The following is a 57,671-nucleotide window of genomic DNA, read 5'->3' as shown; positions in this document are numbered from 1 at the left end:
AATTTACAATCGCTACCAGATAAAGGGTTTTATTTTTATGCGGTGCCGGTAAAAATCAAAGGTTTTGGTACCTTTCCGGTGCGCGCATTTGCGCAATTAACAGAACAAAAAACCTAAACCGAAAGATCTCACTATAAGCAATGTCTTGTAAGGCAAATAGGGACGAGTATGAAAACTGCAATAAAATGGATATTTAGTACATTCTTAGTAATTTTAATCATTGCTGTCATCGGCGGCTGGTGGATTGGACCGACTTGGCGTTCCTTGCTCTTAGATCCACCTAAAGATACTGATGTCCTGTTCTGGAGTCAAAGCCAGCGAGATGCAGGTTTTCTAGTGGTAGATCAACTGTCATTTCTGGTGAAATCCCGGGAAATTACACCAGCAGATAATATTAGGGTGTTGCCTAAAGGCGAGGCACTCGTTGTTAATGAAGATATTGATAGGTTTTTTGACGAGCAGCGTTTGGCTGGTGGCTTAATCCTGCATAAAGGCAAAATTAGGTTTGAAAAATACGCGCTTGGACATTCACAACAAGGACGTTGGACGAGCTTTTCAGTGGCGAAATCATTTACCTCAAGCTTAGTGGGGATTGCGCTAAAGGATGGTCATATTCGTAGTCTCAAGGATCCTGTGTCTGATTATATTGCGGGCCTAAAAGGTTCTGTCTATGACGATGTGAACATTGAGCAATTGCTAACCATGACATCAGGTGTGGCGTGGAATGAAGATTATTCTGATGCAAACTCTGATGTGGCCTTATTTAATAATCACCAAGCAGAAGATGGTTTACCCACCATAGTGAGTTATATGCGCGGTTTATCTAGGGCTCATCCACCGGGTGAAAAATGGCATTATTCCACTGGCGAAACCAACCTAATTGGTATTTTAGTCGAACGGGCAACTGGGCGCACTATTACCGATTATTTGACTAAAAAAATATGGCAACCCTTTGGTATGGCGAACAAAGCAACTTGGTTATTAGGTGCCGACGGTAATGAAATATCAGGTTGTTGTATACAAGCAAGCTTACAAGACTTTGCTCGCTATGGTTTGTTTATGTTGGAAGAGGGCAGAATAAACGGCGAGTCAGTATTTCCACAAGATTGGGTTAACAAGGCAACCAGCAAACAAGTAGAGACATTTTCATCTAGAAGATACTATGGTTACCAATGGTGGATATTCGATGACGGTAGTTATACAGCGCGTGGGATTTTTGGGCAAACAATATTTATTGATCCCAGTCGAGAACTTGTCGTCGCTTTTAATGGTAATTGGCCCACGGCTACCGATTCGAATTTAGATAGTAAACGTTTAGAGTTTATCGATAAGATAAGAGAAGCAATAGATTCGGAATAACACTATTGTTAAAAGGCTCGCTTTTCCATGTTTGTGGTAACTGGAGTATCACTTTCTTGATTGATATATAGAATCGAGAAAGTGAACCAGCGCTTACACAAACGCGTAAGCGTGTTTTTAAACTAGGATAAAGTATCTTACTAATTAAGCTTTCTTTTTATCCATCTTAACCACTTCCGCTTTTTCTTGTTCTAATATGGAATCCGCATCTGTGCCTTTAAATAATTTGGCAATGACGTCTTTATTTTTAGACAATAAAATAGTGAGGTCTTCGGCAACATCATTTGGCAATTTGATGCCTTTTGCTTGGATATAAGTGCCTAGATTATCCGCAACATCAAGCATTTTGTCATATTGATCAGCCGCCTTTTTGTCAGAAGTCACAAGTTTTTCTTCTCCATTTCGCTCAACAACATATCTCACAATAATAGCCATTATGTTTCCTCATATTTCTGTTGGTTTTGTGCCATCAAGGATAAATATAGCTCAATACTGTTTGTATGTACAGTATTTTGCTGAAGCACTAAACAAATGGTAGCGAAGTGCGTTGACGATTATTTTAGGAATGCTGAATTGGCTTCAATAGGATGATATATATCCACGCAATCGCTTAAGGTTTTGGCGGTGAGTTGAGGAACGCTATAGACCTGTGTTGAAACTTGATACTTGCTTTTGATATAACCCATTAATACCGCAAAGTCGCCATCTCCACTGAGTAAAATTACCTCGTCTAGAAGCGGTGATTGATCGATCATATCAACGGTAATACCAACATCCCAGTCACCTTTAGCTGTGCCATCGCTGCGTTGAATAAAGGGTTTTAGTTTAACTTCAAAACCAATATGCCTAAGGGCATCTTGAAATTTAATTTGTTGGTCATGTTGACGGGCAATGGCATAGGCATTGGCAACCACTATGTTGCCGCGAGTTGAGAGGTGCTGCCAAAACTGTCGATAATTAAACTGTTTTTGATAAGCCTGTCGGCAGGTGTAGTACACATTTTGCACATCCACAAAAACGCCGATGTTTTTGGTTTTATTTTGCATACTCTTACCGCCTACAGGTTAGTTAAGTTAGCTTATTTAAACGAGTTTTTTACTGCTTAAGTAATCTTCGTAGTTACCTCTAAAGTCGACAATGCCGTCTTCTGTAATTTCCAGAATGCGAGTTGCCAATGAAGACACAAATTCGCGGTCGTGGCTGACAAATAATAAGGTGCCAGGGTAGTTTTCAAGAGCTAGGTTTAATGACTCAATAGACTCCATATCCAAGTGATTGGTGGGTTCATCCATTAACAATACATTGTTTTTCTGAAGAATGAGTTTGCCGAAGATCATGCGGCCTTGTTCACCACCAGATATCACCTTGACGGACTTATCAATTTCTTTTTGGGAAAATAACAATCTGCCCAGTGTACCTCTAATAACCTGTTCGTCATCACCTTCTTTACCCCACTGATACATCCAGTCTAGTAAAGTTTTGTCTTCTTCAAAGTCGTGTGCATGGTCTTGAGCGTAATAACCGATAGATGCGTTCTCAGACCATTTTACATTACCACTGTCAGCAGCAATATCTCCATACAAGCAGCGCATCAGCGTTGTTTTACCCGCACCATTAGGACCAATGATGGCAACTCTTTCGCCGACCTCGATCATTAAATCCAGGTTTGAGAATAGGGGAGTGTCAAAGGATTTACTGAGTCCTTCCACTTCAAGGGCTAATCGATGCAGTTTTTTGTCCTGATCAAAACGAATAAATGGGTTTTGACGACTAGAGGGTTTAACTTCATCTAGTTGGATTTTATCTATTTGTTTCGCTCTGGATGTGGCTTGTTTAGATTTTGATGCATTTGCAGAGAAACGGCTGACAAAAGATTTTAGTTCTGCAATTTGCGCTTTTTTCTTAGCGTTGTCAGACAATAAACGTTCTCTGGATTGGGTCGCTGCGGTCATATACTCATCGTAGTTGCCAGGGAAAAGTCTTAATTCACCGTAATCTAAATCCGCCATATGAGTACAAACACTGTTTAGGAAGTGACGATCGTGGGAAATAATGATCATGGTACAGTTACGTGAGTTTAGCGTATCTTCCAACCAGCGAATGGTATCAATATCCAAGTTGTTGGTCGGTTCGTCAAGCAACATGATATCTGGGTCGGAAAACAGAACTTGGGTTAATAATACCCGTAATTTCCAACCTGGAGCCACTTCACTCATAGGGCCATAATGCAGGGCCTCTTCAATGCCCACACCAGTTAGCAGTTCTGCTGCCCGAGATTCTGCGGTGTAGCCATCCATTTCGGCAAACTCAGACTCTAACTCTGCTGCTCTTATGCCATCCTCTTCGGTCATTTCAGGGTTGGCATAAATCGCATCACGCTCTTCTTTTACTTTCCATAACTCTTCATGACCCATGATCACGGTATCAATTACAGAGTAATGTTCAAAGGCGAATTGGTCTTGTTTTAGTTTACCAATTCGTTCATTAGGATCTTTGGTGACGTTACCTGATGATGGTTCTAAATCATTACCCAGAATTTTCATAAACGTGGATTTACCGCAACCGTTAGCCCCGATAAGACCGTAACGATTTCCCTCTCCAAATTTAACGGAAACATTTTCAAAAAGAGGCTTGGCACCAAATTGGATGGTGATATTGGCAGTAGCTAACACGTTGGCAATTCCTATTGATAAAAGACATATAAATTTTGCGCGGGATTATGCCATAAATAACTAAGTTTTGATGGGGTTTGTTGATATTAATCGTGGACTGGGTGTAAAGAGTAGAATAAAAGCTAAGCAGGAGGGTAACCAGTAAGATTAAAGTGAGAAGAAGAAATTAACGTCTGGTGAGGGAGTTGTTTAGCAGACACAGTGGAAAACAGTCGAGCGAATACCAAGTCCCAGCGCAGAAACACGGATTAACCAGAAAACAACCGGAATGAAGAGGGGGGAAGCTTAGTAGGACTAAAACAGGGGTGATAAAAAATAGTTGTCAGCTCAGAATTAAGCTAATGTAACGACTAATACTAAGGTGACTACTAACGTAACTACAATCGTAACGAGTAAGGTAAATACAAGCGCAACGAGCTTGATGGTACTTAAGATTAATATATTAAAACTTACTCACTTAGTAATTCACTAACAAGCCTATATGCCCCTACTATGAAGATTTATGGTGGCATATAGGTGGTAATTTAGCAGTTAGTTACTGATCTAATGGCGTATTAAAATCTTCGGAAAGCTCAAAGTCACCAGTTACGCTAGCCACTTTTTCGTCTTCAAAATGAATGATTAATTCTTTACGAAAGTCTTCCCCACGTTTACTCATACCCCGTTTCATTTCGTAGACGTAATACCAAGTATCATGGTCAAAAGAATCTTGAACAACAGGTCTGCCAAGAACATATATGACTTGTTCCTTGGTCATTTTAATTCGTAGTTGCTTAACGCTTTTTTCCTGAAGGAAATTGCCTTGGGGAACATCAATACGGTATATCCAATCTGTGCAACCAGACAAAAACAATGTTGTTACTACAGCAACTATTATACTTTTATACTTCATTCATTCTTTCATTTAAGTTAAATAATTAATTTAGCTAAGCCGTTAAGGCTGCCTATTTCTGGACACGCATGCTAACTCACCATGAGGCCTGCAATCAATATTTAATCGAGACTAATGATAACTGCTCAGCAATTCTTTGGCATTTTCGATAGCTGAATTAGTCAAAGTATCGCCAGCTAATAATCGAGCTAACTCCTCAATTCTCTCACTTTCTTGCAAACAAAGCATATGTGTTTCAGTGGTCTTTTTATCTGAAAACTTAGTCACAAACATTTGTTGATGACCACTAGCAGCTACCTGAGGTAAGTGAGTGACACATATAACTTGGCTCGTTTGCCCTAATTTCCGTAACAATTTTCCAACTACAGAAGCCGTAGGCCCACTAATTCCAGTGTCTACCTCGTCAAAAATCATAGTTGGAATTAAGTTACCTTTAGCACTAATCACCTGTAAGGCAAGGCCAACTCGAGAAAGTTCACCACCGGACACTACTTTTTCCAAAGTATCTGCTTGAATGCCTAAATTTGTCGAGATTAAAAACTTCACCTTATCTAAACCAGTGGGCGAGGGAGCCAGCTGTGGATCAAATTCTATGCAAACAGAAAATTTTGCTTGCGACATATTCATATCTTGAATGTGTTGTTCCACTAGCTTGGCCAGTTTATTACCAGCTTTGTTTCTACTTTTACTTAATTTTTCTGCTGCACTGATATAGCTTTGTTGCAATATTGCGAGCTTACCCTGTAATTCTTCCAGAGATTCATCTTGATTGTCTAACTCTTTTAACTCAGCAGACAAATGTTGATGATGGTCAAATAGTTCCTCAGGTCGCACACCATGTTTTCTTGCTAAATCTAGTGCTTGTGAATAACGCTGTTCAATTTGCTGCATTCTCATGGGATCAATTTCTAAACGGTCCGTATAGGCACGTAATTGATTAGATGCCTCGTCGATATTAATTAATGCTTCATTCAATACGGTGACAATAGGGGATAATTCAGGATCATGTTCCTCAAGCTCTGTAAGCATATCTATACTGCTTTGTACCGCGTTTAATGCACTGCCTTCATCGGCATCATAGAGTTGATAAAAGCTTTTTTGTGATTGTTCCAAAAGTGCTTGGCTGTTACTTAATTTTTTATGTTCTATTTCTAATTCAACAAATTCATTATCAGCTAAATTAAATTCATCTAATTCTTGAACTTGGTATTGCAGTAAATTACGACGGTCTGAACGTTTTTGCGTGCCCGCCAAAAGAACGGTCATTTGTTTTTGGGCATTGTTAAGCAGATCATATTGTTGTTTAACTGTGCTGAGTAAATTTTCATGTTCCGCAAAATTATCGACTAATTGCTTTTGTACATCAGATTTAAGCAATAATTGGTGAGCATGTTGACCGTGGATACTAATTAATTGTAAACCTAAATTTCTAAGCTGTTGTGCTGGAACAGGGTATCCATTTACGTAGGCTTTAGAGCGGCCTTCAGAGGAAACTACTCGACGGATCATCAGTTCCTGCGCTTCATCTTCTGTTAATTCATGCTCACTCAAATCATTGTCATTCAGCCATGCTTTAACTTTAGGAAGCTTAGTAATATCGAAGGTGGCGCAAACATCAGCTTTGTCACAGTTAGGGCGGACCATACCAGCATCCGCACGATTGCCTAAACACAACCCAAGTGCGTCAATGGCAATAGACTTACCGGCACCAGTTTCACCGGTGATCACGCTAAGGCCTTGCTTAAAATCAACGTCTAATGACTTAACAACTGCTAAATTTTGGACAGATAAGTGAATTAACATAACAATAAATACATGTTTATATATACAGTAACTGTAAATATATACAATAATTGCTGTATGTAAAGTAGAATTGCGATTTAGCTGTTAAAAATTAATATAATTTTGAACCCCAACCTAATTTGGTGCGAAGTACATTGAAGTAGTTATAGTCTTTGGGGTGGATCAGCGACAATCTCTCTTGGTTTTTCTTGATATAGATCTCGTCACCAGGAAAAACCGTTAAAGCAATGTGACTGTCACAACTTACTTGCAAGTTATCCGTATTATCATTGGATACTTTCATTCTTACCACACTGTTTGCATCTACCACTATAGGCCGACTACTCAAGGTATGGGGGAACATGGGGACTAGTGTTAAGGCATCTAAGTTGGGTGTGAGTATTGGACCACCACCTGATAGAGAATATGCAGTTGATCCGGTGGGTGTGGCAACAATGAGTCCATCGGAACGCTGACTGAACACAAAGTTATCATCAATATATACTTCAAACTCCATCATGTGAGCCACTTTACCATGATGCAGTACTACTTCATTGATGGCCGAATTAGAGCTTTGTTGCTGGCCCTCTCGGAATACATCAACTTGTAAAATAAAACGCTGCTCTCTAACAAATTCACCATTGAAAAGGCATTCTAGTTGGCGTTCAATATCATCTGGGTGGATGTCGGTCAAGAATCCAAGGTTACCACGGTTAACGCCTACTACAGCTACGTCATGTTGCGCTAACACTCTAGCGGCACCAAGCATATTTCCATCGCCACCTACAACAATAGCTAAATCTGCTTGTAAACCTATATCTTCTAATTCAGCCGTTTCAAAACCATTCCCTTGTAGCATGCTTGAAACCTTAGTTTCTACCAGAATGCGACAACCTCTTCGTTTCAGAAATTGCAAAATAGCGTTAAGGCTCTTGTTTGCACCTTCATGTGCAGGCTTTCCAATTAGACCTATAGTTTTAAATGGCATAACATTCTATTTAAATTCAAAAACTCAGTATAACCATGCTTAGTATTGAAAACCAAGCATGATAGTTAAGACTGTCTCAAATAATGTTTATCGTGCTGTCCAACCTCCGTCTATCACCAGTGCTTGCGCTGTCATATTTTTAGCTGCATCACTGATTAAAAATGCCGCAGTGCTTGCCAATTCCTCAATTTCAATAAAAGCTTTTTTAGGCATAGGCTCAAGCATGATTTTATTGATTACGTCTTCTTCACTAATACCATTTTCTACCGCTTGCGCTGCAATTTGTTGTTCTACTAGTGGGGTTTTAACGTAACCTGGACACAAGGTATTAATAGTGACATCGCAGTCACCCGTTTCAAGAGCTAAGGTTTTTGCAAAACCTAATAAACCGTGTTTGGCCGCCACGTAAGCAGACTTGTAAGGGGAGGCAACCACCGAGTGCAAAGAACCTACATTGATAATACGACCGTAGTTTTGTTCGCGCATATGGGGTAAAAATGCTTTTGTTAATATGGCGGGGCCAACAAGCATGATATTGATAAGTTGTTGCCATTTTTGCGCTGGAAAGTCTTCCAACCGAGAGACATGCTGAATTCCAGCGTTGTTAATCAGTACATCAACTTTATCGGGTAACAATTTTGCAGGTAATGCCTCTATTTGTTCAGGATCACTCACATCTAGTTGCACCGAGCGTGCATCAATATTATCTGCGCTTAATTTATCCACTGCACTTTGCGCCGTTTGCTGATTAATATCAGCGACAATGATCTTATGTCCCACCTTTCCTAAGTATTGGCCTATACCAAAACCAATACCACTGGCGGCGCCAGTTATTAATATGGTCTTATTTTGCATTTTTTATCCTTTAGATTTTGATTGAGCGGCAAGTGATTCCACAATGTTTTTAACTGCCTGAATTTGTTTTCCGTGCGTCGTTGCGTATTTTTCATCGGTGTATCCCCACCAGTCCCAACAACCTTGAGGGTTCATTGGAAGCATCATAGAGGTTGAAGTTTGAGGATATAAAACGATTAACTGATTATTATCCGCCCAGCGATTTAATCCGTTTCCAATGATGTAGTCTTGACCTATGGTCTCAGCATTTTGATTACATCCATGGAAGTTAACATGGACTTGGCATTGCTGACCTTCTGCGCAGCTTTTAGGGATATAAACATAACCCGTTTTAGCCATAGTCTCAGCGGGTTTACCCCCCAATTTGTGTTGATTAATTGCGGTAATCGTGCCGCTAGATTTCTGGTTAGGGGAATTTAACTTGGGAAATAAAAAATTTAGAAACTCACCTGCTGCATCATAACTACAGTTACCTAAAAAGGGGGATTCGGATGTATCACAGGAAGAACCTGTTGATAGTGTAGGGAAGTGATGAGCAAAGGGTTTGTCTTTAATGTAAGTTAAATTTTTGTCTGATACTAACCCTTGGTATTGCTGATAAAGGGCATTGGCCACTGGGGAAGAGATCTTTGCATCTAATTTGCCATGCAGCAACCAAACTCGACTGTCTTGTAAGTTGGATAGAGGAGCAATTAATCCTTCGCTAGCGTATTGTTTCAACTGCGTATGCAAAGGCTCTAGTGAGAATTCAGACGATTGCTTATTTACACATTCAGACAATGCAGTGGTAATGCTTCCTTGAGCACAATAATAAGATCCAGCAGCAATAATAGCAGCACCTTTTACCCAATCAGAATGAGCGATGTGAAATTGGTTAGCCATATAGCCACCGCTCGATAAACCCGAAATGGTGATTTCATTTATATCTAAATTTAAATCGGTCGTTTCGGCGCTGATCGACACATTTATTGGCATAATTGCGGTTAACCCCATACAGATAACCAGATTACGTAATTTTCTCATATGATTTGATAACCTATTTATTTAAGAACGATTGGATTAGAGTTCCGTGCTTGCTAATACCGCTAACACCCTCTAAATGGCCCAAGGTGCCAGGTAGAATAGATAGTTGACTGTCTTTGCCGTTGTCCAAAAGCATTTGATGAGTAGACTGCAAATTGTAAGGCATTAACAACAGGTCGGTGGCTGCTGGTAAAAATAGGGTTTTCGCCTTTACTTTAGCCAACGCGTTATTTAGATCACCTTGGTGTCCAGCAACATATAATTGGCAAGCGCGAACTAAATACAATAGATGATTAGCATCCATAGATTCAGCTCGCCCTTGAGCTCTTTCTCTTAACCAATTGACGATGCTGGGAGATTGGCGGATATCTTCAAGTGCAGCAGTTTCCATTGCTTTGAAGTTAATATCATTGCCCACTTGATTGAAAAAATCAGGATAAAGGGCATCTTGGGTAATTAACATTAACGAGGCAACTAGCCCATCTAACGGCCCTTGACTCGAATAGTAGTCACCTTGTTGCCAATTTTTATCAAGTTTTATGGGAGTCGCCCAATGTTCAAGTTTAGCGGACGTCCAAGCATCTGCCTCACCTGAACCTATGACGGACACCATGCGTTCTACCCAATCAGGATAAGCAATGGCCCAATCAAGTGCTTGCATTGAACCCATTGAAGGACCCACTACAGCATATAATTTTGAAATCCCTAAAGACTCTAAAACTTGTTTTTGGATGTTGACAAAATCACGGATGGTGACCACTGGAAAGTCCAGACCATAGGGTTTACCGGTTTTGGGGTTAGTTGAAGCTGGCCCTGTAGTGATCACGTTAGGATTATGTGCTCCTAAGTTAGCAAGACTATCCACACTTATAACAAAAAAGCGATCTGTATCTATGGCTTTACCTGGGCCGATAATAGCGTCCCAATATCCTGCGGCATCGTCACTTTGTTGATATTTTCCCGCGGCGTGAGAATTACCGGTAAAATAATGGGTAATTAAAATTACGTTGTCTTTTTCGGCATTTAAGCTGCCATAGCTTTCCCAACCAACACTGACATTTTCAATGGTTTTGCCGCCAAACGTTTGGAAGTTTTGTGTCGAAAACGATTTTTTTTCTACCAAAAGACTGGACTTAGTGCTGTCTAAGTCAACCGCTGTTTTATGGCTATTTACCGAGTTTGCGCAGGCAGTTTGCATACTCAAAATTATCAGTAAAAAACAACTTTTTAGGCAAATGCGATAATTAAATTTCAAACCTATTTCCTTCATTTCCAATTTCACTCTTAAAAGAAAGTGAAAAGTGCGATAGCTAAACTTAACCCAATTAATGGGATTACGACGGTTAACGCACCTACCGCCCAATAAGCACGTTGATGGGTTTCGTGGCAGATCCCGCGTATGGTGGTCACAACATAACCGTTATGGGGCAGTGAATCCAATGCGCCAGAAGAGATTGATACAATTCTATGTAATTGTTCAGGATCGACACCTTGGTCCATATAATGTGGGCCAACTAAAGGTAGCGCAATTGCTTGGCCGCCCGAGGCTGAACCGGTTAATCCGGCGATTACACTAACCGCTATGGCCGCACCAATTAATTCATTACCTGGAATTTGAGTCATAACTTCCACTGCCGTTTGAAATGCTTCGGTAGACTTAGCAATGGTGCCAAAACCTACCACTGCCGCAGTGTTACCTATGGCAATAAGCGCCCCCGTTGTGCCAACCCCCACGGCTGCGGTCAGGTTATGGAAGTACTTAAAATTGATGATCATCAGAGTCAATACTCCGCCACCTAAAGCGACAATCAGCGCCATCTGTTGTAACGATTCATGAAAGGTATAGGATAAAATTAACACCACTAACAAGGGAATTAACCCTGTCACCCAGTGTGGATAGTGTCGCTCTGTAATTTTGGGGTCGTGATCTTTGGTCTCAAAACATTCACCAGCTGCAATAGCTTTATTCATCATTTTTCTAATCCACCAGAAACCAAGGGTTGCCATGAAAATAGCCACTACTAAACTCACTTCCCAAGCTGCAAAAGGTGATGTTCCTAAGTATTTAATGGGGATCCAATTTTGTATCTCTGGTGAGCCTGCTGAGGTCATTGTAAATGTTACCGAGCCAAAGGCTAAAGCCGCAGGGATAAAGCGTCTGGGTAAATTCGCGTCTTTGAAAAGACTCAATGCCATGGGGTAAACAGAAAATGCCACAACAAATACACTTACGCCGCCGTAAGTAAGAATGGCGCAGGCAATAACTACGGCAGCTACTGCATGTTGTTTACCAAGGCGACCGATAATCGCTTTGGCAACAGCATCAGCTGCGCCCGTGTCTTCCATAAATTTACCGAACAAGCTTCCTAACAAGAACATGAAGAACCAGTTTGCAACAAATCCTGCAAAACCCGACATGTAGGTTTCGACAAAATTGGTATCACCGATGAAAACCGGTAATCCACTCGTTAAAGCAACGATAAGTGCACATAGAGGGGCTGCAATAAAAAGATTCATGCCTCTGATTGTCAAGACTATGAGTAAAAATAAGCCACCGATTAAGCCAATGAGACTCAGCATTTTTATTCCCTTTTTTAAATGATACAAAAATCTGTGACCGCAGAGATACATATCATTTCACTCAGGGAACTGGGTTAAATCCAGTTATGAGTGCGGGCTATAGTGTTAATCTTTTTTCCGATTTAAGACATAGTACTATGGTACTAAGGTAAAACATTTTGAACTAGATTAGAGTAATTACACTGTCACTGTGACCGCAGCGAAACTAACAACTTTATAAAAAGAAACTGTGTAAGAAGGACACTCTATGAAACACACACACACACAATCTAGCGCTCAAAAAAGAAAGCTTTTAAAACTTTCGACTCTAGCATCAGCCGTTGCATTATCTTGTCTATCAGGGCAAGTAGTTGCACAAGAAGAATCTAAAGGTGGCTTAGAAAGAATTGAAGTTACTGCGCGTAAAACCGTAGAAAGTCTGCAAGAAGTTCCAGTTTCTCTTACCTCTCTTGGAGCTGTAGAGTTAATGGAAAAAGGGATGTCAGTAATGACTGAGATCCAACAACAATCACCCAATACTACTTTACAAGTAAGCCGTGGTACCAACTCAACATTAACCGCGTTTATTCGTGGTGTTGGTCAACAAGATCCAGTTTGGGGTTTTGAACCTGGTGTTGGTGTCTACATTGATGATGTTTATATTTCCAGACCCCAAGGAGCGGTTTTAGATTTGTTCGACTTGGAACGAGTTGAGGTACTTCGTGGCCCTCAAGGGACCTTGTATGGAAAGAACACCATTGGTGGTGCAATCAAGTATGTAACTAAAAAAATGTCTGGTGATACTGAGTTGTCAGTCAATGCAACAGTGGGTAGTTATTCGCAAAGAGACTTAAAAGTGTCTGGGCAAATCCCTATCACCGATGACCTATTCTTTGGGTTTGCTGTAGCCAGTTTAAATCGAGATGGTTTTGGTGAGTTCTTAGTGGCCCCAGAAGGGCAGGATACTGAAAACTATAATAAAGATGTTCAAGCTGCTCGGTTTACCTTGGAGTATCAAGCCACTGAAGATGTATTCGTTCGTTTTAATTATGACAAAACCAAAGATGAATCAAATGCTAAAGGCGGATATCGACTTTCCGACAGTATCTTAACGGATGCGCCACAACCTGATAGCGTTTACGACTCTTATTCAAGTTTACCTACTTGGAATAAAGTTGAAACCGAAGGTATGAGTTTAACGGTAGAGTGGGATATTAACGATAGCTGGGCATTTAAATCAGTGACCGCGAGCCGTGAAGGGGATTCACCCACTAATATCGACTTTGATAGCACGCCTTTAGGTATTTTTGATACACCAGCTACTTATACTGATGAACAAATTTCTCAGGAATTCCAACTAAATTATGTGGGTGATGGCATCACTTTTGTGTCAGGTGCTTATTATTACGATGCTGAAGCTTGTGGTATCTACGACGCTTATTTGATGGCATTTGGAATTTCAATCGAGCAAAGCGGTTGTACAGATACCAAAAGTTTAGCCCTTTATGGTCAAGTGTCTTATGACATTACGGATAAACTTTCGACGACTGTAGGACTGCGTTATACAAAAGATGAAAAACACGGCGTGGTCGAAGCGGGTACACGACTTGGTCAAGCTTACCCAAGCTCAGACTGGGTAGATGGTTATGTTAGACCGGATTACGCGCCAAATGTAGTGATTGATGACACTGAAACCTGGTCTCGTTTAACCCCAAGACTCGGCTTGGAGTATGCTTTAACGGACTCAACCATGTTCTTTGGTAGTTACTCTCAGGGTTTCAAATCAGGCATGTATAATCCTCGCGCCACTTTCTTCCAGCCAGCGGCTGCTCCTGAGATTGTTGATTCATACGAAATCGGAATGAAAAGTGATGTGACTGATTCATTTAGACTTAACGCGACTTTGTTTAAATTAGATTATACCGATAGACAATATGTGGTGAATGTACCTTCTGATAACTTGGCTGAGCCTACTCAGCGGATTGCGAACGTTGGTGAGTCTGATGCAAATGGTCTTGAAATTGAGCTTACTTATCTTGCTGCGGAAGGTCTTACTTTCACTAGTGCGTTAGGTACCATTGATGCTGAGTTTACCGAAGTTTTCTCTGTAGATGCAGCGGGTAACCCTATTGATTTATCAGATAACTTTGTTATTTCAAATACCCCTGATTTTACCTTCAATGCGGGCGTGAAATACGAATTTAGCACTGATATGGGCGACTTCGTTTTCAACGGTAATTATTACTATCGTGATGATTATGAGTTATTCGAGTCTCCTGATGAACTATTACGTCAAGAAGGGTATGGACTGGTTAACCTGAGCTTAAATTGGTATAGCGATAATGGCCAATGGACAGCCGGTTTACATGCGAAAAACCTAGCAGACGAAGAGTATCGGGTTGGTGGTTATAACTTTACTGGTGGTCGAAATGCCGATGGTGATTTACTACCAGGCTTAGGTGGTGACACTACGTTAATTGGTTATTACGGCGATCCACGTACTATTCACCTAACGGTAGGCTATACCTTTTAACAGCACTATGTGCTGTTCCCAGGGGGCGACCTAGTCGCCCTTTTTTTATGATTTAATTTTTAATATAACTTGAGCTTCGCAGCAACCTTTCATATGCTGCCAACCCTAGTAGTCGCAAATAATCATACAATATGTCAGTTAAAGCGCTTATCGCAGACGATCATCCGTTATTTCGTATTGCCCTTAAACAGGCTGTAAGTGCGTTATTAGATGATCACATCACTGAAACCTCGACGTTACAAGAAACCTTGTCAGCGCTAAATCACGATCCAGAAATCGAATTGGTGTTTTTAGATTTAAATATGCCAGGCAATGATGGGCTATTTGGTCTGAGTCAAATCCGCTTATTACATCCAGATGTTTTAGTGGTCATTGTCTCTGGTGAAGAGAAACCCTTAATTATTCAAAAAGCGATTAACTTAGGTGCGAGTGGATTTATTCCAAAATCCAGCTCATTGTCTGAAATCGCCAATGCCATCGAACAAGTATTGGATGGACTGCAATGGTTACCCGAACATTTGATTGCTCAGGTTGAAGCAAAGCTTCCAGCAGAAGAGTCTGAATTTGCGAAAAATTTGGAACAATTAACACCACAACAATTTGTGGTGCTTAAAATGATGGCTGATGGTTTGTTAAACAAACAAATCGCTTACGAACTGGGTATTAAAGAAACCACCATCAAACAGCATGGTTCGGCCATACTCAAAAAGTTGAAGTTAAATAACCGAACCCAAGCTGGGGTGTTATTTAAACAACTGATGAATCAAGTGTGATTTTTTCTGACATTGCCCAAGATTATCTGGCTGTTTAGCATTATTTGAAACGGTTAACCTAAATAATTAATATGAACTACGACGAGTTTAATCATTTTTGTGGCGCACTCAAGGCAACGACCTATGTTATGCAGTGGGGCAATTCTCATGTGTGGAAAATTGGCGGAAAAGTTTTTGCAATTGGAGGCTGGAGTAAAGATAAAAAACCTGCATTTACCTTTAAAGCCTCTGAACAAAATTTCTATTTTCTGTGCGAACGACAAGGTTATATTCCCGCCCCATATTTTGCTAATCGGGGTATGAAGTGGATTCAACAAATTGACGCTCAATCTCATACTAATGAAGAGTTGGAGTATTACCTAATTGAATCTTATCGTTTAGTCTCGCAAGGCTTAAGTAAAACAAAACAACAAGAACTTGGTTTAAATCAGCTGTGATCCATTTGCTAATACTCACTAACCGCGGTTAACCATATGGGGGGGAAGAGGCAGAATATCTGCCTAAACCAAGTTATATGTAGTAGCTAAGACTCGATCTGGTTTTTATGGTCAAATGCTTAAGACCTAATCTGACAGGCTGCAATGTGTCTTGAGTTCAACTGGTGAATGCAACGCTATCCTTATTTAAGGAGGAACGTTGCCATGAAACAAAGAAAACGCATCTATTATTCACCTGAACAAAAAGCACTTATTTGGGACAGATATAAAAAGGGCGATTCGCTGCATGATATCGCCAGAATGTTTGACCGCTATCATTCTTCGATTATGCCCACCATCTATCAAACTGGTGGATATCGGCCACCAGAACGAAAAAGGCATTCACAATCTCTTTAGCTTGATGAAAGGGAAGAGATATCACGGTGCTTAGTCAGTAAACAATCCATTCGAGAAATTGCCAGACGTTTGTCTAGAGCGCCATCTACAATCAGTCGAGAGATAAAAAGAAATGGTGGATTGAAGTGCTACCGTGCCGTCAACGCAGAACAACGTGCATGGGACGAGGCATTAAGACCTAAACCATGTAAGTTAATTGGCTCCCCAGAGTTATGTAGACTGATAGCTGTTAAGCTTAAAAGAGCATGGTCACCACAACAAATTGCGGGTTGGCTAAAGCGACAATATCCCGATAATCAGGAAATGTACGTGTCCCACGAAACCATTTATAAAACACTGTTCATTCAGACGCGAGGTGCATTGAAGAAAGAGCTGCAACGGTGTTTGAGAACGAAAAGAGCCGTCCGAAAGTCTCGCACATCAACGCTCAAAGGACGAGGCTGAGGTCAAATTCCAGATGCGTTATCAATCAGTGAACGCCCAGCTTCCGTTGAGGATAGAGCTGTGCCGGGGCATTGGGAAGGCGACCTAATATGCGGTTCAAAGAATAGCTATATCGCAACGCTTGTTGAACGTCATTCCCGTTATGTAATGCTCGTCAAAGTGGAAGATAGTAAGTCATCTACTGTTATTGCTGCGCTGATTAAACAAGCTCAAAAGCTTCCAAGCGAATTATATAAATCACTCACGTGGGATAGAGGTAGGGAAATCAAAGACCATAGGAAGTTCACATTGGCAACTGACATCAAAGTATATCTGTGTGATCCTCATTCTCCTTGGCAACGCGGTTCAAATGAAAATACCAATAGACTGTTGAGACAGTATTTCCCCAAAAGCACTGATTTATCAGTACACAGTCAACAAAAGCTCAGTAACGTCGCAAGACAACTTAACGAAAGACCTAGAAAGACGCTAGACTATGAAACACCAGCTCAGAGATTTAACCAGTGTGTTGCATCCATCGATTGAACTCACAGCCAATAGCGGACTTTAAGTACAAAATAAAAGCACCTCATGCTTGTATCAAAAGGTGCCTTCTTATTTTGTTAAAAGTCGTTTTTATTTTTAACCGCTAAAACTTGACCGTTTTTTGCAACTTGGAAATAAAGCTTATTTTCATTGTTAGGGTTAGACGCACTAACAACGTAGAAATTGTCTTCAACGCTAGCAATCGAAAGTTGCGACTTATCAATGTTTTTCCATGATTCATCTAACTTACCGACTTCAAAACCAGCGTCTTTAAAAGTCATCTTTTGAATATGTATTGCAGCGATGCTAACAGCTTTCTGACCGCTGATGACACCATGATCGCCATGCGCCTGTACATTACCAGTTAGCAAGGCACCACAAAGCGCAACGATTGATATTAGTTTGTTCATTTTAGTCTCCATTTCGTAAGAAATTCGTTATTGTTTGAGGCCGATAACTTCATATTGTCCTTTAACCAGTAGCTGTACTGACACTGGTTTATCTGATTTATTTTTCCAGTACCAACCATGAGAGCCAGCAAATGGCGTGGTATAGCTGCCTTTCATTTCATTAGTAGTAGCAATGGCGTAGCTTTCAAAATATCCCGTAGTGTCACCTTCAGGTTCGCCATGTAAGTCGAAATATAATGGCTCACCATCGGTTAACCATTCATAGGTCATTTTGTCATGTTGTTTCATATAAAATTTATATTCTACGCCTCGCCCCGGTGCGATAGTCACTTCTATAGTTTGAAACTCATCGCTTCCCTTGGTTTTTTCTACCGGAGCAGCTTCCATTTCAGCCGCTTGTGCCAGTGCTGTTAAACCTAACTTGCCACCGAGACCTGTCGGATCTATGTTGTACTCTGCTGGTAAGATAAAGGTACCCAGTGCAATAGCCGCGACAACGACTGCTGAGATACTCGCTTTAACGAGTGTTTTGGTACTAACTGTATGTTGCATAAAATTCTCTTTTATTTCTGTTTTGTGTATTTCTATACGTTCAAAATCGATTAAATGGTGAAGTAACCAGTAAGTTGTAAGCCCATCAACATCACACCAGCACTCATTAGCACAGTGTTTGTGACTGTCGAAAAGCGTTGAAATGACGGCAGTTTTCTCCATGCATTTATCATGATCAAAATAAGAGCAAGCGCTGCAAATTGACCAAGTTCAACACCTAAGTTAAAGGCAATCAGGTTGGTAATAAGACCTTCATCAGCTAGGCTAAATTCTTGTAGTTTGGTCGCTAAACCAAAGCCATGAAACAGACCGAAAATCAGTACCGCCCATTGGGTATTAGGCTGCCAATTAAAGCAACGCTTAAAGCCACCTAGGTTATCGAAGCCCTTATAAATTACGGAAAAACCGATAATGGCATCGATTAAATAAGCATTGACTTGAATATCGCTTAACACGCCAAATAATAACGTTGTGCTGTGTCCGATAGTAAACATGGTGACGTACAAAAGTACGTCACGGCTGCGATATAAGAAGAAGATCACACCGACTAGAAATAATAAGTGGTCATAGCCCGTTATCATATGCTTAGCGCCTATGTATAAAAACGGGATAAACTGTACACCACTATTTTGCTCTAAAAATGCTCTAGTTTTATCATCGACGCCGTGAGCAAAGGCTTCAATACTGACAAGCGCTAACAGCGCAATCGTCAGATAGGTCAGTAATTTAACCATGTTACTTGGCATCTTGAGACTCCAATACTTCAACACCAGTCAAAATAGACTCCTTTTCTTTATGTAAAATTCTGTATAAGGCAGGTATGACAAACAAGGTCAAAATCGTTGACGAAATAACGCCACCAATGACCACAGTCGCCAAAGGACGTTGAACCTCTGAACCAATGCCTGTATTTAACGCCATTGGAATAAAGCCTAATGATGCAACAAGTGCCGTTGTTAACACAGGTCGAAGACGCGTCAACGCACCATCGAATATAGCTTTATCAAGTGCTAGCCCACCTTTACGCAAGTCTCTAATAAACGACACCATAACCAGCCCATTGAGGATGGCGATACCTGATAAAGCAATAAAGCCAACCGCTGCCGAAATTGAGAACGGAATGTCACGTAAAAACAGCGCCGCAATGCCACCTGTTAATGCGAGCGGAACACCCGTAAAGATGATCATGGCATCTTTAAATGAGTTAAGCGCGAGGATTAATAAACCAACAATCATGATTAATGTGACAGGTACAACAATACTTAGGCGCTCTGAAGCGGATTGCAGTTTTTGGTAAGTACCGCCATATTCCACCCAATAACCAGCCGGAATTTCAACACTTTCATCAATTGCAGTTTGAATATCCGCAACAAAACTTCCTAAGTCTCTACCACGGACGTTGGCAGTTACCACCATTCTACGTTTACCGTTTTCACGATTAATTTGGTTGGCGCCAGATATCAGCTCAATATCAACCAATTCTTTAAGTGGTACTGAATGACCATCTGCTAGTCTAATAGGTAAATAGGGCAGTTCATCAATATTATTTCGCTTAGATTCTGCAAGCCTTACTACAATATCTGAGCGCACATCGCCTTGATAAAACTTACCTGCGATTGTACCACCCATCGCAGTTGCAACTTGAGACTGTACTTGGCTAATGCTAATACCAAACTGCATCAGTTTTTCACGATTAGGCACTAGACTAAGCATAGGCAACCCTGTGGTTTGCTCAACTTGTATATCTACTGCACCTTCAACTTGAGTGATTGCACCTTCTATCTCATCGCCTAATGTGGTCAACGTATCAAAGTCATCACCAAACACTTTTATAGCAAGTTCAGCTCTCACCCCTGCCAACAGTTCGTTGAAACGCATTTGTATTGGCTGTAAGAACTCATAGCGGTTACCCGGAATTGGCTCTACTAGCGCGGCTAGCTCTTCAACTATTTGGATTTTAGTTTTGTTTGGATCAGACCATAACTCGCGAGGTTTTAGGATAATAAAGTTATCTGCGACACTTGGCGGCACGGCATCAGTTGCAACATCGGCAGTGCCTATTTTCGCAAAGACGCGCTCAACTTCGGGCATTTGCTTGATTTTATCTTCTAAGGATTCCTGAAGTGCGATTGCTTGAGACAATGATGTACCCGGAATTCGCAGCGCGTGCATGGCAATGTCACCCTCATCCAGATTAGGTGCAAATTCACTTCCTAGCTTCGTTGCCTGATAACCTGAAATACCAATTAACACAGTTGCGGCTACAACAACTAACCAGCGTGCTTTTAATACCCAATTCAAAGCAGGTTTATAAAGAACCACAGCACCACGAATTATTGGGCTATGTTTTTCCTTCACAGGCTTTTTAAATAACAAGGCAACCATTGCCGGTACGAAGGTTACCGAAAGCAACATAGCACTCAGTAATGCAATAACTACAGTGATCGCCATTGGATGGAACATCTTTCCTTCAACACCTTCAAGTGCGAAAATAGGCAGATAAACAACGGTGATAATAAAGACACCAAATAATGCTGGACGTATGACTTCTCTTGTTGCTTCGAACACTAACTCCAAGCGTTCTTTTAGCGATAACGGGGTATTTCCAGCCTGACTTAGTTTTCGGAGACAATTTTCAACAATAATAATGGCCCCATCAACTAACAAACCAAAATCTAATGCCCCCAAACTCATCAAGTTTGCACTCACCCTTGTATGCACCATACCTGTTACTGTCATCAACATGGCAAATGGGATCACTAATGCGGTTAAAAATGCAGCCCTGAAATTACCTAGTAGTATAAAGAGTACAACAATAACCAAAATGGCCCCTTCGAGTAGGTTTAGCTGAACCGTTTGTAGGGTTTTATCAACTAATTTGGTTCGGTCATAAACAGCGATTGCGACAATGCCATCTGGTAATGTGGCATTAATTTCTTTAAGTTTTTCACCCACGGCATGCGCTACAGTACGACTATTCTCACCAATAAGCATAAATACCGTACTCATGACCACTTCACGACCATTTTGCGTAGCTGCTCCCGTTCTTAGCCCTTTGCCATTTTCAATATCAGCAATATCTTTAATGTAAAGTGACGAACCATCAACGGACTTAAGTGGAATATTACCAACAGCTTCCATATCAGCGACTTGGCCGGGCAGTCTCAGCAACCATTGCGCACCATTTTGCTCAATAAACCCTGCCCCTTGGTTCTGATTGTTTTGTGCGATTGCATTAACCACATCGGCTTGTGATAGCCCCAAAGCAAGCAGCTTTTCAGGTTTAAAGGCGACTAAAACCTCCCGTTCAAAACCGCCTATAGGGTTCACCTCTACAACACCGGGTACACGCATCAACTGTGGTCTTATTGTCCAGTCATGTACTGTGCGTAAATCTGTTGGTGTGATTGATGTACCATCAGCATGTGTTGCATTAGGCTCAGCATCAACCGTGAACATAAAGATTTCACCAAGACCTGTAGCTATTGGCCCAAGTTGAGGCTCTAAGCCTTGAGGCAACTCAGCTCGTGCAGCGGACAAACGCTCATTGACCAGCTGACGGGCAAAATAGACATCCGTATCATCGCTAAATATTGCTACCACTTGCGATAAACCGTAGCGAGAAACCGAGCGCGTGTAGGTTAAACCCGGTAAACCTGATAACGCAGTTTCTAACGGAAAGGTTACTCTTTGCTCAACTTCCAAAGGTGTAAAACCAGCCGCCTCAGTATTGATCATTACTTGAACATTGGTGATATCAGGCACTGCATCAATCGGTAGTTTGGTAAAGTTCCAAATACCCAGACCTGACACAGCTAGCACCATCACCATCACAAGGAATTTGCGCTTTATCGAAAAGCGTAAAATTGACTCCAACATTGTTACGCTCCTAGTGGTCGTGTGATGCGCCAGACTTTTCGATGTCGGCTTTTAAAATATAGCTATTGTTGGTCACGTATTCTGTCCCCGCTTTTAAGCCACTTAATATTTCAATCCATTCGCCTCCAGCGCGGCCCAACTCAAGCATGCGAACTTCATATTGCTCACCTACTTTGGCGTAAACGACAGTAAAATCTCTAAAGCCTTGCAAACCAACACGTTTAACAGCAAGAGGCACATCAATGGTTGCAACTTCGATGTCGGCTTTAACAAAACTGCCTTCAGAAAAGCTACCACCAGTTACTTCTACCCAAACTAATCGAGCTTGATCATCTCTCACGCTAGGCTCAATAAATGACACCTTACCTTCAAGGCTTTCCTCATGCCCTTCAACGTTTAACGTTACTGGCGTTTCCAATTTCACCTTCGAATAATCCGAAGGATAAACCGCTAATTTGGCAATATGGCGAGTCAAATTGGTAATGGTAAGTAAGGTTCTACCACTGGTTTGCTCACCCGCGTTTGCGAATAACAGGGTAATAACACCGTTAGTGGGCGCTTTAATAACGTAGGGTTTAAGACTTTCATTACTTTCTACTGTGAATAGCGTTTGACCTTTTTTAACGGTTTCACCGTAGCTGACATGCAGCTTGGTGATTTCACCATCAAAACGGGCAGCAATGTTTCGCTTAGCGTCGACAGGTAAACTTAATTTGCCATAAGCGGGTATGGTTTGATGAATGGTCGCAGGGCCTGCAATTTCAGTGTTGATTTCCATTGCATCGGCAACTGCCTGTTCAATCGTGGTGCGACCCTCGAAGTTGTCATATCGCCAATTGTACTTTTTACCCTGATAAGTTGCTTCAATGGCAACAACAAAAGAGTGAGGCTCATAAATCACCATATCACCGCGAAGAAAGTCACCTTGAGCATTAAAGTTAATATCATCAGTACCATTGCCTAGGCGAATTAATTTCACGTTTAAATCGACTTTCTTTGGGTCTATAGGCTGTCCATCATGAGTCGCCCAAACGCGAAACTCTGGCGGTACACCTGTTTCAAAAATGGATAGCTCAATTGCAAAATCACCATCTCGTAACATGCGCCCACGGTGTGGACCTTTCTCTGGTTCAGCTTGCTCAGCCGCAGGTGTTGATGCCGCAATAGCATTAGGTGCGACTACACCTGTTAATGAGATAATAATCGCCAAGCTCAATGACGACAGAATATTTTTATTTTTCATAAGTTTGCTCACGGTTTTACTCGTTATCACTAACGGACACGCCAGTTAGGCGTTGAATTTCAATATGTTGTAAGTGCAAAGATTGATAAGCATCAAGTAACTGATTTTGGGCGCTGAGCAGCTCTCTACGTATATCACTCCACTGGCTGTAGCTAAGCTTACCGATATCAAATGCCTGACCTGCTTCCGTCAATGCGGTTTCTAGTACGGGAATTATTTCTACTTGAATCGTTTCAATGACATGTTGGGAATGTGCCATTTCTTGCAATAGCACATATAGCTGTGCATCAAGTTTCTGCATTAACGCTTGTTGCTTACTTGCCAGCACATCTTGTTTTGCGCGTAAGGCAGCTATTGTTCCTGCATTTCTATTTTCACTTCCCCAAGGAATAGAGACACTAGCTACTAAACCAAAATCATCGGTCGTTTCATATCGTCTTAATCCCGCAGTGAATTGCCACTGAGGTTTTGCTTCAATGCGTGCAAGTTCCATTTGAGACTGAGCGATACGTTGTTCATTAACAAACTGCTGTATTTGCGGGATTTGCTTAAGCTTGGTTAGCTGGCTTTCTACCGATGGAATGTCCAGCTTAAGCATTAAATTTCCCGTTAACTTAAGCTCTGCCTGAGGTTTACCCCATAAGGATGACAGTTGATAATGGCTAGCTTTTAATTCGTGCTCTAAATCTTCAACAGCGAGATTTCTTCGAACAAGCTCAGCTTGAGCCAAGCGCATTTCAACATTAGAACTTTTGCCTGCTTTTACTCTTTTGGCAATGGCGTCAACCACTTCCTGTGCCTGAGAGACCGCTAATTGATTAAGTTTCAAGCGCTCTTGCTTTATCAAGATTTCAACAAACTGCTTAGCAACAATCGCTGATAAATCGAGGGCTTTAATTCTTTGCTCAACTATTACTGAACTTGCTTGGCTTTTTGCCGCATTTATTCTGCCATCAATTTGATCTTGTTGAAGCAGCCAAGAGTAAGTGAGCGTTGATTGCATACTTTTTAATGAACTATGCTCTCCTGTCCCTAACGCATCCTCAATTATTAAACCTATTTGAGGGCGTTCTCCAATGCCAGCTTGCTCGATATTGCCTTGCCACAAGGCTTCTTGAGCTATCAAGGCTTTTAATTCAGGATGACTTTCTAGAGTCATGGTCACAGCCTTGCTAAGATTAATAATCTGATGTGATGACTGTATTTGCTGCTGGGACTGCGAATTAGCCAAAGAGGGAGTTGGCATTGCTAAACCAAGCCCCGTTGTTACAGCTATACCAATAGCCAAAAACCGATAGCCAATCGGTTTTTCCCCGTTGCTTTTATAAGAGTTAAATCTCATTCCATATCCTTAATTAATGGATGAAAAACGTTTCAATAAAGTGATGAAAACTATCGACAGCGGATGCCGCGAGTACTGGCATAGCTGCCAATAACGCTAGAGCAATGATGATAGTGGTAAGTGACGGTTTATTAATTGGATTTAATAACTGCTCAACACGAAGACTGGTGTAATCATGTCCGAAGTAGCTAACAGACGCCTGATCGTAATTCGTAGGAAGTGTTTTTTGAAGTCTAGCGACATCAATCAATGTCTGTGCGACATCTAGGTTGTCATATGCTTTAGTGACTTCATTATCGGCTATCTTCTCTGTCACCAAGACATATTGCTCGATTAAGCTTTGTTTTATACCTGATGTATAGAAGCTGGCAAGTGTTGTGAATAGTACTTTAAATAAGGGATCTCTTGCTGTTACATGGGCAAGCTCATGATTAACGATGATATTAAGTTGTTCATCGCTTACTTGGGCTTGTAGTCCGGTTGATACATAGATCTTGGGGGACATAAAGCCTGAAGTAAAGGCGACGGGTACTTTAACTGGCATCAAGTAATATTGGTTGCCATTAGTCGTCTTAGCATCTTGTGCATCAGTAAAGCTTAGTAAACTCGATAATGCGATGGACTGTTTGGTTCTAGCATAGATAGTCTTAGTTACGCGCCATGCTAAATAGATTGATGCTAAAAGTAATGTTAGCCCGTGCCAACTTGAAAAGCTAAAAATATCGATGTGGTGCCAATGGGCAAAATCTTCGAACCAGCTTGTATTGAAAACTTTATCAAACCCTAACGAGTAAGGCATAAAATAGCCGATACAGGAAAGTGCTATCCACCAAGGCGCACTTACAAGTGACCACAATATAAATTTTTGGCTATTAAAATTAATTTGATTGAGTCTGAACAACTCAAAACGAGATAAGACAGCAACACTTACAATACCGATCACAAATGCAAGTACTGCAACACTGAGCAAGTTCAGTGCGATTGCCATATCCCCAACTAACATAATTAAGAGTGTTCCTTTCTTAACTGGCGCTGTTTTTCGATCATTTTTTCTAATGTATCGAGTTGTTCGTCATTAAGCTGTGCTGAAGCGGAACTAAAAGCGGCTATTAAGCTATTTTCACCGTCTTCCACAAAGTCGCTTGTAATATTTGAAATAAGCTGAGCAATTAAGCCTTCACGATCTACTCTGGCTGAATAACAATACGCATGACCTTGTTTAGTGCGCTTTAATAGTTCTTTTTTAAATAGTCTATCAAGCGTGCTTTGAATGGTATTTAACGAATTACCACGCGCAAGCCCCAGTGCTTTATGTACTTGCTTTGCATCCGCCTCTTTTACATTCCAGAAATGCTGAAGCACTAACTTTTCTAGTTCACCTAACTGCATAACATTTTACTCTATTTAATTCGCTGGCTATATTCCCACAACAAAAACCGATAGGCAATCGGTTTATTGAATTTAAGGCGGAAGTGAGGGGTGGTTAATTAGTAAGACCTTACAAGGTAGCCTACCTTGTAAGATTGGTATCTGCCACCGTCCGCTGATCGCTCTTTGGGGCCAGTCTGTTCTTATCTAAATCGTATTTAAAAAATTGCTGATTAGGCAAGGAATAAATTAAGTTAGTTTATTCGATTCTAGCCCATCTAATTTTTCGCAACATACGTTTTAAGGCCGCACTTTTGAGGGGTTTTGGTAAAAACAAAAGATCGGCTCTTTGCGCATTTTCACGCATGATATCGCTACGATCAGATGAATTAAGGATGCCAGGTACTTCATATTGCAGTTTTTTTCTAAGGTTTTCGGCAATATCTAATCCGGTCAACTGGTGATCTAAATGATAGTCTAAAAGCATTAAATCTATGTGTTCATTTACGTCTACTTTTTCAAGATCACTTAAGTTTTCTACGGTGATCACTTTTGCTTCCCAACTTTCCAATAATTGCACTACCGCTTCACGGGTTTGCGGATCGTTTTCGGCTAATAAAACGGTTCTACCATGCAAAATCTCGGTTTTTGCTAATAAAGCGTCGGCGGTTTTAACGGGATTTTTAAGGCGTTTACCAAGTGGTAATGAAACGGAAAAGTTGCTGCCTTTGCCAAGCTGCGATTGTAATTGGATGGGGTGGTTTAGGAGTGTCGAAACTCGATCCACAATCGTTAAACCTAAGCCCAATCCTTGTTGAATGTTGGTTTTGTCTAACTGTTTAAATTCCTCAAAGATATGGTCTTGGTCTGCCGTTGAAATACCTGGCCCAGTGTCTAGAACACAGACTTTAATATGTTGTTTGTTTCGGCGGCAGCCCATTACTATCTTTCCAGACTGCGTATAACGAATAGCGTTTGATAATAAGTTTTGAATTATGCGTTTTAGTAACTTTTTATCCGAAATTACCACTGCGCTGCTAGGTACGTATATCAAGTTCAATTTTTTGCGCTGGGCGATAAGGTTAAAGTCATTAAATAAAGGCGATAAAACATCATCAATGGGGAACTCTTGAATATGGGATTCAAGTACCCCGGATTCTAGTTTTGTCATGTCTAAAAGCAGTGAAAGTAGTTCTTCAGCGTTATTGATAGAGTCATTTAAAGATTGGCTTAATAGTTTTATTTCCGGTTCGTTTGATTTTTGCTGTATTAGTTCACCAAACAAACTTGCCGCATTGAAAGGTTGCATTAAGTCGTGTCCTGCAGCGGCTAAGAACTTCGTTTTACTCTCATTTGCTCTTTCGGCAAGCAGCTTGGCTTTGGTTAATGCTTGATTGGAATGTTTAAGTTCTTCAGTACGCAGATCCACGCGTTTTTCCAATTGCGATTTGGCTAGTTCTAATTGCTGTTGAATTTCCATATATTCTGTAATATCGCTGTAGGTGGTAACAAATCCACCGCCGGGCAGTGGGCCGCCATTGAGCTCTATTACCTGTCCGTTTGGTTGTTTTCGTACATATTTATAAATACTTCCTTGCTTGATATATTCAATTCGTTTGTCTATTTCCTGTTGAGGGTTCTCGATACTACCAAATAGCCCTCGTTGGGCGTTAAATGCCAGAATTTTTCGCATGGAGATGCCGGCATGAATATATCCCTCAGGATAGTCAAACATTTCAATATAGCGTTGATTCCACGCAATTAATTTTAATTCAGGATCAATTACACTAATGCCTTGTTGGATATGCTCAACACTGGATTGCAATATTTCGTGGTTGAATTGAAAGGTTTGCGCTGCTTCTTCCATCCATTCCACTAACTCGGTAAGTGGGACTTCATCTTTTTCTGCGATGGCTGAGATTAATATTCGTGAACTTGCTCCGCCTATTTTAGCCGCCAACATACCTTCCACAGATTCAACAATACTCATGCTAGCAAAGCTGTTCAAATCGACATTACCAAGTTTGCTTTTTAGGCCTTTAATTTCTTCTTCATTAAGCACATTTTGTGTCAGAGCCAATAATTTTGAGAGCTTAATTGGATGTTTTTGAGGAAGGTTATTTTGGGAATGATTAGCTTGGTTTACAGGTTTAGTGGGAGAGCACCAGGCAATGATGCAAAAACATATTCCATTAGCGAGTAAACTGAATATAAAGCCACGCCCCAACTCTAAATCTGTGGGAGTAGGATCAAAATAGTAGCTTGATGTAATACTGGGCCAAAGCAACCAATAAAACCAACCTGCCGAACCCACGAGTAGACCAATATAGGCGGCCAATTTATTGGATTTCTGCCAATATAGGCTAAGGAGCATCATCGGAAAGGTTTGCGCCAATAAAGCCATGGCAATAATACCACTATTGACCAGTGGCGAGCCTGAGCTAACATCTTTGTGATAAAAATAGGAGACGGCTAATACCGAAGCTATGGTCAAGCGTCGAATAAATAAAATGATGGAAGGACTTAAATTATTCTGGTTTTGGTTAATTAATTTAAATTTGACCCAAACAGGGGTAATCAGGTTATTGGAAATCATTATTCCGACCGCTAGCGTCGCCACCACTACCATGCTAGTTGCAGCGGCTAAGCCACCTACGAAACTGACTAAGGTTGTTAGAGCACTATTTGCATTTAAGGGCAGGGCGAGTGCATAGATGTCTGTGGAAACTTCCTGTTTATCAAACAATATGTGACCAGCAAGGCCGATGGGAAGAACGAACAAACCCATGCCCACCAAGAATAGTGGAAATAGCCACCTAGCCGTATTTAACTCAGTGTTCGATTTGTACTCCACGAAATTCACATGAAATTGCCGTGGTAAACAAAACATTGCACATATTCCTAAAAATACGTGGCTTACATATACCCACATTCCTGAGTTCGTCTGTAAAACCTGCTGTGCTTTGGAGGATAACTGTGCTTTACCCATTAAATCGAATATGCCGTTGAATAATTCATAACAAACGAATATGCCAACAAAACTTAGGGCAATAAGCTTCAACGATGATGCAAACGCAACAGTGAGCATTAATCCGGGCTTTTTATCGGTTAAATCAAAAGAGCGAGCTCCAAGAAATATGGCTAATACAGCAAGTACTACAGCAACATAAAGCCCCATTCTAGTAGAGGACTCATTGGTTAACAGAGTTAAGCTATCTACAACTGAATCCAGTTGCAATGCGACATAAGGCACCACGCCAATAAAACATAACAATGACACTATGGCCGCCAGTAGGTTTGCACTGTTGTATTGCACTCCAATAAAATCGGCAAGCGAACTGATGTTATTTCGTTGACATATCTCCGCCATTTTTTTCATCGCACCAAAGCCTAAAAGCATCACCAAAATAATGCCTAAATATGTAGGTACAAACGCCCAGCCGTATTGGGTAGCTTGGGTTGTGGTGCCGAAGAATGCCCATGACGAACAATGAACGCCCAAAGCTAAACTATAAATGATGGGATGTTGTCGCCCTTGTCGTAAATATTTATCACCTAAATAACCTACTAGGAATAAAGCGATTAAATAAACAAATATGACAGTAGACATGGAAACAAGGGTAAACATGGAGTAATTCTTATCCTTCTGCAGCGGCTATTTGTTGAAATATCGTTATTTTTATTAGCCAAACTCACTATAAAACCCTTTGCTTTTAATTCCAATTGGAAATGTTTTTTCTATTTCATTAAAAAAACTGGGGTCTTTACCCTTGAAGCCGTTTAAACAAACCCCATTAATAACGCAACTCGAAAATAAACCGATTTAAGTTAAGTGAAAAAGGCGATGGAGTAAGGCATGAGCAAAGAGCAACAGCCAACAGATAATAATCAACAGGAACAACCTGAATTCAATCAAGCAGAACAAGCTGAAGTTGAACAAGCGGCTGAAAATGCCGGTGCCGGAGATTCCGAACAAACAATTGCAAAGTTACAAGAAGCGTTAGCAAAAGCTGAAGCAACAGTGAATGAGCAGAGAGATTCGGTTTTGCGTGCCAAAGCTGAAATGGAAAATGCTCGTCGTCGTGCAGAGGCCGAAGTGGAAAAAGCACGTAAGTTTGCTTTAGAACGTTTCGCAGGAGAGCTTTTGCCAGTGGCAGATAATCTGGAAAGAGCTATTCAATTAGCCGATCCTGATAATGAGTCTCTCAAACCTATGATAGAAGGTGTAGATATTACCCTTAAGTCATTTGTAAGCACAGTAGAAAAATTCGGATTGAAAGTGATTGACCCACAAGGTGAACCCTTCAACCCAGAGTTGCATCAGGCAATGTCGATGCAAGAAAATGCAGAGTTATCGCCCAATACGGTGATGGCTGTAATGCAAAAAGGCTATGAAATTAATGGCAGGTTGTTACGTCCTGCAATGGTAATGGTTTCTAGAGCCCCTGAAGGTGGCGTAGACATCGAAGCATAAGGGTTTTTGTGGAGATTTTTTTACATTTAATGTTGAAAAAAATCAAAATAACCCCACAAATACTAAGACTTAGTTTTAATAATTTTTTATGGAGACACGCTAATGGGTAAGATCATTGGTATCGACTTAGGTACAACAAATTCATGTGTCGCAGTTTTAGAAGGCGACAAAGTTAAAATTTTAGAAAATGCAGAAGGTGATCGTACAACGCCATCTATTATTGCATACAGTAACGACGGTGAAACTTTGGTAGGTGCTCCTGCTAAACGCCAAGCTGTTACTAATCCACAAAACACTTTATATGCTATCAAGCGTCTTATCGGTCGTCGTTGGGAAGATAAAGAAGTTCAACGTGATATCGACATTATGCCATTCTCTATCAGCAAAGCTGATAATGGTGATGCATGGGTAGAAGTGAAGGGTGAGAAATTGGCTCCGCCACAAATCTCAGCTGAAGTACTGAAAAAAATGAAAAAAACAGCTGAAGACTACTTGGGTGAAAAAGTCACTGAAGCCGTTATCACTGTTCCTGCTTACTTTAATGACTCTCAACGTCAAGCGACTAAAGATGCCGGTAAAATTGCTGGTCTAGAAGTTAAACGTATCATCAATGAGCCAACTGCTGCTGCACTTGCATACGGTATGGATAAGAAAAAAGGTGATAATGTTGTTGCCGTTTATGACCTTGGTGGTGGTACTTTCGATATTTCAATCATTGAAATTGATGAAGTTGAAGGCGAGCACACGTTTGAAGTACTTGCGACTAATGGTGATACTCACCTAGGTGGTGAAGATTTTGATAACCGCGTAATCAATTACTTGGTTGACGAATTTAAGAAAGATCAAGGCGTAGACTTGCGTAAAGATCCTCTAGCAATGCAGCGCCTTAAAGAAGCTGGTGAGAAAGCGAAAATTGAATTGTCTTCTGCACAACAAACTGAAGTCAATCTACCTTATATTACTGCTGATGCTTCTGGTCCTAAGCACCTTACAATCAAAGTAACTCGTGCTAAGTTAGAATCACTTGTTGAAGATATGGTTAAAGAAACTCTTGAGCCAGTGAAAAAAGCGCTAGCAGATGCAGACTTATCAGTAAGTGATGTTAACGACATTATCTTGGTTGGTGGTCAGACACGTATGCCATTGGTTCAAAAGTATGTAACTGAATTCTTCGGTCAAGAACCTCGTAAAGATGTTAACCCTGATGAAGCTGTTGCTGCAGGTGCAGCGATTCAAGGTGGTGTTTTAGCCGGTGACGTTACAGACGTATTGTTACTTGATGTAACACCTCTATCTCTTGGTATTGAAACCATGGGCGGAGTGATGACTGCGCTGATTGAGAAAAACTCTACGATTCCTACTAAGAAATCTCAGACGTTCTCAACTGCTGAAGACAATCAGTCTGCGGTAACCGTACACGTATTACAAGGTGAGCGTAAGCAAGCTGCTGGTAACAAATCTCTAGGTCAATTTAATCTAGAAGGTATTCGTCCAGCGCAACGTGGCGCACCTCAAATTGAAGTTACTTTCGATATTGATGCTGACGGTATTTTACATGTATCTGCTAAAGATAAAGATACAGGTAAAGAGCAGAAAATCACCATCCAAGCTTCTTCTGGTTTAAGTGAGTCTGAAGTTGAGCAAATGGTAGCTGATGCAGAAGCGAATAAAGATGCGGATGCGAAATTTGAAGAAATGGTACAAACACGTAATCAGGCTGATGCCATGATCCACGGTACCAAAAAACAAATTGAAGAAGCCGGTGATGACTTGCCAGCTGAAGATAAAGCTACTATCGAAGCGGCAATTGAAGCACTTGAAACAGCTGTGAAGAGCGAAGATAAAGCTGAAATTGAAGCTAAAACTCAAGAGTTGATTCAAGCTTCTGCTAAGTTGATGGAAATTGCTCAAGCTAAAGCTGCTGCTGATGGTGCTGCTGCGGGTGCAGAACAACCTCAAGCAGAAACAGCTGAAGGCGAAGACGATGTTGTTGACGCTGAGTTTGAAGAAGTTAAAGACGACAAAAAATAAGCGTCTTAACCTGTCAATTGATAGGTGAAATATAAAAGCAGGCGCAGAAATAACCTTTCTGCGCCTTTTAAGTGTTATCCCCTTGTTACTTAATTTCGCGTTTAGGTGGCAAGGGGATAAGCCCGAATAATAAGGGCATCTAACGTTGCTCAAGTTCAAACACAGTAAGTTGTGTTTGTCATCAAAAAGGATAAACAAGCGATATGTCGAAGCGAGACTATTATGAAGTGCTTGGAGTTAGCAAAAGTGCTGACGAGCGCGAAATTAAAAAGGCATACAAACGCCTCGCCATGAAATATCACCCTGACAGAACTAAGGGTGATAAAGCCATGGAAGAAAAATTTAAAGAGGTGCAAGAAGCTCACGAAATCCTAACCGATTCGCAAAAGCGTGCGGCGTATGACCAATATGGTCACGCAGGCGTTGATCCTAACCGAGGCGGCGCTGGCTTTGGTGGTGGGGCTGATTTTGGCGATATTTTTGGCGATGTGTTCGGCGATATATTTGGCGGTGGCGGCGGTGGTCGTGGCGGACGTCAGTCACGTGCTCGTCAGGGCTCCGACTTACGTTATAATTTAGAACTAAGCCTAGAAGAAGCTGTGCGCGGTAAAAGTGTTGAGATAAAAGTTCCGACACTTGTCGCTTGTGAAGTCTGTGATGGTTCTGGTGCCAAAAAAGGCACTAAACCTACTACTTGCCCAACTTGTCATGGTAATGGCCAAGTTCAAATGCGTCAGGGCTTTTTTGCCGTACAGCAAACCTGTCCTACATGTAACGGTCGTGGTCAAATTATTGCTGATCCTTGTCGTGCTTGTCATGGCCATGGTCGAACAGAAAAAACAAAAACCTTATCAGTCAAAGTTCCTGCTGGTGTAGATACCGGTGATCGTATTCGTTTAACCGGTGAAGGTGAAGCGGGTGAAAGCGGGGCACCTCCAGGTGATTTGTATGTTCAAGTGCATGTACGTGAACATAATATCTTTACCAGAGATAGCAATAATTTATATTGTGAAGTGCCATTAAGCTTTACGGTAGCGGCCCTAGGTGGCGATATTGAAGTGCCTACACTCGATGGCAAAGTTAAGCTGAAAATCACGCCAGAAACGCAAACTGGTAAGCTTTTCCGTTTACGCGGTAAAGGGGTTAAATCTGTACGAAGTGGCAGTGTCGGCGATTTAATGTGCCGAGTTGTGGTTGAAACGCCGGTTAACCTTAATAGCAAACAAAAAGAGTTATTGCAGGAATTGAACAACTCCATGGGTAAAGGTGACGAAGCTGCTAAGTACCGTCCAAAAGAGAAAGGCTTTTTCGATGGTGTGAAGAAATTCTTCGATGACTTAACCAGTTAAATAGAAAATTAGTGGTATGATAAAGACGCCATCTTTATGGCGTCTTTTTTTACACCTAAGATTTATGCTTTAATTTATGTAGTGGCTACTTACAGTAAATAACTTTGTTTAAGCATTCAGACTTAAACAAATGTTTCACTAATTTATTGTTGATTTATAACGATATAACAATGTAAATTGCTTTTGTAAGTCGAATCTAAGTCTATGAATCCAATAAACTATCCATTTAATCGAGGTCAATATGAAAAACATTATCGCCCCTGCGATGTTAGGTATTACATTGTTAACTGCAAGCTTTGCTTCAGTAGCAGTTACAGCTGCTAAGTCTGAAAAACATGCAGGTGACGCAGTTGAGTACCGCCAAGCTATATTGCAATTAGTGAAAAGTAACGTTGGGATTATGGGCGCTATGGCAAAAGGTCAAGTCCCGTTAAGTGCCGAAACTTTAGAAAAAAATGCAACGCGTATAGAACAGTTATCTTTGATGATGGACGATTATTTTTCCGTTGATACAAGTAAGTTCAGTGTTGATACCGAAGCATTACCAGCGATCTGGAAAGATTACCCTGACTTCCAAACAAAAATTACCGCATTAACTGAAGCTGCAGCTAACCTAAAAATGGCGGCTGCAAGTGGAGATGAAGGTCAGTTAAAAGCTAACATTGGCGCAGTGTTCAAATCTTGTAAAGGTTGCCATGATTCTTACAAGGCCGAATAGCACCTTGTAAGAACCCATTTTTAATTAGAAATAGTAGTCCATTTCGGGTACAGGTGCTGCAACAGCAATTAACCAGTACAGAAAGGCTGCAATTATAATTGCAATAATCAGCGCTAATAATAATCTTGATGAACCGATACTGCTTTGCGCAGCATCGGTTTTTTTACCTGTAATCATCGCTCCAACTAAGGGGATTTTCCGACCGAATTGATACCAAGCAATGGCGACTATGTGTATGCCAGCAATGGCCAATATAACGTTGAAAATTTTATGGTGTAAACCATCCAGCCACCCTTGAGTTTCACTGCTTACCGCAGACATATAAGGTCCTGATGCAAGCACATCGTCACTGGCAAATAACCCAGTAACAGCTTGAGCACCAACTATTAAGATAACCGCCGGGACTATAAGGCCTCCCAAAGGATTGTGACCTGTGAAGTGCGGGTTTTGGGCTTGCAAAAAAGATCTTAAATATTGCCAGATAGCTTTGGGAGGATATAAAAAGTTACTGAATCTGGCATATTTGGGACCAACTAGTCCCCAAATCAATCTGAAGATTATTAAACCTAAGATGAAGTAACCAATATAAAAGTGATAATCCATATATTCACTACCTAATTCGGCTGTTATCCATTGGGATACTAACGCCAGCACCAATAGCCAGTGAAAAAGCCTAAGGGGTAAATCCCAGATTAATTTCTTCTGCATTTTGATTTTTCTCCAAAGAGGTCAGAATATAGTCAAGTTAATTAAGATCGTTCAATACTTATTATTACGCCTTACTGTTTACATCCAAGAACGATTTAGTTCGGAGACGGTAAACAAAGAGCTACTTAAAAGTCTTTTGCCATCAAGCTGATTTATAAAAGGAATAGTTAAGGCACCTGAGGCCATAACGATGCTTATGGTAGCTAAATTGCGCTTTCTCATCATACGACTTTGAATGAATTGAGTTTGTTGTACTTTATATTTTGGAAAGCTGTAAAAATCCACGCCGAATAATCCTTTTCTAATATAAATATACTCTTCATCATCGGCATAACCCCAACGTTTCCATCGACAATATATCAAAAATACTATCAATCCACTTGCAAGCTGTGTGAGTAAAATACCGAAAATGCCTGAATTTGAAAAAGTGATTGCGCTTATAAGCAGATTAAAAGGGATTAACCACAAAACTTGACGCAAAATAAACCTTTTACTGATGCTGTGGAAGCCAGTTTCATAGAGTTTATTATTCGGTAAGGCATCTTTGACTATGCTTTCTGCTTCTTGTTGAGTAACAGAGGGAACTAATATTTTATTTGTGTCTGCTTGTAAATCGTTACTATTTTGGCCTCCACTGCTATTTTGTTTTAGTTCTAAATTGATTCTGCCAAGCAGTACATCCAACCAATCTTGCTTTAGGGCAATTACTTGTAGGCGCGAACGTTTCATACTGACTTCTTGCTTGGTTAGTAGACCACTGCGCCGAATATATCGGTCTGTGGTTTTCGCCAATTTATAGTCGTAAAACAGAACGATAGAGCCCAGCACGGATAACAAGGTAACAGACAATGTAGCCAGTAGTATTAACGATAAAAAAGCTAATCCCAGTTGCCAGGCTGCCTGTGACTGTGTGTCAAAAAAGTGTTGATAATCAAAGCCTAACTGCTGTGCTATAGATGCTAAATAACGGGCAACATCATCATAAAAAGGCGCTAGAGCACCAATAATAATCCATACTCTATTGTTGGTTATACCGTGCAAGATTAGATCTTTGAGAGAACGTTGATTAAGTAATTCCTCATTCTCATTATTTAGTGGCGATTGCTCGTGGGTAGCTTGTTGGTTTGCTATTTTCCCTTGTGAACTATCATTTTCAGTTTGAACTTTGTTTAGAATGGATTTTTTTAATGTTTCGGCAAAATCTACAGGTAAAGCGACGATTTTAGCTTCTTGTTTTGTCGAACCTGCAGTATCGAGTTGCAAACAACAGGTATCAGTAAGTCGATAATACAGCGGAATTTCGATAGTCACGTTTTGAATTCGAGCAAAAGGTAAATCAACATGTGTTTTGGAAAAAACACCAGATCGAATTTCTACAGTCTCATTAATCAGTCGGAATGAATAAAAAGCATATTGAAGCCATGAGGAAATACCAATTAAACATAAAACACCCACTACGATAGGGAGCCAAATTTGTGGATTCTCTTGTACAGTGGAATAGCTTATTGCAACAGCTGGGAGTAAATAAATAGCATTATTGGCGGCTACTTTAATCCCACTTGCAATAAAATATAGCACCGCAATGGGCGATAGTTTCTGCCATTTTTCCGGATTAGATGCAGCCTTAATCTGGTCGTTATCCATTAGTGCGAACACCTTTATGGTCTAAGATAAACTGCCTGATTTTCTGTGCATCATGCAAACTCAGGCCTGGAATTTCAAAGGTATGAATAGAGCCGCCAGCACTAAAAACCTGTAATGATGCTAACTTGAAAGCACGCTCAATGGGCCCTCGTTTTAATTCAACGTGTTGTATTCGTAATATTGGCTGGCTATAAATTCTGCGGAATATTACACCGCAAGCAAAATGCAAATTGGTTTCTGTTAAACAATATTGTTTACATGGAATCGCAATATATAAATAGAGGCTAATTAGTATCGAAATGAAAAGTACTACGCCAACAGCTAGCGGGTAGGCTGCTAAGAGATCTGTTGGGAGTGCAATAAATGGCTGCCATCGCGTTAAAGTCATAATGAGCATAAAGACTATTGAAAACATCCAAATAGTGGAAATGGCCATAGGACGATAGCGAATATTTAGAGGTTCAAAATCAATTTCTAATGGATCAGGTAGGGCAGATGTTTCTAATACTTGATAAGTCACAATAGTTGGGCAACATTAATTTAGTTTACCTTAATGTAGCGGAATCAAATTTTGAATCAATATATATAAGGTTACAAAATCATAATGGCTTAAAAATTACCCATCAAATGATTCAATCAAATATAACTTATCGCGTTTTTACTGCTGCAAATTAGTGGTTTATATTGCACAATAATCGAAAATATTGATTAAGTGAGATGAGTAGAAAATGACAGGAATTGGTATTTTAGGCGCCAATGGCCGAATGGGACGAGTATTAATAGATGCAGCCCATTTAGACGCTAACATAACGTTGGCTGCAGCTTCAGTGCGAGAAGGCTCTAACTGGATAGGAATGGACGCTGGAGAATTAGCGGGTATTGGTAAACAAAATGTGGAAATTACTTCTAGCTTAGAGCATAACGCTGCTGAAATAGATGCCGTTATTGATTTTACGCTGCCTGATGTACTTGAACAAAACTTAGATTGGTGCGTAAAAAATAATAAGGCAATCGTTATTGGTACCACTGGGCTTAACGATAAACAAAAAGAAATGTTAACGCTTGCTTCAACTAAAATTCCGATTGTTTTTGCTGCGAACTACAGTGTTGGGGTTAACCTTATGCTGAATTTGGTTCGTCAAGCAGCCAAAACAATGGGGGATTCAGCAGATATTGAAATTCTTGAAGCCCATCACCGCTTTAAGAAGGACGCTCCATCAGGCACCGCTATGGCCATAGGGGAAGCTATCGCCGATGAAATTGGCCGTGATTTAAATCAATGTGCCGTGTACGGCAGAGAGGGCGATACTGGGGAGCGTAAGCATGAAACTATTGGCTTTGCTACAGTAAGAGCCGGCGATGTGGTGGGTGAACACACTGCATTATTTGCCGATATAGGTGAGCGTTTAGAGATTACTCATAAGGCATCGAGCAGGTTAACGTTTGCTAAAGGAGCGATAACCGCTGCTAAGTGGCTAATAGGCAAACCTAATGGTTTGTATTCAATGCAGGATGTGTTGGGATTTAATTAATCTATGCTCAATTTAGGGAAAAGGATAGATAAAAAACTATTACTTCTGCCTCTCTCCTAATTGAACGTTTTAATGATTAACCACTGAATTTTGAGTCAAATGCTCATTTTAGTAATTTTTCTACATTCTAATGGATCAAATAAAACCATTAGTGTATGATCTCGGGAATTTGCCAAATTTTCGGATTCGAGATGCTAAATCTCCCGAAAATACTAGCGGCGATGAAGTAAACGGGATGTAAATTAATAATTTCAACTCGTTTTTTATAGGGTTTTGATGCTTAGCTTGCAAAAAAACCTTGGGTTGTCCTTAATTAGGAGGTTGACTTGGCTATTTCTGCCCTTTTGGTGTTAGAAGACGGTTCTGTTTTCAAAGGCACATCTATTGGAGCTTCTGGTGTTTCTGTCGGTGAAGTGGTATTTAATACATCGATGACAGGTTATCAGGAGATTTTAACTGACCCTTCATATGCTGAACAAATTATTACCTTAACATATCCCCATATAGGTAATACTGGTACTAATGAAGAAGATGTTGAATCCACAAAAATTTGGGCTAAAGGCCTAATTATTCGAGACCTTCCTTTATTAGCTAGTAACTTCCGTAATCAATCTTCTCTTTCTGACTATTTGAAACATAACAATATTCTAGGTATTGCTGATATTGATACCCGCAGATTGACACGAATTCTACGCGATAAAGGTGCGTTAAAAGGATGCATTGTTACTGTTGATGAATTTAATCAGGATGATGTTTCCGAAGCCTTAACCGCGGCTAAAGCATTTCCCGGCTTGAAAGGCATGGATCTGGCTAAAGTTGTCACCACTGACAAAGCGTATCCTTGGCAAGACGGAGTGTGGTCGTTAGAAACTGGTTATGCTAAGAATGTAGAAGATTGTAAGTTTCACGTAGTTGCTTATGATTTTGGTGCCAAACATAATATTTTACGTATGTTAGTCGACAGAAGTTGCCGATTAACGGTTGTTCCTGCTACTACTCCTGCTGAAGAAGTGCTAGCCATGGAGCCTGATGGAATATTTTTATCTAATGGACCTGGTGATCCTGAACCTTGCGATTACGCAATTGCGGCCATTAAAAGTTTCTTAGAAACTGAAATTCCAATTTTTGGTATTTGCTTAGGCCATCAATTGTTAGCCTTAGCTAGCGGTGCGAAAACACAAAAAATGAAGTTTGGACATCACGGTGCTAATCACCCTGTAAAAGATTTAGAAGGTGATGTAGTGATGATAACCAGCCAAAACCATGGTTTTGCTGTGGATGAGTCATCTTTGCCTGATAATTTAGAGGTAACACACGTATCTTTGTTTGATAAGTCGTTACAGGGCATACGCAGAAATGATAAACCGGCATTTAGTTTTCAAGGTCACCCTGAAGCAAGCCCTGGTCCTCATGATGCAGCTCCTTTGTTTGACCATTTTATTGAGCTGATAGAAAAATCAAAATCAGCAACTACTTCAACTTCAGCTTGATACTTAGAGAAAGAATACTATGCCAAAACGTACTGATTTAAAAAGCATTCTGATTCTGGGCGCAGGTCCAATCGTGATCGGACAAGCTTGCGAATTTGATTATTCAGGAGCTCAAGCCTGTAAAGCTCTGCGTGAAGAGGGCTATCGGGTTATTTTGGTTAATTCCAACCCGGCCACTATCATGACCGATCCGGAAATGGCTGATGCCACCTACATAGAGCCAATCCACTGGGAAGTGGTAAAACGCATCATTGAAAAAGAACGTCCTGACGCAATTCTGCCCACCATGGGTGGTCAAACCGCATTGAATTGTGCCCTTGATCTAAACAAACATGGCGTTTTAGACGAGTTTTCAGTAGAAATGATTGGTGCAACTGCCGATGCTATCGATAAAGCAGAAGATCGTGAGCGTTTCGACAAGGCAATGAAATCTATTGGTTTGGCATGCCCGAGAGCTGAAATCGCGCATACTATCGAACAAGCACATGACGTACTAAGCCGTATTGGCTTTCCTTGCATCATAAGACCTTCTTTTACCATGGGCGGTTCCGGTGGTGGTATTGCGTATAACGTTGATGAATTTGATGAAATTTGTCGTCGCGGATTAGACCTCTCACCAACCAGTGAATTATTGATTGATGAATCGTTAATTGGTTGGAAAGAGTATGAAATGGAAGTGGTACGAGACAAGAGCGATAATTGTATTATTGTTTGTACCATTGAAAACTTCGACCCTATGGGCGTGCACACCGGCGACTCTATTACGGTTGCGCCAGCGCAAACCCTTACGGATAAAGAGTTTCAAATCATGCGTAATGCAGCAATGGCAGTATTACGTGAGATTGGTGTTGAAACCGGCGGTTCGAATGTACAGTTTGGTGTAGACCCGAAAACTGGTCGTATGGTCATTATTGAAATGAACCCTAGGGTGTCTCGTTCTTCCGCTCTGGCTTCAAAAGCGACAGGTTTCCCGATTGCTAAAGTCGCGGCTAAATTGGCGGTTGGTTACACCTTGGATGAACTTGCCAATGACATTACCGGTGGATTAACTCCAGCATCTTTTGAGCCAGCTATAGATTACGTTGTTACCAAAATACCTCGTTTTAATTTCGAAAAATTCGCGGGTGCTAATGACCGTCTAACCACACAGATGAAGTCTGTGGGTGAAGTTATGGCTATCGGCCGTAATCTGCAAGAGTCTTTGCAAAAAGCACTACGTGGCTTAGAAGTTGGTGTTAACGGCCTAAACCCAATTATCGATATTGACGATCCTGAAAGCGAAGACACTATAATTCGTGAACTCAGAGAACCTGGCGCAGAACGTATTTGGTATATTGCTGATGCTATGCGAATGGGGATGTCAGTAGAGCAAGTATTCGCGTTGACCAACATTGATCGTTGGTACTTGGTACAGATTGAGGACCTTATTAACCTCGAAAAACAAGTAGCAGAGATTGGTTTAACGGGTATCGATCTAGATATGATGCGTATCCTTAAACGTAAAGGTTTTGCAGATTCTCGTTTAGCAGAATTAACTAATGTTGCTGAAAGTGACGTGCGTGAAGTCAGACACTCCATGGAAATCATGCCTGTCTATAAACGTGTTGATACCTGTGCTGCAGAGTTTTCAACTAGCACTGCGTATATGTATTCCACCTATGACGAAGAGTGCGAAGCAAATCCATCTGATAAAGATAAGATTATGGTTATAGGTGGCGGGCCTAACCGCATTGGTCAAGGTATAGAATTTGACTACTGTTGTGTTCATGCCGCTTTAGCGATGCGTGAAGATGGTTATGAAACTATCATGGTTAACTGTAACCCTGAAACTGTTTCAACGGATTACGATACCTCTGATAGACTATATTTCGAGTCCGTTACACTAGAAGATGTGCTTGAAATTGTACGTATCGAAAAGCCGAAGGGCGTAATAGTGCAGTATGGTGGACAAACTCCACTGAAACTCGCTCGTGACTTAGAAGCTGCTGGTGTGCCAATAATTGGTACTTCGCCTGATGCTATCGATAGAGCCGAAGATCGTGAACGTTTCCAGCATATGGTGAATAAATTAAACCTAAAACAACCTGCCAATTGCACTGTTAGCAATATGGAGCAAGCGTTGGCCGAAGCTGAAAAAATTGGGTTTCCATTAGTTGTGCGTCCATCCTACGTATTAGGTGGCCGAGCAATGGAAATTGTTTACGATTTAAAAGATCTAAAACGTTATTTGAATGAAGCTGTAAAGGTTTCCAATGACTCTCCTGTTTTACTTGACCGATTCCTTGATGATGCCATTGAAGTTGACATTGACGCCATGTGTGATGGCGAAAACGTGGTTATCGGTGGCATTATGGAGCATATTGAACAAGCCGGTGTTCACTCAGGTGATTCAGCCTGTTCTTTACCTCCGTACTCATTGAGTCAAGAAATTCAAGACGTTATGCGCAAGCAAGTTAAAGACATGGCACTAGAGCTAGGTGTTGTGGGTTTGATGAATACTCAGTTTGCTGTGAAAAATGGCGAAGTGTACTTAATTGAAGTGAACCCTAGAGCGGCTCGTACTGTTCCATTTGTATCTAAAGCAACGGGAATGGCGTTAGCAAAAATTGGTGCAAGAGCCATGGTGGGTCAATCACTTCCTTCACAGGGTGTGAATGAGGAAATTATTCCGCCGTTCTACTCAGTGAAAGAAGTAGTACTGCCATTTGCCAAGTTCCAGGGTGTTGATCCTTTATTAGGTCCTGAGATGCGCTCAACTGGTGAAGTTATGGGCGTTGGCGATACCTTTGAAGAAGCTTATGCTAAAGCGAACCTAGGTGCTGGTGCGCCTATCCCGCAAAAAGGCAAGGCGCTTATTTCAGTACGTCATAATGACAAAAACCGTGTTGTTGAACTTGCGCGCAAGATGATTGAGAAAGGTTTTAGCTTAGAAGCAACCTCAGGTACGGCAAAACAATTGAATGATGTTGGCATCGCCTGTAGTGTAGTTAACAAACTCACAGAAGGTCGACCAAACATCGTTGATGCCATTAAAAACCGTGAGTATTGTTATATTGTTAACACTACCGAGGGGCGCAAAGCGATCAATGATTCCGTGTATATTCGTCGCGAAGCTTTGCTTAATAAAATCACTTATACCACAACGTTAAATGCCGCATTTGCCACTGTGAACTCACAAGCTGCAGATGATCGTGCAAAAGTTAACTCGGTGCAATCTTTACACCAGAGAGTTAACGAACGCTAAACTTGTGGTAAACTAAGTTTACTTTCTAGTTATAAAAGTGCGCATTCACTGCGCACTTTTTAATTAACCTCAATATAAACAAAAGCACAAATAAGTGAGCGTTGATCAATGAATCAATATCCAATGACAGCAAAAGGCGCAGAAATGTTGCGCGAAGAGCTTAATGAACTTAAATCTGTTAAGCGTCCTCAAATCATTCAATCCATAGCAGAGGCTAGGGAACATGGTGATTTAAAAGAAAATGCCGAATATCACGCGGCTCGTGAACAGCAAAGTTTTTGTGAAGGCCGTATTCAGGATATCGAAGGCAAATTATCTAATGCGCAGATTATTGATGTAACTAAGATAACCAATAACGGAAAAGTTATTTTTGGTGCCACAGTAACCATTATCAATGTTGAATCAGATGAAGAAACAACTTACAAAATTGTAGGTGATGATGAGTCAGACATTAAAAATAACCTAATTTCGGTGAATTCACCTATTGCTCGTGGATTAATTGGTAAAGAAGAAGATGACATTGTGACCATTCAGACACCCGCTGGCACGGTGGAATATGAAGTGTCTCAAGTGGAATATATTTAACGTCAAAATTAACTAAAGTTACGCTAACTGAGGTGTAACTTAGATTGAATAAAAGGTGTTTTGGCTGGGCGTTGGTCTAGCCAAAATCCTTAAATCTGTGATTAGCAATCCATTTTAATTACACTACTTTGTGCTTTTAATCTTTTCTCGCCACAACCATCCCAAAACAATTAAACTCAAAATCCATAATGGTAGGTCGCCCCATTTGCGATAAGGCGTGTAGCCAGAAGTACTGGCTAAATCAGCGTATAAAACGCCTGCCTGAAATTGCGGTAATTGATTGATAATTTTGCCATCATAACCGATGAAGGCTGTAATCCCATTGTTGGTAGCCCGAAGAACTGGAAGGCCAAATTCTTTGGCTCGCACTTGAGCTATTTCTAAATGTTGATCAGGGCCATGGGAGTGGCCAAACCAAGCATCATTACTAACCGTTATAATAAAGTCGGTTTCTGGGGTTAGATTTGCTGAGATTTGTCTGGGGAATGCTATTTCAAAACAAATTGCGGGCGCTAAATGTATACCATTTGAAACCAGATTAGCTTGTAAGTAGTCGCCTCTGGTAAAGGATGACATGGGCAAATCAAAAATTGGGGCTAACTTTCTAAGCCAACTTTCAAATGGAATGAATTCTCCAAATGGCAGTAAGTGATGTTTGTCATAGCGGTTTGAGTGCAAATAATGATATTGCCCTTCAGTATCGGCAGAATCTTTCTTGCCTAACGCAATTAGATTATTAAAGGCTTGTCTAGAATCATAATCATAATTGACAATACCGGTTATTAAACCTGAGTCATTGCTGGCAGCTTGGATATCTAAGTCATATAAAAATGATTCAGCTGTTGATTCCAATCGCGGGACGGCTGCCTCAGGCCATATAATAAGCTGATTTTGCCAATGACTTTCTGTCAGTTTACGGTATTTTTCCATGGTGGGAGCCTCTTCTTCTGGCGCCCAACGCATTTCTTGTTTAATGTTGCCTTGTACCATAGCAATGGAGACCGTGTTTGGTTTTGGGCTAACCCAATTAACTGAATTAAGTGCCCAGCCTCCGATTATTAAGATACTCACCAAAGCTACTGAAGGTAGATAAACTTTTTGTTTAATACTAAGAGCGATAGAGGCGCATAACGCGACTACTAAAACACTCACTCCAGTTTCACCGATAACCGGCATCCAGCCTGAAAGGGGACCAGAAAGTTGACTATAACCAATAGATAACCATGGAAACCCAGTAAATAACCAACTTCGAATGAACTCGATTAAAAACCAAATGAAAGGGGCGGCTAACGGCCAGTAGCGAGGTTGACAATATTTTTTGAGAATAAAAGCAAACAAAGCAGGGTATAAGGCCAAAAAACTGCAAAGCAAAATCATTAGCCCTAAGGAGCCTACTAAGGGAAGGCCACCAAAGTCTGCAATACTAACATGAACCCAGGAAATTCCTGCACCAAACCAACCTAAACCAAATGCAAAGCCGGTTTTAAACCCTGATTTAGTTAGTAGTAACCGATAAAAGAATCCTGCCAATAAAACCGGAGTTAAAAACCAAAGTGAAAAAGGTGCATAAGCAAATGTGAGTAAAGCACCTAATAAAATAACACCGATATAATGCAGCATGGTTTTCGTAAACTTAGTCTTCTTTGTTTGGCAAGGTCACTTTTAGTTGTAACAAGCGGCGTTTATCGGAGTTAGTAATTTTAAATATAAGACCATCAATTTCTATCTCGTCTTCGGTCATCGGCATATGGCCAAAGGCTTTCAAAACGATTCCACCAATAGTATCTGCTTGCTCTACATCATAGTGAGTTTCAAAAAATTGATTGAAATCTTCAATGGGTGTAAGGGCTTTAACCGAGTAGGTGTAAGTATTTAAGGGGCGAATATCATCAGAATCATTTTCTTCGATATCATGTTCGTCTTCTATTTCACCAACAATCAATTCGAGTATATCTTCAATGGTAACTAAACCAGAAACTCCGCCGTATTCATCTACCACAATTGCCATGTGATAGCGTTCTTGACGGAATTCTTTGAGCAAGACATCAACCCGCTTACTTTCTGGCACAATGACCGCAGGTCTTAATACGTCTTTTAAATGGAATTCTTTTCCGGGAATGAATGCATAGGCTAGTAAATCTTTGGCTAATAAAATGCCTTCAATATGATCTTTGTCTTCGTTTATGACTGGAAACCGCGAGTGGGCAGATTCAAGCATGACGGGAAGAAACTCTTCCACTGATTCGTCAACGTTGATAGTCATCATCTGCGCCCGAGGGATCATAATATCTCTAACGCGCATCTCGTTGACACCCATCACACCTTCAATCATCTCTCTGGTTTGAGGGTCAATCACTTCTCGTTGTTCAGCATCGGAAATAATATCTACCAATGCTTCTTTACTTTTCGGTTCTGCGTTAAAAGTTTGTACTATTTTATCTAGCCAGCTTTTATTCGTAGAACCGCTAGTAGAGTGGGGGTTGTCTTCGCTCATAATATCTTTTTTAGGTTCCTTGGATCACTATATTTAATGATCTTGATAGGGGTCGTCAATGCCTAATTTTGCTAAAATTTGCACTTCTAGACCTTCCATTATTTGTGCATCATTTTCATTTTCATGGTCAAACCCAAGTAAATGGAGGCTTCCATGGACAATCATATGTGCCCAATGATCAAATAATTGTTTATTTTGTTGCTTAGCTTCTTTTTCGACAATGTCTGCACAAACCACTAAATCTCCCAATAAACTAAGTTCTATTTCAGCAGGGGCCTCAAACGGAAAGGATAAAATATTAGTAGGTTTATCTTTTTCTCGATAGGTTGCATTCAAGTTTTGGCTTTCTTCAGGAGAAACAACTCTAATGGTTAACTCTGTATCTTCAGTTTGTTGATCAGCTAGGGCGCTTTGTAGCCAAAGTTCAAACTGTTCCTTAGATGGTAGGTTGTTATTTTCACAAGCAATTTGGATATCTAAGTCAATATTCACTTGATAGATTTCTCATTGTCGCCTTTTGCGCTTTGTTCTGCTTGTTTTTGTAACTTAGCTTTCTCTTGTGCAGACTCGAACTCTTCATAGGCCCGAACAATGCGAGCTACTACAGGGTGTCGCACTACATCATTAGCCGTAAAGAAGTTGAAAGAAATATCTTGGACATCTTTCAATACGTCTATGGTATGACGCAATCCAGAACGAACCCCTCTGGGTAAGTCTATTTGAGTAATATCGCCAGTAATCACCGCACGTGAATTGAAACCAATCCGGGTTAAAAACATTTTCATTTGTTCGACAGTGGTATTTTGACTTTCATCTAAGATGATAAAAGCATCATTCAATGTACGTCCACGCATATAAGCTAGTGGCGCTACTTCGATGACGTTACGTTCGATTAGTTTTTCAACTTTTTCAAAACCCAGCATTTCAAAAAGGGCGTCGTACAGGGGACGCAGGTAAGGGTCTACTTTCTGCGATAAGTCACCTGGTAAAAATCCGAGCTTCTCACCGGCTTCTACTGCTGGGCGAGTTAACAGGATGCGACGTATTTCTTGGCGTTCTAAAGCATCTACTGCACACGCTACGGCTAAATAGGTTTTACCCGTTCCTGCAGGACCAACGCCGAAACTGATGTCATGATTCAAAATATTCGACACGTATTGGCTTTGATTAGGGTTTCTGGGTTTAATAACGCCCCTACGGGTTTTGATATGTACTTCTTTGCCGTAATGCCCAGCTTCAGCTTTTTCAAGACATTTGGCTTCTTGAATGGCCAAGTGAACTTGGTCAGACTCTAAAATCGGTACCTTTCCTTTGACGGGTTGAGTTTCGATATACAGTAATTTCAACAGTTGTGCTGCGCCGTTACTTTGTGAAGGGTCACCAAGTACTTTAAATTCATTATTTCGATAGGTAATTTCCACCCCTAAACGACGTTCTATTTGCTTTATGTTGTCGTCTAATGGTCCACATAAGCTCGATAACCGTTTGTTATCCGCGGGTTCTAAAAATACTTCGCTACTGACAATAGTACTCAAAATTAAAATTTACCTTTTTTTATCTAATTTAATGTTGGTGAAAACGTCTGAACGCCCAACGCGTTTTCTTGTGCCGTTTGTTTTGACAATATGGTTTTAGGGGCAACACTGACTCTTAAGCCCATATCTTTTTCACGTCTGACAACGTCTCCTCGCAATGAGTTTGCGAATACGTCCGTAATTTCTACGTCGATAAACTCACCTATCATATCAGGCGTGCCTTCAAAGTTAACAACCCGATTATTTTCGGTACGTCCAGATAGCTCCATTGGATTTTTCTTAGAAGGCCCTTCAACTAAAATACGTTGCTCTGTGTTCAGCATATTTCTGGCGATTCGTAAGGCTTGCTGGTTGATTCTGCTTTGCAAAATTTGTAGTCGTTGTTTTTTAGTTTCTTCACTGACATCATCGGGTAGGTCGGCCGCCGGTGTACCGGGACGTGCGCTGTATATGAAGCTAAAACTCATATCAAAGTCAATTGCTTGGATTAAATCCATTGTCGCCTGAAAATCGTCATCAGTTTCTCCAGGGAAGCCAATAATGAAGTCAGAAGACATACAAAGATCAGGACGAATCTTTTTAAGTCGACGAATTTTAGATTTAAACTCGATTGCGGTATGGCCACGTTTCATCAAGTTTAGAATGCGATCTGCGCCACTTTGTACTGGAAGGTGGAGATGATCAACTAACTCAGGAATAGAAGCGTAAGCTTCAATGAGGTCATCTGTAAATTCAACCGGATGTGAAGTTGTATAGCGAATTCTGTCGATACCATCGATGGAAGCAATTAACTCAAGTAGTTCAGCAAAATTACAAATACTTTCATCAAAGTGAGGCCCTCTAAATGCATTTACATTTTGACCTAGTAAATTAACTTCGCGGACACCTTGCTCTGCAAGTTGTGCCACTTCGAGTAAAACATCATCTACCGGACGACTGACTTCTTCACCTCTAGTGTAAGGTACTACACAGAAGCTACAGTATTTTGAACATCCTTCCATTATCGATACGAAAGCGCTAGGACCATCGGCTCGAGGTTCCGGTAAACGATCAAATTTTTCGATTTCAGGGAAACTAACGTCGATTACTGATTTGCTGCCACCTTGTATCTGATTGATCATCTCTGGTAATCGATGCAAGGTTTGTGGGCCAAAAATTAAATCTACAAAAGGTGCGCGTTGTCTTATAGTTGTACCTTCTTGCGAGGCAACACAACCACCGACACCAATAATTAACTCTGGTTTATCTTTTTTCAGGTTTTTCCAGCGACCTAATTGGTGGAATACTTTTTCTTGGGCTTTTTCGCGAATAGAGCAAGTGTTCAACAAAATAACATCCGCATTTTCAGCTTCGTCAGCAAGCTCATAACCATGAGTAGAATCAAGTAGATCGGCCATTTTTTCCGAATCATACTCATTCATTTGGCAGCCCCACGTTTTAATGTATAACTTTTTGCTCATATTGCGTTTTAAACCCTAATATTTATATGTCATGTAAACGTCATTATTGACAGTCTATGGGAGACAAACTTCTTTTAAGCTAGCCTTAATCGAACCGCTTATTTTAACGTTAATTGAGGATAGGATCTAGCTTTCATCTATTATTTAACTGCCAGAGATTCTCAGTATCTAAATATTTCAATAATTCACTGAATAAACGCTCTTTAATTCAGTATGATATAGCTATTAATTGTAATTCAGCGTGATGTGAATATATGTTTGATGTAGGTATAGTTGGGGGAGGAATGGTGGGAGCTGCTACCGCTGTAGGGCTTGCACAACAAGGTCTTGATGTGGTCGTGTTTGAAGCTAAACTACCCTTTGACTATGCTCCAGAGCAACCACCGGATATGCGGGTATCGGCTATTAACCTTAATGCTCAAACCCTATTAAGCTCTTTGGGGGCTTGGCAAGATATTGAATCCAAGCGTCTTTGCCCATTTAAAAAAATGCTGGTTTGGGAGAGTGACAAAGGGTCGACACAATTTGATTGCAATGAAATCAATCAACAACAGCTGGGGTTCATTGTTGAAAACCGATTGATTCAGTTGTCACTATTAAATCGTATTAATATGTTGCCAAACATTACCCTAGTTAGTGGCGCAACCATTAAAGATATTCACTTGGGAACGCCAAATATTATTCGCACCGAGGATAATGCATCATATGAGTGTAAAATTCTTGTTGGTGCTGATGGTGGGAATTCCCAGGTTAGACGTTATTTGAATATTGGTCAGCAAGGTTGGCAATATAAGCAACAGGCAATGGGGATCAACATAAAATTGGCGGATGCTAAACAGCAAGATATAACTTGGCAACAATTTAGGTCTTCAGGTCCGTTAGCATTTTTACCTTTGTATGACGGCTTTGCTTCGTTGGTATGGTACGACTCGGCAGCCAAAATTGCAGAGTTAAAACGCTTAAATATGAGCCATTTGAAAACTCAAATTATTGCTAACTTTCCCCATAAACTGGGTGATTTTGAAATATTGCAAAGCGCAAGTTTTCCCCTAACACGTATGCATGCAAATCAATATTGTAAAGGTAACTCTGTGTTAATCGGTGATGCAGCCCACACAATTAATCCTTTAGCGGGACAAGGGGTAAACTTAGGGTTCCGTGACGTAGCTGCACTTTTAGAATGCTTGAGTGATTGGGATAAGAGTGAAAACTCTGTCCATCATTTATTAAAACAATATGAAAATAAACGGAGATCATCAAATCTATTGATGATGTCTACCATGGATGCAATATACGCGGTGTTCAGCAATGATAATTTACCTTTAAAATTGTTCAGAAATGTTGGGTTAAATTTGGCGGATAGGGCAGGGCCGATTAAAAAGCAAGTAATGAAGGTAGCATTAGGATTGGCCTAAAGTTGCGCCAATCCTAATAGGGTAAGCTTATTTCCCCCAAATTCCTTTTTCGGTTTCACCTTGAATATCACAGTCTCCATTGACGTATTCTGGCTCTTGACCTCTTTTACGTTTTTCAAAGTAATCCTGACTAATTGCCACTATTGTAGGCGTCATCATTACTATGGCAATAATATTGATAAAGGTCATCAACCCTAACGCCATATCGGCCATTGCCCAAACTTTAGGTAGTGAAGCCATTGACCCCCAGAAAATCATCAATAGATAACCCGCTGTGTAAACCCATCGTCCCACTTTGTTGTCTAGCTTGAACATATGCAAATTACTCTCGCCGTAAGCGTAATTTGCAACAACAGAGGTAAATGCGAATAAACTAATGGCTGCAGCAACAAAATCACCACCAAATTCACCTAAGTGGCTACCCATTGCGTCTTGTGTTAAGCGTATGCCTTCCATTTGCTCACTACTTGATCCTCCAGCTAATAATATAACAACTGCAGTGCAAGTACATAGGATCATGGTATCGATAAAGACACCAAGCATTTGCACATAGCCTTGTGAAACTGGATGGTTAGGATTAGGCGAAGCACCCGCTGCGGCGTGAGGCACACTTCCTGAGCCCGCTTCATTGGAATAAAGTCCTCGTTGGATACCGTTTTTAATCGCTGCTCCTAAAGCACCTGCTGCAGCTTCATTCAAACCAAAGGCTGAGGAAATAATATCCGCAAGCATTGCAGGCACAAGATCAAAATTAGCGATGGTAATACCTAGGGTTACCAGAACATAGGTAATGGCCATAAAGGGCACTATCCATTCAGCAAATCTTGCAATAGCACGAAGGCCACCAACCACAATCATTCCCGCCATCAGGATTATAATTAGACCTGAATAATGGGTTGGTATTTCATATGCGTGGTTTAAGGCATCGGTAATGGTGTTAGCTTGTACGGCACTAAAAATAAAGCCATAACCTAAAAATAGAAACAACGAAAATAGCACGGCTAACCAACGCTTATTCAAACCTTGTTGAATATAGTAAGCAGGACCACCTCGGAACTCACCGTTAATATCTCTTACTTTATAAAGTTGACCTAAAACGCTCTCTGCAAATCCTGTTGCCATACCAAGTAAAGCAATCATCCACATCCAAAATATAGAACCAGAGCCGCCTAATGAGATAGCTACTGCGACACCTGCTAAATTTCCCGTTCCAACACGAGCAGATAAACTGGTACACAGTGCCTGAAATGAACTTATGCCGGAAGCATCACTTTTGGTACTGTTTTTCATGATGCTAAACATGTGCCCGAAGTGCCGAAATTGTAAAAATCCCAACCTTATAGTGAACCATATACCAGCACATACCAACATGAGCGCAAGTATTGGAACGTAAAAGCTAGATTGATTTGCTTCGGTTTCCCATAAAACACTTAACCCTCTGTTCCATAGTAAATCGTTTATGAAACTTACAATGTCGTTTATCACTCTGATCCTTAGCCATTTATAATTTTTATTTGGTTTAGTTTGAAGTGATCCTGTACTTAAGTAAAGGGTTGGAGAGGGAAGGGAGAGAATTTGCTAGAAATAAAAAAGCCCAAGACAGAATCTTGGGCTTAAATATGGCTGGGGTAGCTGGATTTGAACCAACGAATGGCGGGATCAAAACCCGCTGCCTTACCGCTTGGCTATACCCCAAATGGCAGTAAGTGCAAATGCACTTACTACGCAAAAGATGGCTGGGGTAGCTGGATTTGAACCAACGAATGGCGGGATCAAAACCCGCTGCCTTACCGCTTGGCTATACCCCAACAAAGATGGTGCGGAAGGAGAGACTTGAACTCTCACGCCGTGAAGCACTGGAACCTAAATCCAGCGTGTCTACCAATTCCACCACTTCCGCACATGCTTGTCCTAAAACAAGACTTGGTGGCTACGGCGGGACTCGAACCTGCGACCCCATCATTATGAGTGATGTGCTCTAACCAGCTGAGCTACGTAGCCATCTATCTTTGGGTACTCCTCTCTGGAGTGGCGCGTATTATGCTGATTAGGTTTGGGGTCGTCAACACTTTTTTTAACGGAATTGTTTGTTTGCTCGATATCTAACCAAGCTAACTTAAAAAATATACAAAATGGCATATATTTATACAAAATCATCCGTTGTTTTAGCAAATATGAATGATTGCTTTGCTTTAAAAAGCAAAGGGAAGTGCCATTAGTTAAAACTATTTTTAGTCTATTAAGCGGGATATAGCCTAATTACGTTATTTATTAGGGTTAAAATCCCACTCTTACTTGTTGGCAGTAAATAATAAATTGCAATACAGTGGTGTCCCTGTGGTTTATTTCCATGCTGAGGGTTCGATAACAAGACAACAATATATTATGAGCAGGTGCTGCTCAATACGATGGGGAGTCGAACAATTAGTTTATTAATATCTCAAATGTCAGATTAGACGATTGAAGTTTCATACGAACTTAACGAAAAGAACTGTTAGTAGGGCATTGGATATACTTATGTAGCTTACTCAGTATTTTTTAACTTGAGTTTAGTTTATGCGTATTTGGTTAGATTTGATTCTAAGTATAAAGAGAGAGATGTTGAAAGGTGGTTCTACGTTAAGCGTGAAGACTTCTGTAATCATGGTTTTAAAACAAAGCGTTTATACACCAAAATTACTATTTAATGCGTAGAGGATAGTATTAAGGCCCACATTAGTGTGTCTGTATTTATTGGACTCTATTTTCCGTTGTTCATGTCATTTTTTATAAAAGCCTAGAAAAATAAAAAAGCCCGCAATTGCGGGCTTTTGAATTAACTAACTATTAACCCATACTAAAATAGGTTAATCACTAACGAATTATTGAGCTTCTACATCAAGAACTGTTAGCGCATTTTCGTCACCGTTTTCGTCTTTATATATGACGCCACCAACGTAGTTTTCACCACTTTGCAGTCCATACATACCAACATAAGCTCGGCTAGTACGACCTTCAACAGCTACCGAAGAAGCTACGACGGTCAATTTGCTTTTGCCAGACTCATCAACAGTCCAGACGTGTAACGGAGCTACAACACTGTCTGCGCCGTTTAATGAGTAGCCGTGTACAAATACTACGTAAATGTCACTACCACCCAAATTAGCTAACGGCTCAGGATCAATTAAGACAACTGATTCATCAGATGTTGCAGTTAAACTAGAACCAACTTCTGAACAGCTAAAGCCAGGACAAGCGTATACAAAAAGGTCCAAATCGACGCCTTCTATACTTTGATCTTCGTCATAAAGAGCAAATTTAGCGATGCGTGTACCTTCAGGTACGTCTACAAAGTAAAACCCTAAACCAGGTTCGTTGAAAGCGAATTCTTGGTCAGCATCTTGCGCAACTGTATCTAAAAATACATCTGCAGTATCAAGACCGATTCCTTGAACGAAAAATCTACCATTATAACCAATATCCGCTGACAAGGTTACTCGAGCAACAGAGCTTGTAGTCGTCATGTTCACTGTTTCAGGAGCAATAACTCTAAGTGGTGCAGTAGGTTTGATGGCTATTGGACTGCGCACATCGTGACTTCCATCAGTCCATGTAATATCACCAAATACCCACTCATCGATTACAGCGCTATCGTTTTTAGCAAAGGTAACTTGATAGATACCTAAACCATCATCGTTAAAGCTCATAGTATCGGAGTCAACAATTGTATCTGTGGCAAAATCGTAAACACTTACGGTTACATCAATACCTTCAGGTGCATCAACTGTAGCAACATAACTGTCAGAATCGCTCACATTAGTCACGTATCGTGTAATGGTTTGCGTGTCAGCAAGTTGTTCAATTGCAATAGAAGGTAGGTTGAGGTCACTCGCATCCGTTGGATAACCAGCACCTTCAAAGGCTGCACAGGTATAACCTGAAGTTGTTTCTGTAAACGCTGCTTCGCCTTGACCACATAGGAATGCCCAGTAATCAAACTCATTAGCGTCATAGACTAAACCAGGATCAACTGCGTAGTTAGGATCGACATGACCAGCACCATAGTCAAATGGGTCAGCAGCAGTCAAGCCGTCTTCTTTTGTAAGGTTTTGTCTAGCTGTGGTCATTATTGCAGATTTAACAGCAGCAGGACTCCAGGTTGGATGAGCCTCTCTAATTAAAGTGGCTAAGCCAGCAATGTGAGGTGAAGACATAGAAGTACCGCTTAAGTAAGCATAACTTTCGCCCATCTGTCCGCTGTCAATTTGAGAACCAGAAGTTCCTGCTAGTATCTGCTGCCCCGGGGCTGTGATATCAGGTTTAATGATATCTGCTGTTGCTAGACTTTCACCACGTGAAGAGAAGCCCGCCATCTGATTGCCAATTTCTGAAATTATGCCACCAGAAATACCATCATTGGTTAAGGTAACACTTACAACCATTTCATCTACTAAATCTACTAATTCCAATCCATCAGAATTAGAGATCATCACACCAGGAATATTGATTCCAGTGCTTTCACCGCCCATGACGATCGCTTCAGCAGTTGAATAAACAACCACCCCGACTGCGCCAGCTTCTTGTGCATATAGAATTTTTTCTGAAAATGCACATGAACCTCTAGAAATTAAAGCGATATTTCCGTCAATTTCTTCAGCATTTGTAATTGGATTGTTACCAGTAAAAATATCTGGATCTTCATCACACATCAATTCTGGAGATGTCGCTACCAATTGACCACTAAGACCTTCGTCAGGAATTGGAGAAGTAATTGAACCACCTAATGAATAATATGCGTCATTCGTATCGCCATAACTCACATTAAGAGATTTCCCCACAACCTCTGCATCTCCATCGTATGTTGATGCGCCAACTGTCGTTACCCATGGAACATTATGGGCGACAGTTTGTGCGCCTGGACCTGAGTTACCAGCAGAAAGTGAACTAAATACACCCCCTTGGGCTGCGTTGAAAAAGGCAACATGAACGGGATCAACCAATGCAGTAGTGCTACCACTGATTGAATAGTTAATTACGTCTACTCCATCAGCAACTGCAGCATCTATAGCTGCTACAGAATCAGTAGGGAAACATCCGCTATTGCCTTCTGCACTGCCATTCCAGCAAACTTTATAGGCTGCGACACGAGCTCGAGGAGCCATACCTGTCACAGTACCTACTTCAAGGCCTAATATAGATGCTGTTACATTTTCATTTCCGCCCGCTGTAGTCATGGTGTGAGTACCGTGACCGTCAGCATCCCTAGGAGAATCAAACTCACCTGGTAAGATTGATTCGGGAGCGAAACCTGAATTAAAATAACGCGCTCCAATCAATTTATTATTACAACTAAATAATGGGTCGGTACCTACATCACAAGCATCTTCAGCTGCTGGCCATTCAGGTCTTGTATCCTGGATAGGTGCATAACCTTCATCATCTAAGCTAGGGTTTTCAGGCCATACACCTGAATCGACCACCCCAATGATCATATCTTCACCTTTATTACCTAAAGTATGAAGACCATTAGGAGCCGTTAAACCTAAAAAACTAGGTGTATTTGACGTATCCATATGTCTAACTTCATCTGGCCAAATATTCAAAACTTCTGGATTACTTTTTAGTTTTGCAATTTGAGCTTCCGATAAGACTGCTGCGAAACCGTTAAAAGCATGCTCATAGGTATAGACTGCTTCCGTTACACCAACACTACTCATTACTTGTTTTTGTTTATTAACTAGTTGTTGGCGATATGCAATTGATGCTACTGAATTTGCATCGTATTTAGCAGTACTTAAAATCCCATCTGCTTTAGATGGCAAAGTAGCTGATTTAACACCATTAATTGCAGGTTGGTCTTTTAATTGGACAATGTACCTTGAGGTGGCTTTTAAATTATGGGTGGTAGTACCATCTAAGGTGAGTAAACTGCGGTCTGAATTTGATAATGCCAAAGCACTATGCACAGACATCGCCAAAAAGCACCCTGTTCCGAGCACTGTTAGCTGTTTGCGTAACATAGAATCTTCCTTTATTGTTTTATAATTATGAGCAGCTTGTTACTGCCTACGTATAGAAACGCTTTCCAAACTTCTTTGGTTTGGTAACTTGACTAAGATAGCCAAATCTAATCTCTACAACTTGAAAACATTTGTTTTATTTTTTGTTGTGGTCGTAGATTAGACTTTTAAGTAAAGCAAGAAACATTCCCTCTATATAGCCCGCTGATATATATAATAATTTTTTTTGAGCGCCAATGATTTAATCATAAGTTGTTAAAAATACTGACATAAATTTGATTGATTGCTATACGATTTGTTTATTCATTGACTGTGAGTCACCTCAATTATTGGTGTTAAATTTAAAGTACTCTACGAGAACTAGCCGTTGGTATCTTTTGATATGTAAAATGTAAGGCCGTTAAAAGATATCGCTTTCCTTTATAATAGCTGCCACCTTCCTAAATAGATGTCACCTTTATAAAAAGATGTCACCTTCCTATATATAAGCAAGTAACACTTACATTATTAAGTCATAATAAGACTACTAATTACCTTAGGGATTGCCCAGGGGGATATTAACTCCCTAAATAACCTGCAAAAACGGCTTAATTGATGCAAAAATCAGCAAACAAACGGTTTTTTCAATTTATTTTAAAATAGCGCTTGATCTTCCGATTATGCTCTGTAGAATGCGCGCCTCGCTTCGGGACAAACTTTAAAGAATGTCTCTTCTTAATCAGCTTAATAGGTTGTTTAAGAGCAAGCCGCAAGGCAAGTGTGAAGCGGGATGGAGACAATATAGCGATTTGAAATAAATTCAAAAAAAACTAAATAAATTGTTGACATCAAATACCGGAAGTGTAGAATACGCCTCCCGCTTGAGAGAGACCTAACGGACTCACTCAGCAGACAAGATTTTAAGGTAACGCCAAAGGGCAGTGACCTAGTGACAAAACCTTCGGGTAAAGACACTAAACGT

General features: G+C 40.7%; 43 protein-coding genes, 4 tRNA genes and 1 pseudogene (1 of these 48 running past the window's edge). 15 read left to right on the top strand and 33 right to left on the bottom strand.

Annotation, left to right across the window (positions count from 1 at the left end; all coding sequences use genetic code 11):
• On the top strand, positions 1-117 hold the 3' end of the coding sequence (locus ABJV04_RS19585) for a cyclase family protein (protein WP_348493282.1). It extends 552 nt beyond the left edge of the window; 117 of the gene's 669 nt are visible here — the last part of the coding sequence; the start codon falls outside the window, past its left edge; it ends in the stop codon at positions 115-117.
• Between the two features lie 51 nt (positions 118-168).
• Positions 169-1,359 carry a serine hydrolase gene (locus ABJV04_RS19580; RefSeq protein ID WP_348493281.1) on the top strand — a complete coding sequence of 397 codons (1,191 nt, stop codon included), beginning with the start codon at positions 169-171 and terminating at the stop codon, positions 1,357-1,359.
• A 144-nt stretch (positions 1,360-1,503) separates the two neighbouring features.
• Here the strand turns inward: ABJV04_RS19580 and ABJV04_RS19575 are convergent, their stop codons facing one another.
• From ABJV04_RS19575 to ABJV04_RS19530, 10 genes are all read right to left on the bottom strand, one after another.
• Positions 1,504-1,794, bottom strand: a complete 291-nt coding sequence (locus tag ABJV04_RS19575; protein ID WP_348493280.1) for a YebG family protein — start codon at positions 1,792-1,794, stop codon at positions 1,504-1,506.
• 119 nt (positions 1,795-1,913) lie between these two features.
• On the bottom strand, positions 1,914-2,405 hold the full coding sequence (locus ABJV04_RS19570) for an NYN domain-containing protein (RefSeq protein WP_348493279.1): 492 nt from the start codon (positions 2,403-2,405) through the stop codon (positions 1,914-1,916).
• 36 nt (positions 2,406-2,441) lie between these two features.
• On the bottom strand, positions 2,442-4,031 hold the full coding sequence (locus ABJV04_RS19565; RefSeq protein WP_348493278.1) for an ABC-F family ATPase: 1,590 nt from the start codon (positions 4,029-4,031) through the stop codon (positions 2,442-2,444).
• Between the two features lie 535 nt (positions 4,032-4,566).
• Complete coding sequence (gene bamE / locus ABJV04_RS19560) at positions 4,567-4,923, bottom strand: outer membrane protein assembly factor BamE (protein ID WP_348493277.1); 357 nt, start codon at positions 4,921-4,923, stop codon at positions 4,567-4,569.
• A 111-nt stretch (positions 4,924-5,034) separates the two neighbouring features.
• On the bottom strand, positions 5,035-6,726 hold the full coding sequence (recN, locus tag ABJV04_RS19555; RefSeq protein WP_348493276.1) for a DNA repair protein RecN: 1,692 nt from the start codon (positions 6,724-6,726) through the stop codon (positions 5,035-5,037).
• Between the two features lie 91 nt (positions 6,727-6,817).
• Positions 6,818-7,693 (bottom strand): NAD(+) kinase, encoded by an 876-nt coding sequence (gene nadK, locus ABJV04_RS19550; RefSeq protein ID WP_348493275.1) that lies wholly within the window; start codon positions 7,691-7,693, stop codon positions 6,818-6,820.
• Positions 7,694-7,780: 87 nt separating this feature from the next.
• Positions 7,781-8,548, bottom strand: coding sequence for a 3-hydroxybutyrate dehydrogenase (locus tag ABJV04_RS19545; protein WP_348493274.1), 768 nt, complete (start codon positions 8,546-8,548; stop codon positions 7,781-7,783).
• A gap of 3 nt (positions 8,549-8,551) precedes the next feature.
• Positions 8,552-9,571 (bottom strand): PHB depolymerase family esterase, encoded by a 1,020-nt coding sequence (locus tag ABJV04_RS19540; protein ID WP_348493273.1) that lies wholly within the window; start codon positions 9,569-9,571, stop codon positions 8,552-8,554.
• Between the two features lie 13 nt (positions 9,572-9,584).
• Complete coding sequence (locus ABJV04_RS19535) at positions 9,585-10,769, bottom strand: homoserine O-acetyltransferase (protein WP_348493298.1); 1,185 nt, start codon at positions 10,767-10,769, stop codon at positions 9,585-9,587.
• 86 nt (positions 10,770-10,855) lie between these two features.
• Positions 10,856-12,151, bottom strand: coding sequence for a GntP family permease (locus tag ABJV04_RS19530; RefSeq protein WP_348493272.1), 1,296 nt, complete (start codon positions 12,149-12,151; stop codon positions 10,856-10,858).
• Between the two features lie 247 nt (positions 12,152-12,398).
• Between ABJV04_RS19530 and ABJV04_RS19525 the strand changes: the two genes are divergently transcribed.
• The 4 genes and pseudogenes from ABJV04_RS19525 (at position 12,399) to ABJV04_RS19510 (ending at position 17,238) form a co-directional block, all read left to right on the top strand.
• Complete coding sequence (locus ABJV04_RS19525) at positions 12,399-14,663, top strand: TonB-dependent receptor (protein ID WP_348493271.1); 2,265 nt, start codon at positions 12,399-12,401, stop codon at positions 14,661-14,663.
• 131 nt (positions 14,664-14,794) lie between these two features.
• Positions 14,795-15,436 carry a response regulator transcription factor gene (locus ABJV04_RS19520; protein ID WP_348493270.1) on the top strand — a complete coding sequence of 214 codons (642 nt, stop codon included), beginning with the start codon at positions 14,795-14,797 and terminating at the stop codon, positions 15,434-15,436.
• Between the two features lie 71 nt (positions 15,437-15,507).
• Complete coding sequence (locus ABJV04_RS19515) at positions 15,508-15,873, top strand: MmcQ/YjbR family DNA-binding protein (protein WP_348493269.1); 366 nt, start codon at positions 15,508-15,510, stop codon at positions 15,871-15,873.
• 204 nt (positions 15,874-16,077) lie between these two features.
• Positions 16,078-17,238 (top strand): annotated as a pseudogene (locus ABJV04_RS19510) (IS30 family transposase).
• Between the two features lie 77 nt (positions 17,239-17,315).
• Here the strand turns inward: ABJV04_RS19510 and ABJV04_RS19505 are convergent.
• The 9 genes from ABJV04_RS19505 to ABJV04_RS19465 all read right to left on the bottom strand — a co-directional run bounded on the left by ABJV04_RS19505 (position 17,316) and on the right by ABJV04_RS19465 (position 29,660).
• Entirely contained in the window at positions 17,316-17,648 is a 333-nt protein-coding gene (locus ABJV04_RS19505) for a DUF6488 family protein (protein ID WP_348493268.1), read from the bottom strand.
• A 27-nt stretch (positions 17,649-17,675) separates the two neighbouring features.
• A complete protein-coding gene (locus tag ABJV04_RS19500; RefSeq protein ID WP_348493267.1) occupies positions 17,676-18,200 on the bottom strand; it encodes a hypothetical protein in 525 nt (174 codons plus the stop codon).
• 50 nt (positions 18,201-18,250) lie between these two features.
• A complete protein-coding gene (locus tag ABJV04_RS19495; RefSeq protein WP_348493266.1) occupies positions 18,251-18,946 on the bottom strand; it encodes a HupE/UreJ family protein in 696 nt (231 codons plus the stop codon).
• Positions 18,936-22,079, bottom strand: a complete 3,144-nt coding sequence (locus ABJV04_RS19490; protein WP_348493265.1) for a CusA/CzcA family heavy metal efflux RND transporter — start codon at positions 22,077-22,079, stop codon at positions 18,936-18,938. The genes ABJV04_RS19495 and ABJV04_RS19490 overlap by 11 nt, the downstream gene beginning before the upstream one ends.
• Positions 22,080-22,089: 10 nt before the next feature.
• Entirely contained in the window at positions 22,090-23,322 is a 1,233-nt protein-coding gene (locus ABJV04_RS19485; protein ID WP_348493264.1) for an HlyD family efflux transporter periplasmic adaptor subunit, read from the bottom strand.
• Between the two features lie 16 nt (positions 23,323-23,338).
• Complete coding sequence (locus ABJV04_RS19480) at positions 23,339-24,664, bottom strand: TolC family protein (RefSeq protein ID WP_348493263.1); 1,326 nt, start codon at positions 24,662-24,664, stop codon at positions 23,339-23,341.
• 13 nt (positions 24,665-24,677) lie between these two features.
• Positions 24,678-25,667 (bottom strand): M56 family metallopeptidase, encoded by a 990-nt coding sequence (locus ABJV04_RS19475; protein WP_348493262.1) that lies wholly within the window; start codon positions 25,665-25,667, stop codon positions 24,678-24,680.
• 2 nt (positions 25,668-25,669) lie between these two features.
• Complete coding sequence (locus ABJV04_RS19470) at positions 25,670-26,053, bottom strand: BlaI/MecI/CopY family transcriptional regulator (protein WP_348493261.1); 384 nt, start codon at positions 26,051-26,053, stop codon at positions 25,670-25,672.
• A gap of 238 nt (positions 26,054-26,291) precedes the next feature.
• Positions 26,292-29,660: a PAS-domain containing protein gene (locus ABJV04_RS19465; protein ID WP_348493260.1), complete on the bottom strand. Its 3,369-nt coding sequence runs from the start codon at positions 29,658-29,660 to the stop codon at positions 26,292-26,294.
• 228 nt (positions 29,661-29,888) lie between these two features.
• Between ABJV04_RS19465 and grpE the strand changes: the two genes are divergently transcribed.
• From grpE to ABJV04_RS19445, 4 genes are all read left to right on the top strand, one after another.
• Positions 29,889-30,506, top strand: a complete 618-nt coding sequence (gene grpE / locus ABJV04_RS19460; RefSeq protein WP_348493259.1) for a nucleotide exchange factor GrpE — start codon at positions 29,889-29,891, stop codon at positions 30,504-30,506.
• 102 nt (positions 30,507-30,608) lie between these two features.
• Complete coding sequence (dnaK, locus tag ABJV04_RS19455; protein WP_348493258.1) at positions 30,609-32,537, top strand: molecular chaperone DnaK; 1,929 nt, start codon at positions 30,609-30,611, stop codon at positions 32,535-32,537.
• Between the two features lie 203 nt (positions 32,538-32,740).
• Positions 32,741-33,886 carry a molecular chaperone DnaJ gene (gene dnaJ / locus ABJV04_RS19450; RefSeq protein WP_348493257.1) on the top strand — a complete coding sequence of 382 codons (1,146 nt, stop codon included), beginning with the start codon at positions 32,741-32,743 and terminating at the stop codon, positions 33,884-33,886.
• Positions 33,887-34,127: 241 nt separating this feature from the next.
• The gene (locus tag ABJV04_RS19445) at positions 34,128-34,604 is read left to right on the top strand and encodes a cytochrome c (RefSeq protein WP_348493256.1); all 477 of its coding nucleotides are present in this window, start codon (positions 34,128-34,130) and stop codon (positions 34,602-34,604) included.
• A 24-nt stretch (positions 34,605-34,628) separates the two neighbouring features.
• Here the strand turns inward: ABJV04_RS19445 and ABJV04_RS19440 are convergent, their stop codons facing one another.
• From ABJV04_RS19440 to ABJV04_RS19430, 3 genes are all read right to left on the bottom strand, one after another.
• Complete coding sequence (locus ABJV04_RS19440) at positions 34,629-35,312, bottom strand: cytochrome b/b6 domain-containing protein (RefSeq protein WP_348493255.1); 684 nt, start codon at positions 35,310-35,312, stop codon at positions 34,629-34,631.
• A gap of 78 nt (positions 35,313-35,390) precedes the next feature.
• Positions 35,391-36,956 (bottom strand): PH domain-containing protein, encoded by a 1,566-nt coding sequence (locus ABJV04_RS19435; protein WP_348493254.1) that lies wholly within the window; start codon positions 36,954-36,956, stop codon positions 35,391-35,393.
• The gene (locus ABJV04_RS19430; RefSeq protein ID WP_348493253.1) at positions 36,949-37,476 is read right to left on the bottom strand and encodes a PH domain-containing protein; all 528 of its coding nucleotides are present in this window, start codon (positions 37,474-37,476) and stop codon (positions 36,949-36,951) included. The genes ABJV04_RS19435 and ABJV04_RS19430 overlap by 8 nt, the downstream gene beginning before the upstream one ends.
• Positions 37,477-37,684: 208 nt before the next feature.
• On the opposite strand from ABJV04_RS19430, the gene dapB reads away from it, so the two are divergent.
• The 4 genes from dapB (at position 37,685) to greA (ending at position 43,807) form a co-directional block, all read left to right on the top strand.
• Entirely contained in the window at positions 37,685-38,488 is an 804-nt protein-coding gene (dapB, locus tag ABJV04_RS19425; protein WP_348493252.1) for a 4-hydroxy-tetrahydrodipicolinate reductase, read from the top strand.
• 326 nt (positions 38,489-38,814) lie between these two features.
• Complete coding sequence (gene carA / locus ABJV04_RS19420; RefSeq protein WP_348493251.1) at positions 38,815-39,978, top strand: glutamine-hydrolyzing carbamoyl-phosphate synthase small subunit; 1,164 nt, start codon at positions 38,815-38,817, stop codon at positions 39,976-39,978.
• A 19-nt stretch (positions 39,979-39,997) separates the two neighbouring features.
• Positions 39,998-43,222, top strand: coding sequence for a carbamoyl-phosphate synthase large subunit (carB, locus tag ABJV04_RS19415; RefSeq protein ID WP_348493250.1), 3,225 nt, complete (start codon positions 39,998-40,000; stop codon positions 43,220-43,222).
• Between the two features lie 108 nt (positions 43,223-43,330).
• On the top strand, positions 43,331-43,807 hold the full coding sequence (gene greA, locus ABJV04_RS19410) for a transcription elongation factor GreA (protein ID WP_348493249.1): 477 nt from the start codon (positions 43,331-43,333) through the stop codon (positions 43,805-43,807).
• 123 nt (positions 43,808-43,930) lie between these two features.
• Here the strand turns inward: greA and lnt are convergent, their stop codons facing one another.
• From lnt to miaB, 5 genes are read right to left on the bottom strand one after another with little or no spacing between them, the layout of a single operon-like run.
• Complete coding sequence (lnt, locus tag ABJV04_RS19405; RefSeq protein WP_348493248.1) at positions 43,931-45,427, bottom strand: apolipoprotein N-acyltransferase; 1,497 nt, start codon at positions 45,425-45,427, stop codon at positions 43,931-43,933.
• Positions 45,428-45,440: 13 nt separating this feature from the next.
• Positions 45,441-46,301, bottom strand: a complete 861-nt coding sequence (gene corC, locus ABJV04_RS19400) for a CNNM family magnesium/cobalt transport protein CorC (RefSeq protein ID WP_348493247.1) — start codon at positions 46,299-46,301, stop codon at positions 45,441-45,443.
• A 33-nt stretch (positions 46,302-46,334) separates the two neighbouring features.
• On the bottom strand, positions 46,335-46,793 hold the full coding sequence (ybeY, locus tag ABJV04_RS19395) for an rRNA maturation RNase YbeY (protein WP_348493246.1): 459 nt from the start codon (positions 46,791-46,793) through the stop codon (positions 46,335-46,337).
• On the bottom strand, positions 46,790-47,836 hold the full coding sequence (locus ABJV04_RS19390) for a PhoH family protein (RefSeq protein ID WP_348493245.1): 1,047 nt from the start codon (positions 47,834-47,836) through the stop codon (positions 46,790-46,792). Before ABJV04_RS19390 ends, ybeY begins: the two co-directional genes overlap by 4 nt.
• Before the next feature lie 23 nt (positions 47,837-47,859).
• Positions 47,860-49,296 carry a tRNA (N6-isopentenyl adenosine(37)-C2)-methylthiotransferase MiaB gene (gene miaB, locus ABJV04_RS19385; RefSeq protein WP_348493244.1) on the bottom strand — a complete coding sequence of 479 codons (1,437 nt, stop codon included), beginning with the start codon at positions 49,294-49,296 and terminating at the stop codon, positions 47,860-47,862.
• Positions 49,297-49,550: 254 nt separating this feature from the next.
• Between miaB and ABJV04_RS19380 the strand changes: the two genes are divergently transcribed.
• Positions 49,551-50,711, top strand: a complete 1,161-nt coding sequence (locus ABJV04_RS19380; RefSeq protein ID WP_348493243.1) for an FAD-dependent oxidoreductase — start codon at positions 49,551-49,553, stop codon at positions 50,709-50,711.
• A 27-nt stretch (positions 50,712-50,738) separates the two neighbouring features.
• On the opposite strand, the gene ABJV04_RS19375 is transcribed toward ABJV04_RS19380, so the two are convergent.
• The 6 genes from ABJV04_RS19375 to ABJV04_RS19350 form a co-directional block, all read right to left on the bottom strand.
• Complete coding sequence (locus ABJV04_RS19375; protein WP_348493242.1) at positions 50,739-52,196, bottom strand: alanine/glycine:cation symporter family protein; 1,458 nt, start codon at positions 52,194-52,196, stop codon at positions 50,739-50,741.
• A gap of 135 nt (positions 52,197-52,331) precedes the next feature.
• A tRNA-Gln gene (locus tag ABJV04_RS19370) sits at positions 52,332-52,406 on the bottom strand.
• A 38-nt stretch (positions 52,407-52,444) separates the two neighbouring features.
• A tRNA-Gln gene (locus tag ABJV04_RS19365) sits at positions 52,445-52,519 on the bottom strand.
• A 7-nt stretch (positions 52,520-52,526) separates the two neighbouring features.
• Positions 52,527-52,611, bottom strand: a tRNA-Leu gene (locus tag ABJV04_RS19360).
• Positions 52,612-52,635: 24 nt separating this feature from the next.
• A tRNA-Met gene (locus ABJV04_RS19355) sits at positions 52,636-52,712 on the bottom strand.
• A gap of 860 nt (positions 52,713-53,572) precedes the next feature.
• The gene (locus tag ABJV04_RS19350) at positions 53,573-56,710 is read right to left on the bottom strand and encodes a S8 family serine peptidase (protein ID WP_348493241.1); all 3,138 of its coding nucleotides are present in this window, start codon (positions 56,708-56,710) and stop codon (positions 53,573-53,575) included.
• Positions 56,711-57,671 lie beyond the last annotated feature (961 nt).

This window comes from Aliiglaciecola sp. (genome assembly GCF_039982535.1).
Taxonomy (GTDB): domain Bacteria; phylum Pseudomonadota; class Gammaproteobacteria; order Enterobacterales; family Alteromonadaceae; genus Aliiglaciecola.
Note: the sequence above shows the minus strand (reverse complement) of the source record. Positions and strands in the feature narration are given on the sequence as shown.

What these genes read in the sequence shown, in the direction of transcription:
- ABJV04_RS19540 (WP_348493273.1), bottom strand. Translation starts at nt 9,571, where the DNA reads ATGAGAAAATTACGTAATCTGGTTATCTGTATGGGGTTAACCGCAATT.
- ABJV04_RS19465 (WP_348493260.1), bottom strand. Translation starts at nt 29,660, where the DNA reads ATGTTTACCCTTGTTTCCATGTCTACTGTCATATTTGTTTATTTAATC.
- corC (WP_348493247.1), bottom strand. Translation starts at nt 46,301, where the DNA reads ATGAGCGAAGACAACCCCCACTCTACTAGCGGTTCTACGAATAAAAGC.
- ABJV04_RS19445 (WP_348493256.1), top strand. Translation starts at nt 34,128, where the DNA reads ATGAAAAACATTATCGCCCCTGCGATGTTAGGTATTACATTGTTAACT.
- ABJV04_RS19575 (WP_348493280.1), bottom strand. Translation starts at nt 1,794, where the DNA reads ATGGCTATTATTGTGAGATATGTTGTTGAGCGAAATGGAGAAGAAAAA.
- ABJV04_RS19525 (WP_348493271.1), top strand. Translation starts at nt 12,399, where the DNA reads ATGAAACACACACACACACAATCTAGCGCTCAAAAAAGAAAGCTTTTA.
- dnaJ (WP_348493257.1), top strand. Translation starts at nt 32,741, where the DNA reads ATGTCGAAGCGAGACTATTATGAAGTGCTTGGAGTTAGCAAAAGTGCT.
- recN (WP_348493276.1), bottom strand. Translation starts at nt 6,726, where the DNA reads ATGTTAATTCACTTATCTGTCCAAAATTTAGCAGTTGTTAAGTCATTA.
- ABJV04_RS19520 (WP_348493270.1), top strand. Translation starts at nt 14,795, where the DNA reads ATGTCAGTTAAAGCGCTTATCGCAGACGATCATCCGTTATTTCGTATT.
- miaB (WP_348493244.1), bottom strand. Translation starts at nt 49,296, where the DNA reads ATGAGCAAAAAGTTATACATTAAAACGTGGGGCTGCCAAATGAATGAG.
- ABJV04_RS19350 (WP_348493241.1), bottom strand. Translation starts at nt 56,710, where the DNA reads ATGTTACGCAAACAGCTAACAGTGCTCGGAACAGGGTGCTTTTTGGCG.
- ABJV04_RS19500 (WP_348493267.1), bottom strand. Translation starts at nt 18,200, where the DNA reads ATGCAACATACAGTTAGTACCAAAACACTCGTTAAAGCGAGTATCTCA.
- grpE (WP_348493259.1), top strand. Translation starts at nt 29,889, where the DNA reads ATGAGCAAAGAGCAACAGCCAACAGATAATAATCAACAGGAACAACCT.
- ABJV04_RS19530 (WP_348493272.1), bottom strand. Translation starts at nt 12,151, where the DNA reads ATGCTGAGTCTCATTGGCTTAATCGGTGGCTTATTTTTACTCATAGTC.
- ABJV04_RS19470 (WP_348493261.1), bottom strand. Translation starts at nt 26,053, where the DNA reads ATGCAGTTAGGTGAACTAGAAAAGTTAGTGCTTCAGCATTTCTGGAAT.
- ABJV04_RS19535 (WP_348493298.1), bottom strand. Translation starts at nt 10,769, where the DNA reads ATGCAAACTGCCTGCGCAAACTCGGTAAATAGCCATAAAACAGCGGTT.
- ABJV04_RS19515 (WP_348493269.1), top strand. Translation starts at nt 15,508, where the DNA reads ATGAACTACGACGAGTTTAATCATTTTTGTGGCGCACTCAAGGCAACG.
- ABJV04_RS19490 (WP_348493265.1), bottom strand. Translation starts at nt 22,079, where the DNA reads ATGTTGGAGTCAATTTTACGCTTTTCGATAAAGCGCAAATTCCTTGTG.
- carB (WP_348493250.1), top strand. Translation starts at nt 39,998, where the DNA reads ATGCCAAAACGTACTGATTTAAAAAGCATTCTGATTCTGGGCGCAGGT.
- ABJV04_RS19545 (WP_348493274.1), bottom strand. Translation starts at nt 8,548, where the DNA reads ATGCAAAATAAGACCATATTAATAACTGGCGCCGCCAGTGGTATTGGT.
- lnt (WP_348493248.1), bottom strand. Translation starts at nt 45,427, where the DNA reads ATGCTGCATTATATCGGTGTTATTTTATTAGGTGCTTTACTCACATTT.
- ABJV04_RS19435 (WP_348493254.1), bottom strand. Translation starts at nt 36,956, where the DNA reads ATGGATAACGACCAGATTAAGGCTGCATCTAATCCGGAAAAATGGCAG.
- dapB (WP_348493252.1), top strand. Translation starts at nt 37,685, where the DNA reads ATGACAGGAATTGGTATTTTAGGCGCCAATGGCCGAATGGGACGAGTA.
- dnaK (WP_348493258.1), top strand. Translation starts at nt 30,609, where the DNA reads ATGGGTAAGATCATTGGTATCGACTTAGGTACAACAAATTCATGTGTC.
- bamE (WP_348493277.1), bottom strand. Translation starts at nt 4,923, where the DNA reads ATGAAGTATAAAAGTATAATAGTTGCTGTAGTAACAACATTGTTTTTG.
- ABJV04_RS19495 (WP_348493266.1), bottom strand. Translation starts at nt 18,946, where the DNA reads ATGCCAAGTAACATGGTTAAATTACTGACCTATCTGACGATTGCGCTG.
- ABJV04_RS19475 (WP_348493262.1), bottom strand. Translation starts at nt 25,667, where the DNA reads ATGTTAGTTGGGGATATGGCAATCGCACTGAACTTGCTCAGTGTTGCA.
- greA (WP_348493249.1), top strand. Translation starts at nt 43,331, where the DNA reads ATGAATCAATATCCAATGACAGCAAAAGGCGCAGAAATGTTGCGCGAA.
- ABJV04_RS19580 (WP_348493281.1), top strand. Translation starts at nt 169, where the DNA reads ATGAAAACTGCAATAAAATGGATATTTAGTACATTCTTAGTAATTTTA.
- ABJV04_RS19380 (WP_348493243.1), top strand. Translation starts at nt 49,551, where the DNA reads ATGTTTGATGTAGGTATAGTTGGGGGAGGAATGGTGGGAGCTGCTACC.
- ABJV04_RS19440 (WP_348493255.1), bottom strand. Translation starts at nt 35,312, where the DNA reads ATGCAGAAGAAATTAATCTGGGATTTACCCCTTAGGCTTTTTCACTGG.
- ABJV04_RS19570 (WP_348493279.1), bottom strand. Translation starts at nt 2,405, where the DNA reads ATGCAAAATAAAACCAAAAACATCGGCGTTTTTGTGGATGTGCAAAAT.
- ABJV04_RS19505 (WP_348493268.1), bottom strand. Translation starts at nt 17,648, where the DNA reads ATGAACAAACTAATATCAATCGTTGCGCTTTGTGGTGCCTTGCTAACT.
- ABJV04_RS19485 (WP_348493264.1), bottom strand. Translation starts at nt 23,322, where the DNA reads ATGAAAAATAAAAATATTCTGTCGTCATTGAGCTTGGCGATTATTATC.
- nadK (WP_348493275.1), bottom strand. Translation starts at nt 7,693, where the DNA reads ATGCCATTTAAAACTATAGGTCTAATTGGAAAGCCTGCACATGAAGGT.
- ABJV04_RS19480 (WP_348493263.1), bottom strand. Translation starts at nt 24,664, where the DNA reads ATGAGATTTAACTCTTATAAAAGCAACGGGGAAAAACCGATTGGCTAT.